Source organism: Neorhodopirellula pilleata, assembly GCF_007859915.1.
Classification (GTDB): domain Bacteria; phylum Planctomycetota; class Planctomycetia; order Pirellulales; family Pirellulaceae; genus Rhodopirellula; species Rhodopirellula pilleata.
The window spans coordinates 377,048-420,204 of the sequence record NZ_SJPM01000003.1; the positions used below are offsets into that span (position 1 = coordinate 377,048).

General features: G+C 55.5%; 21 protein-coding genes (1 of these 21 cut by a window edge). 8 read left to right on the top strand and 13 right to left on the bottom strand.

Annotated elements, in window-relative coordinates:
• Nucleotides 1-5,642, top strand: the final stretch of a protein-coding gene (locus Pla100_RS31530) for a VCBS domain-containing protein (RefSeq protein ID WP_146577608.1). 27,055 nt of this gene lie to the left of the window's left edge; the window shows 5,642 of its 32,697 coding nt (coding positions 27,056-32,697); the start codon falls outside the window, past its left edge; the stop codon is at nucleotides 5,640-5,642.
• Nucleotides 5,643-6,254: 612 nt separating this feature from the next.
• On the opposite strand, the gene Pla100_RS10315 is transcribed toward Pla100_RS31530, so the two are convergent.
• Nucleotides 6,255-7,136 carry a hypothetical protein gene (locus Pla100_RS10315; protein ID WP_146577609.1) on the bottom strand — a complete coding sequence of 294 codons (882 nt, stop codon included), beginning with the start codon at nucleotides 7,134-7,136 and terminating at the stop codon, nucleotides 6,255-6,257.
• Between the two features lie 503 nt (nucleotides 7,137-7,639).
• Between Pla100_RS10315 and Pla100_RS10320 the strand changes: the two genes are divergently transcribed.
• Nucleotides 7,640-8,290, top strand: coding sequence for a hypothetical protein (locus Pla100_RS10320; RefSeq protein ID WP_231602920.1), 651 nt, complete (start codon nucleotides 7,640-7,642; stop codon nucleotides 8,288-8,290).
• 490 nt (nucleotides 8,291-8,780) lie between these two features.
• Here the strand turns inward: Pla100_RS10320 and Pla100_RS10325 are convergent, their stop codons facing one another.
• Nucleotides 8,781-10,133 carry a hypothetical protein gene (locus Pla100_RS10325; RefSeq protein WP_197167821.1) on the bottom strand — a complete coding sequence of 451 codons (1,353 nt, stop codon included), beginning with the start codon at nucleotides 10,131-10,133 and terminating at the stop codon, nucleotides 8,781-8,783.
• 60 nt (nucleotides 10,134-10,193) lie between these two features.
• Here Pla100_RS10325 and aroL point away from each other — a divergent pair, with 60 nt between their 5' ends.
• Complete coding sequence (gene aroL, locus Pla100_RS10330) at nucleotides 10,194-10,748, top strand: shikimate kinase AroL (RefSeq protein WP_146577610.1); 555 nt, start codon at nucleotides 10,194-10,196, stop codon at nucleotides 10,746-10,748.
• 7 nt (nucleotides 10,749-10,755) lie between these two features.
• Here aroL and Pla100_RS10335 read toward each other — a convergent pair whose 3' ends face one another.
• The 4 genes from Pla100_RS10335 to Pla100_RS10350 form a co-directional block, all read right to left on the bottom strand.
• Nucleotides 10,756-11,505, bottom strand: coding sequence for a hypothetical protein (locus Pla100_RS10335; RefSeq protein WP_231602921.1), 750 nt, complete (start codon nucleotides 11,503-11,505; stop codon nucleotides 10,756-10,758).
• A 406-nt stretch (nucleotides 11,506-11,911) separates the two neighbouring features.
• A complete protein-coding gene (locus tag Pla100_RS10340) occupies nucleotides 11,912-12,841 on the bottom strand; it encodes an ion transporter (protein WP_146577611.1) in 930 nt (309 codons plus the stop codon).
• Nucleotides 12,838-13,383: a DinB family protein gene (locus tag Pla100_RS10345; protein WP_146577612.1), complete on the bottom strand. Its 546-nt coding sequence runs from the start codon at nucleotides 13,381-13,383 to the stop codon at nucleotides 12,838-12,840. Before Pla100_RS10345 ends, Pla100_RS10340 begins: the two co-directional genes overlap by 4 nt.
• 3 nt (nucleotides 13,384-13,386) lie before the next feature.
• The gene (locus tag Pla100_RS10350; protein WP_146577613.1) at nucleotides 13,387-14,712 is read right to left on the bottom strand and encodes a leucine-rich repeat domain-containing protein; all 1,326 of its coding nucleotides are present in this window, start codon (nucleotides 14,710-14,712) and stop codon (nucleotides 13,387-13,389) included.
• A 329-nt stretch (nucleotides 14,713-15,041) separates the two neighbouring features.
• Between Pla100_RS10350 and dnaE the strand changes: the two genes are divergently transcribed.
• Complete coding sequence (dnaE, locus tag Pla100_RS10355) at nucleotides 15,042-19,250, top strand: DNA polymerase III subunit alpha (protein ID WP_146577614.1); 4,209 nt, start codon at nucleotides 15,042-15,044, stop codon at nucleotides 19,248-19,250.
• 451 nt (nucleotides 19,251-19,701) lie between these two features.
• Here the strand turns inward: dnaE and Pla100_RS10365 are convergent, their stop codons facing one another.
• Nucleotides 19,702-21,342, bottom strand: a complete 1,641-nt coding sequence (locus tag Pla100_RS10365; protein ID WP_231602922.1) for a ShlB/FhaC/HecB family hemolysin secretion/activation protein — start codon at nucleotides 21,340-21,342, stop codon at nucleotides 19,702-19,704.
• Between the two features lie 538 nt (nucleotides 21,343-21,880).
• Between Pla100_RS10365 and Pla100_RS10370 the strand changes: the two genes are divergently transcribed.
• Nucleotides 21,881-32,983 (top strand): YDG domain-containing protein, encoded by an 11,103-nt coding sequence (locus Pla100_RS10370; protein ID WP_146577616.1) that lies wholly within the window; start codon nucleotides 21,881-21,883, stop codon nucleotides 32,981-32,983.
• A 20-nt stretch (nucleotides 32,984-33,003) separates the two neighbouring features.
• Here the strand turns inward: Pla100_RS10370 and Pla100_RS10375 are convergent, their stop codons facing one another.
• Nucleotides 33,004-33,402 (bottom strand): Dabb family protein, encoded by a 399-nt coding sequence (locus Pla100_RS10375; RefSeq protein ID WP_146577617.1) that lies wholly within the window; start codon nucleotides 33,400-33,402, stop codon nucleotides 33,004-33,006.
• Between the two features lie 431 nt (nucleotides 33,403-33,833).
• Here Pla100_RS10375 and Pla100_RS10380 point away from each other — a divergent pair, with 431 nt between their 5' ends.
• The gene (locus tag Pla100_RS10380; RefSeq protein WP_146577618.1) at nucleotides 33,834-34,526 is read left to right on the top strand and encodes a response regulator transcription factor; all 693 of its coding nucleotides are present in this window, start codon (nucleotides 33,834-33,836) and stop codon (nucleotides 34,524-34,526) included.
• A 30-nt stretch (nucleotides 34,527-34,556) separates the two neighbouring features.
• Here Pla100_RS10380 and Pla100_RS10385 read toward each other — a convergent pair whose 3' ends face one another.
• The 5 genes from Pla100_RS10385 to Pla100_RS10405 form a co-directional block, all read right to left on the bottom strand.
• A complete protein-coding gene (locus Pla100_RS10385; RefSeq protein ID WP_146577619.1) occupies nucleotides 34,557-34,790 on the bottom strand; it encodes a hypothetical protein in 234 nt (77 codons plus the stop codon).
• 9 nt (nucleotides 34,791-34,799) lie between these two features.
• On the bottom strand, nucleotides 34,800-35,630 hold the full coding sequence (gene proC / locus Pla100_RS10390) for a pyrroline-5-carboxylate reductase (RefSeq protein ID WP_146577620.1): 831 nt from the start codon (nucleotides 35,628-35,630) through the stop codon (nucleotides 34,800-34,802).
• A gap of 4 nt (nucleotides 35,631-35,634) precedes the next feature.
• Complete coding sequence (locus Pla100_RS10395) at nucleotides 35,635-37,137, bottom strand: serine/threonine-protein kinase (RefSeq protein ID WP_146577621.1); 1,503 nt, start codon at nucleotides 37,135-37,137, stop codon at nucleotides 35,635-35,637.
• A 64-nt stretch (nucleotides 37,138-37,201) separates the two neighbouring features.
• On the bottom strand, nucleotides 37,202-38,275 hold the full coding sequence (locus tag Pla100_RS10400) for a leucine-rich repeat domain-containing protein (protein WP_231602923.1): 1,074 nt from the start codon (nucleotides 38,273-38,275) through the stop codon (nucleotides 37,202-37,204).
• Between the two features lie 72 nt (nucleotides 38,276-38,347).
• On the bottom strand, nucleotides 38,348-39,268 hold the full coding sequence (locus tag Pla100_RS10405; protein ID WP_146577622.1) for a sigma-70 family RNA polymerase sigma factor: 921 nt from the start codon (nucleotides 39,266-39,268) through the stop codon (nucleotides 38,348-38,350).
• A gap of 489 nt (nucleotides 39,269-39,757) precedes the next feature.
• On the opposite strand from Pla100_RS10405, the gene Pla100_RS10410 reads away from it, so the two are divergent.
• Nucleotides 39,758-40,210, top strand: a complete 453-nt coding sequence (locus Pla100_RS10410; protein ID WP_146577623.1) for a CHAT domain-containing protein — start codon at nucleotides 39,758-39,760, stop codon at nucleotides 40,208-40,210.
• A 137-nt stretch (nucleotides 40,211-40,347) separates the two neighbouring features.
• Nucleotides 40,348-43,071: a tetratricopeptide repeat protein gene (locus tag Pla100_RS10415; RefSeq protein ID WP_231602924.1), complete on the top strand. Its 2,724-nt coding sequence runs from the start codon at nucleotides 40,348-40,350 to the stop codon at nucleotides 43,069-43,071.
• Nucleotides 43,072-43,157: the final 86 nt, after the last annotated feature.

The following is a 43,157-nucleotide window of genomic DNA, read 5'->3' on the forward strand; positions in this document are numbered from 1 at the left end:
ATACTCAAGACGTCGTGATCACCATCACCGGAAGCAATGACGCCCCGGTCATCACCATCGAAGCTGGCGACGATGCGTCCGCCTCACTCGACGAAACCGACACGACGCTGACTAGCAGCGGCACACTGACGGTCACCGACGTCAACCTCAGCGACACGGTCTCGTCGTCCGTCATCGGCGTCGTGGCCGGAGGAACCACAACGGGATTGGCCAGCGACAACACCGCCCTGCTAGCGATGTTCTCCAGCACCCCAAACGTCATCGACGGAAATGAAACCAGCAACACGCTCACTTGGAATTTTAATTCCGCCGGTGAAGCGTTCGACTACCTCGCCACCGGCGAGACGCTCACGCTGACCTACACGATCCAGGTCACCGATAGTCAGGGAACAACGGAAACTCAAGACGTTGTCATTACGATCAACGGAACCGCCGACGCACCCGCCATCACCGGAGGACCGGCGTCATCTTCATTGACCGAATCAGATGCAGGTTTGACCGATAGCGGCTCGTTCATCGTCACCGATCTCGACCAAAGCGACAACGTTTTGGCGGCGGTCGATGCGGTGGCTGTCTCGGGAACTGGGTCAAGCAGCGTTCCCGTCACCCTCGACAACGCGACGCTGCAATCGTTCTTGAGCGTCACGCCTGCGGCGATCTTAGATAACACCGAAACAACCAACACCCTGACTTGGAACTTCAACTCCGGCACCGAAGCATTCGACTTCCTCGCCGAGGGCGAGACGTTGGTGTTGACCTATACCGTCAGTGTGACCGATGACGACGCCACGCCACTGAGTGATACGGAAATCGTCACCGTGACGATCACCGGTACGAATGACCTACCCAACGTGTTCATTGATGCCGGTGACAGCGCCGCTGAAAACCTGACGGAAACGGACTCAACGCTGACCAGCACCGGGACGCTCAGCGTGACGGATCTCGATCTGACTGATGTGGTGACTTCCACCGTGACCGGAGTCGTCGCCTCCTCCACCACCAGTGGACTCGGCAGCGACAACGCGGCATTGTTAGCCATGTTCACGGCCACCACCAACATCATTGATTCCACCGAGACCGGCAACACCCTGACTTGGAACTTCAACTCCGGCGGCGAAGCATTCGACTACCTCGCCACCGGTGAAACGTTGATGTTGACCTACACGATTCAGGTCACCGACAGTCAAGGAACCACCGACACGCAAGATGTCGTCATCACCGTCACCGGAACCGCCGACGCGCCCGTCATCACCGGTGGCCCAGCGTCGTCTTCGTTGATCGAGATCAATGCCGGCTTGACCGATGGCGGTTCGTTCATAGTTACCGATCTTGATCAAAGCGACAGCGTTCTGGCGGCGGTCGATGCGGTGGCTGTTTCGGGAACCGGATCAGCTAGCGTTCCCTTCACGCTCGACAACGCCACGTTGCAATCGTTCTTGAGCATAACGCCTGCGGCAATCTTAGATAACACCGATACCACCAATACGCTGACTTGGAACTTCAACTCCGGCACCGAAGCCTTCGATTTCCTCGCTGACGGTGAGACACTGGTGTTGACCTACACGGTCAGCGTCACCGATGACGACGGCATGCCGCTGAGTGATACCGAGACGGTCACGGTCACCATTACGGGAACGAATGACGGGCCGACCGTTTCGGTACTAGGTAGCGACTCGGCAGCAGAGATGTTGACCGAAACGGACGCGACGCTGACGACTTCGGGAACACTCACCGTTGATGATTCCGACTTAACCGACGTGGCCACTTCCAATGTTACTGGTGTTATGGCCAGCGGAACTACCACTGGACTGGGCTCGAACAACACGGAACTGCTGGCGATGCTGACGTCGACTGCGAATGTTCTCGATGCAACGGAACTGACGGACACGTTGACTTGGATTTTCGATTCGGCCAGTGAATCGTTTGACTATTTGGCCGTGGGTGAAACGCTGACGCTCACGTACACGATCACCGTCACCGACAGCCAGGGCGCGAGCGATACGCAGGATGTGGTCATCAACATCAATGGCACCAACGATACGCCAGTGATCACAGTTGAAGCAGGAGACAGTTCCGCCGGAACACTAATCGAAACTAATTCAACACTCATCAGTTCAGCTACGCTGTCGGTTGGCGACTTGGACTTGAGTGATTCGGTCGCATCGACGGTTTCGGCGGTTGTGGCCTCGGGCGACACGACTGGATTGCTTTCGAACAACGCCGCATTGCTCTCGATGTTGACGTCGACCACCAACGTGATTGACGGAACTGAGCTGACAGACACGCTGACGTGGAGTTTTAATTCCGCCGGTGAAGCATTCGACTACCTCGCCACCGGCGAGACGTTGACGCTGACCTACACGATTCAAGTCACCGACAGTCAAGGAACCACCGACACGCAAGATGTCGTCGTCACCGTCACCGGAACCGCCGACGCGCCCATCATCACCGGTGGCCCCGCGACTTCGGAGTTGACCGAAACCGATGCCGGTTTGACCGATAGCGGCTCATTCACCGTCACCGATCTTGATCAAAGCGACAACGTTTTGGCGGCGGTCGATTCGGTGGCTGTTTCGGGAACCGGATCAGCTAGCGTTCCGGTCACACTCGATAATGCCACGCTGCAATCGTTCTTGAGCGTCACGCCCACCGCGGTCTTAGACAACACCCAAACAACCAACACGCTGACTTGGAACTTCAACTCCGGCACCGAAGCGTTCGACTTCCTCGCCGAGGGCGAGACACTGCTGTTGACCTATACCGTCAGCGTCACCGATGACGACGGTACGCCGCTTTCGGATACCGAATCCGTGACGGTGACGATCACCGGTACGAATGATCTACCCAACGTGTTCATTGATGCCGGTGACAGCGCCGCTGAAAACCTGACGGAAACGGACTCAACGCTGACCAGCACCGGGACGCTCAGCGTGACGGATCTCGATCTGACTGATGTGGTGACTTCCACCGTGACCGGAGTCGTCGCCTCCTCCACCACCAGTGGACTCGGCAGCGACAACGCGGCATTGTTAGCCATGTTCACGGCCACCACCAACATCATTGATTCCACCGAGACCGGCAACACCCTGGCTTGGGGATTCAACTCGGGCGGCGAAGCATTCGACTACCTCGCCACAGGTGAAACGTTGATGTTGACCTACACGATTCAGGTCACCGACAGTCAAGGGTCCACCGACACGCAAGATGTCGTCATCACCGTGACTGGTACCGCCGACGCGCCCGTCATCACCGGAGGACCCGCGACGTCGGCGTTGACCGAAACCGATGCCGGTTTGACCGATAGTAGCTCATTCATCGTCACCGATCTCGATCGAAGCGATAACGTCTTGGCGGCGGTCGATTCGGTGGCTGTCTCGGGAACTGGGTCAGGCAGCGTTCCGGTCACACTCGACAACGCCACGTTGCAATCGTTCTTGAGCATCACGCCTGCGGCAATCTTAGATAACACCGAAACCACCAATACGCTGACTTGGAACTTCAACTCCGGCGTCGAAGCATTCGATTTCCTCGCCGAGGGCGAGACTCTGGTGTTGACCTACACGGTCAGCGTCACCGATGACGACGGTACACCGCTATCGGATACCGAGACGGTGACGGTGACGATCACCGGCACCAACGACGGACCGGTTGCCGTGGTCGACACCGCGACCGCTCTCGAAGCGGGTGGTGATGCCAACACGACCCCAGGTATCGATCCGACAGGCAATGTGCTTGACAACGATACCGATCTGGATGTTACCGATTCCGCCAATGTCGTCGGAGTCGCCCAAGGAATCACCGGGGCGGCAACCGGTTTCGTGGGTGCCCCGGTTGACGGACTCTACGGAAACATCACCATCCAAAGCAACGGTTTGTATGCCTACAACGTCGACAACAATCATCCGGATGTCGAGGCACTGCGAACCATCACCGACACCCTCCAAGACGTCTTCACCTACACGATCGTCGACGAACAGGGCGCCCAGTCCACCCAACAGATCACCATCACCATCCAAGGCGTCAACGACGATCCGTTCGATCTCACCACGACGGACTTGACGATCGACGAGAATCTCGCCAACGGACAACTCGTCGGAGTCGTCACACCCAGTGACATTGATGCCGACGAAGATCTTGTCTATCAGTTGACCGATGACGCCGACGGGCGATTCGCCATCGACCACTCCGGTAACATCACCGTACTGGATTCCAGCCGACTGGATTTTGAAGATGCCGACGAGCATCAAATCTCCGTGGAAGTGAGCGACCAATTCGGTGGTCAATACGAAGAAACCTTCACCGTCTACTTGAACGACGTCGATGAATTCGACGTGACCGTGCCGGTCGATGCCGACGTCAACGCCAACGACGTCAATGAGAATAGTGTCGGGGTCCTCGTCGGCATCACCGTCTCGGCGGTCGATGGCGACGGCACCAACAGTCTGGTCACGTATGCGTTGACCGACGATGCCGGCGGACGCTTTGCGATCGATCCGAACACCGGCATCGTGACCACACTCGGCGGATTGGATTTCGAAACACAATCCAGCCATCTGATCGAGGTGCTCGCGATGTCTCAGGACGGATCGACCAGCACGCAAGTCTTCGCGGTCAACGTTCTCGATGTCAATGAAGCTCCGGTGGCGGTGAATGACGTCTACGACACGCTAGCGAGCCAATCGAAGTCCTTGACGACACCCGAACCGACGGGCAACGACACCGACGTCGACGGCGACGAGTTGGAAATGGTGATCGTGACTCAGCCGTCCAACGGAACGCTGACGATCGCACCCGACGGGTCGTTGATCTACACGCCCAACGCCGGATTCTTTGGAACCGACTCGTTCACCTACCGAGCCCATGATGGCCTGCTCGATAGCGAGAATATCGCCACGGTCAGCATCGCGGTGCAGGCTGGCAATCCGGGCGGAGGGGGTGGAGGATCGGGCGACGGCGGCGGAGGATCGGGCGACGGCGGCGGTAACTCCGCTACCGGAGACACCGGTGGTGACAACGGGGATTCATCGGGCAATGACTCCGGCGATTCATCCGGAAGTGGCGATGAAGGTGCCAACGGCAACGGCGAAAACCTGCCGGGCGGCCAGAGCCAAGAAAGCAGTAGCTCCAATCAAGCGAGAGCGAAATCCCAGCAATCCAACCAAGACGGCGATTCGGCCAATGCGGATGGTTCCTTTGGAGCCGATGCAAGCACCCGTGAGTCGAACAACCAGTCCGGTACAAGCCAAGGTTTGGGTCGTGGCTACCGGTTTGCCAATGGCTCGTTCAGTTTCGATCTCGGCTTCTCGCAACTCGATGTGGGGTCCTCCTTCAGTGACGACCTACTTCGGGCCGACCAAGACTCGATGTTTGCATGGTATGTTTTTTCGGAGTCCGATGATTTGATCAAGGGTAACGACGATGATCACGAGTTCTTGGTCGGCGGGGTTGGAACGACGTTGGGCTTGGCATCGATCGGCTATGTGCTTTGGGCACTACGTGGCGGGATGCTCGTGGCGACGATGTACGCCGGCATCCCGAGTTGGCGGATGCTCGATCCGGCGACGTTGATCAATGCGTATCGTGACGACGGAACCGCCAAAGACCGCGTCGAAGAGTTGCTCGACAAACGCAAGGACGCCTGAAACACGTAGGCGAGTCTCTCCGAGACTCGCAGTACTTCGAGCGTATCCGAAACCAGGGCTAACGGGCGAACGACCAATCAAGTTTGCAGAATACTTCTTATGGCGGCTACGCCGCAAACATACAAGCCCGACGCACAAGCGAGTGGAGTCGCTGGTATTGCAAAGTTTGGAGTAGATCCCCTCGCTTACCGGCGTGTTGATTTAGTGCGCTCGTCAGTTTTTGTGAGCCGATGGCGCTAGCCACGGGTTCCGAATGCTGGCTTATTTGCCGTAATGCCCGCGGCTAGCGGGCTGTTGATTTAGTCCTCATCGAAACCCGAAGCGTGAGCGAGGGATACATACAAAGGACTTAATGGTGATGAATCCCTGGCTCACGCTTTTTGAAGTTGCACTTTTATCGTAACCCGCTGCGTAAGCGAGGGATAATTGATATTGACTCATCCCTCGCTTACGCTTCGGGTTACGATAAACCAATGCCACAGGCAAAATCGCAACTTAAAAATTCGCGCGTCGGGCTTGTATCAATTGCCTTAGTAAAGGCACCAAATGCCACGATGACTGATGCAGGTGTCGATGACCAAAGCACAGTGCCAATCGATGGCATAGCCTCGCTCAGTACCGAAACCACTGGGCCAAGGCGCTTGCGTGGATCGCGTCGAATGCGGAGACTGTCGCCGAGTCGTCAACGTCGGGTCGCAAGTAGTCCTGAATCATTTGGTCGGTTCGATCCGAATCGTTTTGGATTCGATGTACCCACAACGACTTGAGAACTCCGACGCTGTCAAAAAGATCGGGTCGTAAGATCATCATGGCGCTATTGGCGACTTCACGGTTCGCATGGGGCAGCGAGGGCGTCTTGGCGATGATCCGACGCAATCCATCAGTCATCGACGCCTGAGTCAACCAAGCAATCGTCTCGCGTCCTGGAGCCGTCGACATTGTTCCAGCTTCTTCGGCATGGGCACGTGTTCGACTACTGTCGATTCCGTATCGCACCAGCGAAGGATCGGCACCAGATAGGTGACCAATCAAGGCGTCGATCCATCTCTCCACCACAACGCGTAGCTTGTTCAGGCGGACGGCATCTTGGACCGCACATCCTCGACGATCCAAGATGGCTTCTTGGACTCGATTGCGGACTTCTAGATGCGACAAATGAATAGCTTGAGCGATCGGAGAGAATTCATCCCGATTGCCCGCCCGATCAATCCCATCGGCCAGAGCCGCGACAACTCGGGTGAGCACCTCGCTAGCCAACACTTCTTCGAGAACGCCGGTATGGTCTTGCCACCAGCATCGCATTCGATAGTGGTTGCCGCTGGCTTTCGCACGCGTGAATCGGGCGAGCGACTGGTTCCACAGGTCGATACGCAAACGCGACGCCGTCCAGTATCCATTGATCGCCTCAGGAGGTACCGCCGCATGACGGTAAAGGATGGCCGGACCATGATGGGTCAAGACGGCCGCGAGTTCGGCAAGTTGAACGACATGCATACGGGAGCAACGGGTCGACGGGGAAAACGGTTGTACGACACCAGTGATCAGCACTCGCATCGCCCCCGATACCTTGTCTCACGTCGAATCAAGCACGCCGCGTGCCTGATCGGTAAGCTGAACGGCTTCTGAGTCGGGTCGAACAGGCGAAATTCATCGTTGACACGTAGAAAACCAACAAAGAATTGACTTTTTGACTCCCTCGGAAGCCATCGACCGATGCCGATACGATGTGGCGTTCATGCAACATCCGGTGACTTGATGCGACGTTCGCGGTGGTTTTTAGAAATCTCGCGCCGCGGACCGTTCGAGTTGGTCTCTTGTGATTTGATCCAGTTCGTCGGTCGCAAAACTTGCTTCGTTGGACCGCAAGCCTAATTTGTCGACGCCCCCTCAACACTCAGTTCACTCCTGACCACCGCATCGATATGTCTGCTTCACCGATAATCGCCCCGGCTCCCAACCCCACCGAAATGTCTGAATCAACAAGAATCTGTGAGACAGTGCCAATCCTTCCCCCACGCCAAAATCAACTGCACTTCAGTTTGAAGATCGGCTTCACCGCGTTCATGGCCGTGCTTGTACCGTACTACTGGATCGAGTACGGGCCGACCAATTTTGTTTATTTTTGCGACATCGCGTTGTTCCTGACCCTCGCCAGCGTGTGGACCCAAAAGCCGATTTTCGCGTCGATGGCGGCGGTCGGGATCACATTGCCTCAGGTTCTATGGCAATTCGATTTTCTGACACAATTAGTGGGGATGCCGGTGATCGGAATGACCGACTACATGTTCAATCCGGAGATCTCGTTGTTTGCCCGAGGACTTTCGTTCTTCCACTTTTGGTTGCCGATTTTACTCATCGTGATCGTGGCCAAGTTGGGATATGACAAACGAGCGTTCTGGGCGTGGACGTTAACCGCTTGGGCGGCGATGTTGATCAGTTACTTCGGATTGCCTGAACCCGGCGCGGTGCTCAGTTTCACCAATCAACCGTCCAACGTGAACTACGTTTTCGGAATGTCCGCCGAGGCTCCGCAAACGATGATGCCGGGATGGGCATGGCTGACCATGATGCTTGTCGGATTGCCGGTCCTCATCTATCTGCCCACGCACTGGGTACTTGCCAAGTGTTTCGCATCACCCACACCGTAGCGAAATTCGCCAAAACTCTCGGCCCCACCTAAGCGGCGTAGGCGATGATTAGCATCGCCTGAACAATAAGTGGCATTGGCTTCCAGCCTTTTTATACCCCCCAAGTCCTCATGTATTGCTCCCCTGCCAGCTCGTCTGGCAGGAAGCCGAGGTTGGCAAGCTAGCCACGAGCCGCAATTCCCCCAACCTTCCGATTTTCACTTGTGCTCGCCGCTTGAAGCGGCGAGCTCAAGTGAAAATCGGAAGGTTGGGAGGGCGTCGTTGTCTAGCTTGCGAACCTTATTCACCCACGAGACGAGCTCGTGGGGGTCAAAAAAGATGTGGGGTATAGAAAGGCTGGAAGCCTATGCCACTTTTACAATGCGGCAGTTCATGTTCACGCGATGCTAAGAGCCTATCCGAAAAGGGGTCTGACCCTCTCCGGCGAGACCAGAAACGCAATCAATATCGACTCGCCTCCAAAGGGTCAGACCCCTTTTCGGATAGGCTCTTAAGCAAACTCAATCTTGGAGGTTCCCGCCTGGCGTCGCTGCTCCGCCTGATCGACGACCTCAATACAAAGCGTTTCGGACAAGACTGCAAAATGTTGGTCGTGGCGGCGACTCGTCTTCAGCACGAAACAGCCTTGCACGTCATCATCGGGTGAATCAAGTTGCACTTCAATCGCATGAGTTAACCAACCTCGAATCCATTTCGGAGGTCGCGATGCAGATAGCCTGATCGATCGCTTGGCACCACCGCTTGGCGTCGGCAACCATGTCATCGTCGACCAGGACGAACCAGGCTGCAACGTCCAACCGCCCGACTCGTCGGAATCTCGCATCAGTCGCAGACAACTCTTTGCCGGAAAAGGACCGATCGCATCTTGCGGGAACACGATTAGTCCCCGACGAGCAGGTAAGCCATAACCACGCCACAATCTCGCCAGCACCGGGTCGAGCAACATCGTTCGATAGAACCGGACCCGTCGCGCCGTCCAGCGAAAGACGACCAACGCGAGAAAAAGGACGAGCAAGTTGATCGCCGTCGCCAACATCGGACTGAAAGCATAGATCGTCATCAACACGGCACACGTCGCCTTGTTGGCGATCTCAAACATCGCGTCGACCGTCGGGAACGGCGTCAGCCAAACTAAAAACTCGAAGAAGAACTTGACGCTGTTGATGACCAACAGATTCACCGTCATGGCGATCATCAAGAAGGTTTCTGCCGTGAAGCTGATCACGCCGGCCTCGACCACGATCGGGCGGTTTTGAATCGCCGCTTCCAACGGGCTCGCCAGAACAACCAATTCGTGTCCCGATGAAGCATCCCCGGCGTAGGACGACGTCAGTTTGATCGCCAGCAAGATCACGACCACCGCGTAGGCCTCGAGCCGGTCCATCGCTTGGGCGAACGGCTTGCTGACTTTGGAAAGCCGAGGAACACTCGTCAACAACGCCAAAATTGCGAACACGACAAACAATGGTACACTGCGAAGAGGCCCGGAAGCGCCGAGCAATGCATTGTCGGTGATCGCATCGGGCCCCCATAACGCTAGCCCAGACAAACACGCCACGCCAAAGAACGGCGATAAGGCCAGCGGCGCCAATGGCCCCAACCAATCCGCCAGGTTCAAACGATCCACCCAAGCGGTCGCGGCCGCGATGTCTTGAACCTTGAAATCACCCTGAAGAGCCTCCGGAATGTCAGCCTCGTCGACCGCAGATGACGACCGTGAATTCGACGCGGGAACCTCGGGAGTTTGACCGCTTGCCGGCACAGAGAACTGGTCGATCGCTAAAAACACAAACGTCATCGATGCCAGCCAGATGAATCGCTTACTTGTCAAAAGATCCGACATGAAAATATCCAGGGTGGGTGGCGTTGCCGAAACCGAATAGATGACGTACCGTCAACCGTCATGAAAAGAACATTCAATGAACGTCTGCACCTCTATTTGACAGGCTATCGCGGGTGCGGCAAGAGCACGGTCGCGAAACTCTTGGCCGGCCGTCTCCAGCGAGCCGTCGTGGATTTGGACGAAGTGATCGAGACCGATGCCAAAATGACCATCGCGGAGATCTTTGCCAGCGAGAACGAAACAGGTTTTCGTAACCGGGAAACCGAATCGTTGCTGCGAATCGCACTCGCACCCGCCCAAGTCATTTCGCTAGGTGGGGGTGCGATTCTACGCGAAGAAAATCGGCGGACGATTCGCCACACAGGGGTTTGCATTTGGCTCGATGCCGACCCCGAGGTGATCGCCGCTCGCCTTTCGAGTGACTCCACCACCGGCGACCGGCGACCATCATTGACGGGCCAACCGGTTTTGCAAGAAATCCACGATGTGATGGCTCAGCGAGAGACTCTTTATCGCGAAGCCGCCGACCTTCGCATCGATACTAGCGGACTATCGATTGAAACGGTCGTTGATCAAATCGTCGCCGCCGTCGTCCCTAACGGCGGATCAATCTGAACAAAGGCTAGTAGACCAATAATTCCAACGCACCTGTCAAGACAACGGCGTCGTCCGTGCCGATCGCACCACCTTTCCATGTCGTGAAATCTTCCAGATAGGTGATCCCGAACACGGCGCGACCGGGAATCCCAAAGAACTTGACGTCCGATTTGATATCCAATCCCCAAGTCGTTGTGAATTCGTCGATCTCGGCTTGGACGACTCCGGCGACGTTCGAGTATTTCCCGTTGAGGTCGTAAAGCCCCAACGTCAGGTCGATCCATAACGGTCGTCGTCCGAACGCCGTTTCCCATCCGCCGACCACTTTTGCACCGCGGTAATCGCTGTCGATGAACCCGCCCGCACCTTCCTGTTTCCAGTTCATTTGACTGTATCCAGTGCCTGCCGAAAGATCACCAATTCCGAACGACCATGTGTCACGCAACAGTGCATCGAAGCCGAACATCTCCACATCGTCGGTGACGCCGTATTGCACACCACCTTCAATGCTTGTTCGGTAACCTTCGAAACGATGATGTCCGCGCAGACCGACGATCGTTCCGATGGACTCTCCATCTGTGGTGGTTGCGGCTTCAATATCCGGAAGCAAAGGCGCCCAGAGGCCGACCGACGCATTCAGTTCGGTACCTTCAATGGCGTGAGCGGAATGGTTGTCGAACAGACCGACGCCTGCGGCCATGCCGACGACGGGGATCACAATGGCCATCATCAACGACTGACGAAGCCGGTGGACCGAGAAAGATAGTTTTGCCATGACGGAGGGACATCATCAAGCGTTTCGGGAATGAGACACGAAGCCATTCGACGTGTCGCTCATAGTTGTCCTTCGGACTTGAGGTTTCGCTGGTTTGAGAACAACCTCGCAAACGATCCGTTTCTCAGGTTTCCCGGTTCTCATTACGACTAATCGTCCATCTCGTGCCGACTTCTTAAAAAAAGTTCAAGATTTGCCCACGAACATCCGTAGGTCGGCGAAACAGCGGCATAACAAGCCCGACGCGCAAGGACTTGTTGATTGAATCGTTTAACGGCAAGCCGCAGGCGACAGAGTTTGAAAACGCAGACGCCTGCGGCTTGCCGTTAAACGAAAACGCCCAAACGCGCACTAAATCAACAGCCCGGCAAGCGAGTGGACACCAGCACAAGCCCAACAGTTGCTCTCAAGCCGGCCGATCCAGATCACTACCACACCGATAACAGTACTCCGCGTCGCTACGGTGGCGTGCCGCCTCGCATCTCGGACAAGGATGAAACTCCATCGGTTCGCTGTTTCCCTTCGACAGTTCCGCGCTGACGAAACCCGTCGGGACAATGATCAAACTATATCCGAGCAAGATCAAAGCTGCCGAGATAATCTTCCCGATCGTCGTATGCGGAACGACATCGCCATAGCCGACCGTCGTCATCGTGACGATCGCCCAATACATCGCCTGCGGAATCGACGTAAAGTCGCTGTCCGGTAGACTACCGAACATGACCGATTCGATGTGATACATCAACGTGCCACTGATCGTGACCGCGACCAACACGACGGACAAAAACACGATGATCTTATCGCGTGAATTCCAGATCGCATCGGCCAGTTCGTCCGCTTGGCTCATCATTCGCCAAAGCTTCAGGACCCGAAAAACGCGTAGCAATCGGACCGAGCGTAGGATCACGAACGAACGCGCCGAGTCACCCGTTAGGAGAGCCGCATACCCGGGCAAGACGGATAACAAATCAACGATGCCCCAAAAACTGGTGGCGTACTTCAGCGGATGACGAACGCATAACAGGCGCGCGATATACTCCAACGTAAACAAAATGGTCAGCAACCATTCACCAACGACCAGCCACAAAGGCAGATCATGAATCGTCTGACCATCGACGACGCGAGTGACTTGATAGTCGGGTAAGGTTTCGAGTGATACAAAAACGATACTCGTCACAATCGCGACCAGCAATCCGATATCAAACGCACGACCCTCGGGCGTCTCCGCCTCAAAAATAATGTCGTACATCCGTTGACGCGTCCCGGCCTCGTGCGGACGCTGCACGAGGCGACGTTGCAGCGTTTTCGTATCGCGAGTTAACGGTCTCGATTTCATTCGCGATTCCGACTCGGCGAAATCTCACACCGCTTTTCGATGATCTCAAAATGGTGCTGCAAGTGAGCCGCACTGATCCAGGCAATGCCTCGAGGCGTGATGGCATGCCCACCGACCGTTCCGACATGACTCCAAGTCGGCGGCTTGATTCGTTGCAACAACAACAGATTCGCTTGACGCAAATATCCCAATTCCGTGATCAGATGGCTGACGTTGCCCAACCCGAAACGTGACGCCGCGTAGGCGTTCTCGTCCCACGGCGGCAAGTCGGTCTGATCCCCGGCGGCGATTCGCATGATTCGATCACCAAAAACCCGTTCGGCATCGACGCAATGTTCCACCACTTGCCGAACCGTCCATGTGTACGGCGGATGAATTTTGTCGACAAGTTCCGACGACAAACAACCGCCCAACTCGCACATCCACCACAACTGCTGGTGCAAGACTTCGAGCACACACGATCCGGCAACTCGCTGAACCAACTCGCGGTGGTAGTCAAGCGTCACGTCCGATGAATCGGGACGGCGAGATTTCGATGGCATCAATTAGTTCTCGAACTCGACGACTTGCAAGTCTTTGCGTGACTCAGCCAATTCGTCGATCACGTCGAACCCGATACTCGTGTTGGCGACGTTGAGATACTTCAGTTTTGGCAACGATCCGAGCTTTCGAAATCCGTCATCGGTAAACAACGTTCCGGCCACGTTGAGCCGTTCCAAATTGGTCAGCTTCATCAGCGTCGGGATCGATTCATCGCCCACGGCGGCCGACTTTAAATCCAGCTCCCGCAGCTTTGTCAGATCACCGAACTGCGACACCGCCGCGTCGTCGGTCTTGGTTTCCCACAGACCCAACAAAGTGAGGTTTTTAAGCTTTCCGATCTTGGCGATGTCTTCGGATTGAACGAGTCGGCATTCGGCCATGTCCAAGAATTCGATCTGTGGCATGGAGGAAAGCACGTCCATGCCTTTGGCATCGAGCGACGTATCCCGCAATTCGAATCGTGCTAGCTTCGGATTGCCTTGAACGTGTGCCAGTCCTTCGCCGGTGACGTCACAACCGCGAACCCGCAAACGCTTGAGATTCTTCAGTCCGGCAAGTTCCTTCATTCCCGCGTCGTCGACTTTGGAATAATCCGCCTGCAACGATTCGAGCGTGGGCATCTTGCCCAAGACGGCCATGGTCTTGTTGCCGATCGTGGTGCAGTAATTGAAATTGATCGATTTCAACTTCAGCGGTGCCAGCTTGACCAGCCCGTCGTCGGTGACCTTGGATTTTTCCAATTGGATGTCTGCAAGCGAAGTCAACTTCACGAGCGAATCCATCCCCGCATCCCCGATGTTGCTGTTTCGTAAATCGATCGCACGGAGTTTCTTCAGCCCGGTCAAATTCTCAAGGCCCGAATCGGTGACCCCGGCGCGGCGTAAGAACAACGCTTCGAGCGTGTCGAGTTTGCCAACCGTTTCGAGCGTCTTGTCGCCGATCGCCGAATCGGTGAAATCGAGCCGCTTGATTGTCTTCAAGTGGATCAAGTTCTCCATCCCCTCGTCGGTGATTCCGGGTCCGTTGAAGTGCGCGACTTCCAAATTCGGAACGCCGTCCAACAGCGGCAACGATTTCGCGATGCTGTCGGCACCCGCAGCGGCAAGTTCCACCACCACGCCCGCGTCGTTCTTCGTGAGCGAGAACCCGGCCTCTTCCAACGCCGCCACGTCCGCCGGATCGTCTTCGGGCAAGGCTACCGCAGCGGGAGACTCGGCGGGCAGCGCCGCTTCGGGCGTCTTGGCGGTCGGCGTGTTCTCTCGGCGGCAACCCAGCGAAATCAAAAACAGGGTCGACAAAGCAAAAGCAACAGTAAATCGGATTGGCATAACGCAGGCGATGGAGGGTCGGAAGATCGGTGGGAAGCCGATTAGCTTATAATTTGTCGGCAAAATCCGCAACCAACAGATATTGGCCGATGCACCTCACCCACAGCCCCTCTCCCCGACGCGGGGCGAGGGGAGCCAGTAATCCGGAGTTAAAACCTGCCCAATCTGAAGTTTCTGCCCCCCTCTTGAGCAGCCCAGGCCATCACCGAATAGGAAATTGAGATCGGCATTTTGGATTGAATCAAAAGCCTCCTTCACTCCGCCCACGACCGACGGTTACCTTGAGGAAGTCCGACACACGAACTCGTCCGCGAAGGATCCACTCAGCGATGTCCAACACCATCCTCGCCCCGGAAATGGAAATTCAGGCCGCAACGGAAATCCCGCCGTTCGTGCACCTTCATTGCCACAGTCACTACAGCTTGCTCGACGGAGCAGGCGACATCGGCAAGTTGGTCAAACGGGCCGTCGATCACGGCATGAACGCGCTGGCGCTGACCGATCACGGCAACCTGCACGGGGCGTTGGAGTTCTATCGCAAAGCCAAAGACGCGGGCATCAACCCGATTATCGGCTACGAAGCCTACATCGCCCCGGGAAGCCGGTTCGACAAGGGCGGTGCGAGTAGCAGCAAAGCGGCCAGCTATCACCTAACCCTGCTCGCCCAAAACCGACAAGGCTTTAAAAACCTGATCAAGTTGGCCTCCGCCGCGTCGCTCGAAGGGTTCTACTTCAAGCCGCGGATCGACAAAGAGATCTTGGAAAAATACAGCGAAGGAATAGTCTGTCTGTCCGGTTGCGTCAGCAGCGAATTCAGCCGCGCCGTGCTCAAGGGCATCGACACGGCCGAACACGAAGCCGAAGCCCGCAACATCGCCGGTTGGTTCCACAACGTGTTCGGTGATCGATACTTCATCGAGATCATGAACAACGACGTCGACATCCAACGACATCAGCTCGAAGGTGCCGTCGAGATCGCCAAACGAATGGGCTTGCCTCTCGTCGCGACGAGTGATTGCCACTACGTCAATCAAGAGGACTCCGAAGCCCAAGACATCATGTTGTGCATCAACACCGGTCGGTTCCGAACCGACAACACGCGGATGAAGATGGAGAACGACCAGTTCTTCCTCCGCAGCCCGCAGCAGATGTACGAAAAGTTCCCCGGGCTCGAAGACGCCGTCGCCCGAAGCCAACAGATCGCCGACACGGTCGACATCGAACTGGAGTTCAACAAGTACTTCTTCCCGAGCTTCCCCTGCCCGGACGAGAAGACGCCACTGCAATACCTACGTGAGCTTTGCGAAAAAGGCCTGATGGAACGTTACGAGGGCGACCCCGAACGAATCATCGATGGCAAACTGTCCGACGAAGTCATGGCGCGATTGGACCGCGAACTCGACGTGATCGAGAAGCTCGGATATCCGACCTACTTCTTGATCGTGTGGGACTTCGTCAACCACGCCCGCGACATCGGCATCAGCGCGACCGCACGGGGATCAGGCGTCGGCGCGATCGTTTGTTACGCGTTGTACATGTCGCACGTATGCCCGCTGCGATACGACCTGCTGTTCGAACGGTTCCTCGATGAATCGCGAACCGAGCCGCCGGACATCGACATCGACTTTGAAAAAGAACGTCGTATCGAAGTGATTGACTACGTTAAGGAACGATACGGCAGCGAGATGGTTTGCCAGATCGGAACGTTCGGAACGTTGGCCGCCAAAGCGGCGATCAAGGACACCGGCCGCGCCCTCGGCATTCCTCTTTCTCGCGTCAACCAGATCACCGAACTGGTTCCCGACGAGCTTAAGATCACGATCGCCAAAGCGCTCGATAAAAGTGCTGACTTGAAAATGATCTACGACGGCGACCCGGAAATCCGCGAGCTGCTCGACTTGGCGATGAAGATCGAAGGGCTCGCCCGCAACGTCGGCACGCACGCCGCCGCCGTCGTGATCGCGGACAAACCGTTGACCGAATACGTGCCGCTGGGACGCGTCCCGGGCAAACAAGACGTGATCACGCAGTGGGCGATGGCCGACGTTGAGGCGTCCGGGTTGTTGAAGATGGACTTCCTCGGCCTTCGCAACCTGACGATCCTTTCGCGGACCGTCAAATTGGTGGAACAAACCACCGGCGAGACGATCGACCCGCTCAAGTTCCCGCTCGACGACAAAGCCAGCTACGCGCTTTTGCAACGTGGCGAAACCAAAGGCGTCTTCCAGCTCGAATCCGGCGGCATCCGCGACTTGTTGCAACGGATGAAACCTGACCGGTTCAACGATATCATCGCGACGGCGGCGCTGTACCGTCCTGGACCGCTCGAAGGAGGCATGGTCGACGATTACGTCAACATCAAGCACGGCCGTCAACAGCCCGAGTACAAGCACCCCGTGCTCAAGGAAATTTTGGAAGAGACCAACTCCATCATGGTCTACCAAGAACAAGTGATGCGGATTCTCAATCGCCTCGGCGACGTGCCTCTGGCCAAAGCCTACACGTGCATCAAAGCGATCTCGAAAAAGAAGCAAGCTTTGATCGACGCCAACCACGACGTCTTCATCGAAGGCAGCGTCAAGAACGGACTCGCCGCAAGCGACGCCGAAGACATCTGGAACCTGATCGTCAAGTTTGCGGGCTATGGTTTCAATAAGTGCGTCGTGGGTGACACGCTTATTGTCGATGCTACGACGGGTGAGCAGACGACCGTCGAAGAGCTGTTCCGATCCAAAAAACCCTTCACCATCGAAGCACTTGACGAACATCAAAAATTAGTCCCGCGAAAAGTGACCGATGTGGTGTGGAATGGCGTTCGCGACGTCTTTGAAGTCGTCACGAGAACCGGACGCAGGATCGTCGCGACGGCCAATCACCCGCTGAAGACCTATGACGGATGGACCAACGTCGAAGACCTCAACGTGGGAGATCGCGTTGGCGTCGCCCGCGAGGTATCAATCGAAACAACAGTCAGAAAATTGGTCGCACAGAACCGGGCTATGTCAGGCTTAACTTGGCGAGACCTCGAGCGGGAAAGTGGAGTTTCAATTCGAGAATTCTGTCGCGTGGGGGAATCTCGCAAGCGAGGTTTTCAACGCTCAACTGTCAATCGATTGGCAAATTTTTTTGATAGTCCTGAACTGGCGGAAATCGCTCAAAGCGATATTTTTTGGGACGAAATTGTTTCGATCGAGGCGATGGGGAAGGCAGATGTCTACGATTTGACCGTTGATGTCGATCATAATTTTGTCGCCAACGGTTTGATCGTCCACAACTCGCATTCAACCGCGTACGCCCTCGTCGCTTATCAGACCGCTTACCTGAAGGCTCACTATCCGGTCGAGTTCATGGCGGCTTTGTTGTCGAGCGATATCTCGGGGCGGAACTTCAAACGTAAGGACGCGCTCGTCGAGCACATGGAAGATTGCGAACGGATGAACATCGACGTCATCCCACCCGACGTGAATACCTCCGAAGCCGACTTCAGTGTGCTCGACGGAAAGATCCCCTTTGCCCTCTCGGCGATCAAGGCATGCGGCGGGTCGACCGCGATCAGCATCGAAACCGAACGCAAGAAAAACGGCCCCTTCAAAGACCTGTTCGATTTCTGCGAACGGGTCGACCCGCACGATTGCAACCGCAGTGCGATCGAAACGCTCATTAAAGCTGGCGCGTTTGATAGTTTTGGCGCCAAACGCAGCCAACTGACGGTGATGATCGAACGGGCGATGCAGGCCGGAGCGAAAGTCCAAGCGGATAAGAAAACCGGACAAGCAAGTTTCTTCGACGCGTTCGATGACGACGAAGAGTCCGATGGCGGCAGCGCGGCCACCCCGGCGGTACCGATGCCCGATATCGAAGAATGGCCCGACCGTGAAAAATTGCTTTCCGAAAAAGAAGTTTTGGGTTTTTATCTGCACAGCCATCCTCTGGCCGAGTTCGAACCCAAACTGGCGACCTTCCGAACGCACACGACGGCGAGCTTAACCGAATGCAAAGACCGCGACGAAGTCGTCGTTGGTGGGATGTTGAGCAGTATCAAATTGGCACACACCAAGAACCCCAAGCCGGGCGCGCCGAGCAAGTACGCAAATTTTGATTTGGAAGACATGCAGGGCAACGTGCGTTGCATTTGTTGGCCCAAGCAGTTCGCGGTCTGTGGCGAACGAATACAACCCGACGCGGTCGTTTTGGCCAAATGCAAAGTCGACCGCAGGGGTGGCGGCGACGAAGTGAATCTGATCGTTGACGACCTCACGCCACTGGACGAACTCGATAGTCGTTACACCCACGGCATGCGAATCCGATTGGACGAAGCCGAACACGATGAAAACACGATCTCGAAAGTTCGTGAAATCATCCGTGGCTACCCGGGTACAAAAGAACTGCTACTGTCGATGGCACTGCAGGAAGGCGAAACGATCCATTTCAAAGCCAACAAGTTCCGCGTCGACATCACGCCACAATTACGCGAACGCCTTGACGATCTTCTCGGCAGTGGGCATTACAAGCTGTTGATGAGCAAGCCGCAGAGATAAACACTCGTTCGCAAATAACTTACCTGGTTCGTAAATCAGCCGTACCGCGTTAGCTGGCTGTTGATGTAATCGTAACCCGACGCATGACGGGCTGTTGATTTAGTCCTCATCGTAACCCGAAGCGTAAGCGAGGGATGAGTCAATATCAATTATCCCTCGCTTACGCAGCGGGTTACGAAAAAAGCGCAACTTCAAAACTCACGCTTCGGGTTACGATTAAATCAACAAGCCCGTGAGCGGGGGATGCCTTGGACTTGCCCGACTTCAACGAATCCCTCGCTCACCGGCGTGTTGATTTAGTCGAACACCGAATGACAACCATTAGCCGATGGGCGTTAGCCCCGGTTCGCGTTCGGTTAACCGCCGCTAACGCGGTACGGCTAATTAGATCAACAGCGTATTAGCGAGTTGCGGCCGATTAGGCAGGTAATGTTCGAACAAGCCCCGAAACTCACAAACGCGGTCCGGGAATCCACGTCAGGCCGAAGTGAGCGCGGTCGTTGCGGTCGGCGGCGTCGACGTCTTCGATTCCGAATCCGTAATCGAAGCGGGCGATCAAACGATCACTGAGTTGATACCTCGCACCGACCCCGGTGCTGAGGGCAAACGTGTAGGCATCTTCACCGGCAAACGGATCGGCGATGTAACCGTTTCCGACATCGACAAAGCCATACGCACGCAAGACCTTCGGACTTTCCGGAGTGCCCCAACGGAAAGTTCTGGGACCGAGCTCAAAATTGGCGATCCAACCGTGGTCGGCATTGAAGGCTCGTTGATCGGTGCCCCGGATCGAATCAAACCCGCCCAAACCCAACGTCTCGCTGAAGAGCAATCGTTCCGATGCCACTTGCCCCAAGAAACGAGTCGCCAACATCCAATCGTCGGCGATGATCTTTTGCATGTCATAACGCAACCGACCATAGACATAGTGCGGCGAAGTTCCCGGCCGGATGGTGTTGAACGCCGTCGTCGTGTGCGAACCGGACGTCCCCCCGGGACCGACGAAACCTTCCAGACTAAAGAATCGAAATTGATCCAGGTCCGTCCGCACCAAGTCATCGAAACCCATTCGCAATTGAAACAGATCGGCGGCCGAGTCGGAGATCGTCGTGCCATCGAACTCGAGGTTGTTGTTGGTCGACTTGAAATCCCAACCGAACGTTCCGTTTCGAAAATGATCCGGTCGCCGCACGAAATGTCGGATCAACGTCGAACCCACCTGCCAGCTTTCGCCGTTCTGACCTAAACCGCCGGCCAATTCCGGTACGACACCCGCCCAGCTTCCAAACAGGTTGAACGTGTAGTTGCGACTGATCGGTTGCGAAACGCTCAGCGAGTGAGCTTGCAGCAATCGAAACTCTTCGTCGGCGGTATATTGATACCCCAGCGTTGCTCCGGTTCCAAGTAAGTTGCCATACTGAAAACCGGCAAAGAAGCGTCCGTAGTTCAACGTCGACACGCCGGAATCGTCGATACCGGTATAGCCTCGCAGCGGACAAATATCATCAACCAAAAAACGGATGTCGGTCGTCCCTTCGCAGCTACCCTTCTCAAAGTCCACGCTGACACGGCGGAACGGGCTTTGGTTTAACCAGAACAAATCGTTCTCAAGATACGGTTCATAGATCCGGTCGCCACGCCGGGTGCAACGAATCCATCGGGCCGTTTCTTCACAACGAAAATGATCACCGCTTTCGACACGAATTCGCCCCACCCGCGATTCGATCACCACCAAATGCAAGGTTCCCGTCGTGATCCGTTGTTCGGGGATCAACACATCGACGATCGGCAGCTTTCGTTTGCGGTAAACATCGATGATGTCACGGCTGAGCTGATTGATCCTTCGCAGCGTGATCGGTTGACCGATCTGCGCTTCAATCAAATTGCGTATCTCGGATCGGTAAACCAACGAATCGCTTGCGACAAAGTCGTAATGAATTCCTGTTAAAGAATCGATCGAATCGTCCGTCGCGATCTTCTCATCGTCGTCGACAATTACGACCGCCTCAAGAGCACCGACAAGGACGCGATCATCCTGGGATCCCTCGGCGGGTCGCTCGGGGGTGGGAATGTCGACCGGGGCGCGAGGCACCGAGGGAACATCCAGCGGTTTGTAACGCTCGTAGGCCTGCCCCCATGCGGAAACGCTTGAACAAAACGCAATGCAGAAAGTTAAACCGACCCACGAAAACGTGCGTTTTAGCGCACGCGATGCCCCTTCGTTGCCCATTATCATTCCCAGCCCTGGAACGGAATTTCCTTACGCCCCATCATTCCGAGTACCCCGGAGCGTAAGAAACTCATCGTCCTTACGACCATGCTGGTAGCGTTGATGTTGCATGGATCGAAACGAATGATCAACAATCAGTTTAATAATAACGCTCTTAACACATGTCGCAACTGTATCTGCCAACTTGTCACTTAATTACCACGTTGAAGTTCTTCCGGCAAACATTCACTGTCTCTTCACCCGAAGACTCATCCGTAGTCGCTAGCGTCTTCGTGACTCGACTAAGCGGCACAGGCAATTCAAAGAACGCAGGCACAACGTTCGGGATCATCGCCAAAGTTTCCAAGGCACGATCTGGATCATCGATCCGATCCTCACGATCCCACTCCGGGGCAACAAAATGAAAAAGACTTCTAAAGAGATTTCGTCGGCACGTTCGTCTCATCGAACGATTCGTCGGCTGCGGGCACGTCGACACGTACTTGGCTTGATCGTCGCTTCGTCGGTGTTCGCCGGTCGCGATGCATCGGCGCAACTCCCGACGGGTGCTGATGTGATCGCCGGTCAAGCATCGATTGTGGCGGCGGGCAACGCTCTCGATGTGAACGCGTCCACCTCCCGGGCGATCGTCAACTGGGACTCGTTCAACGTCGGCGCGGGTAACGTCGCGAATTTCAACTTACCCGATGCCAACTCGGCCATCTTGAACCGGGTCACGTCACAAAACATGCCATCGACGATCGCGGGCACGGTGCAATCCAACGGAAACGTTTACCTGGTCAATCCTTCGGGCATCGTGGTCAGCAACTCGGGGATGATCAACACAAACGGATTTACCGCATCCACTTTCGACGTTGCCGATCAGGACTTCATGGCTGGCGGCGCGATGGCATTTAGCCGCAACGGATCGGCCGGTTCGATCGTCAACCACGGCACCATTCAAACGGGTGTAGGCGGTGCGCATTTGATCGCTAATGAGATCGCCAATCACGGTTCCATCACGACTACCGGCGGGAGTATCACGCTCAGCGGTGGCGGCGAGGTTACGCTCAACAACGGCATGACCTACGTCCAACCGTCGATGGAAACTTTGACCAATGGCATCAGCCCGACGGCAGGATTGATCAACAATACGGGACAAATCCGCGCCACCGGGGCGGCCACGTCCGGCGGCGAGGTGTATCTGGTCAATCCGAACGGAAAAATCCTCCACAATGGAACGATCGCGGCCTCCCGGAACGATTCATCGCAAGACGCTAATTCATCACGAGGCGGCAGCGTACGGATCGAAGCCGACGATATCACGTTGGCATCGGGCTCCGCGATCGACGTTCGCGGCACACATGGCGGCGGGACAGCGTTGATCGGTGGCGATTGGCAGGGCTCCGGCGAAATGACTCAGGCGACTTCCGTAACACTGCAAGCGGGCGCAGTCGTCGACGCATCGGCGACGGATTCCGGCGACGGCGGAACCATCGTCTTGTGGTCCGACATTACCAATCCCGAGTCAATCACCCGGGCGTTCGGGACGCTGCTCGCTCGAGCTGGTGATCTGTTTGGCGATGGCGGAAAGATCGAAACATCGGGCAATCAAATCGACACCAACGGCATCGTGGTCGACGCGGGTGCCCTGATTGGCAATGGCGGTCTGTGGCTGATTGACCCGTACAACTATGTCATCGATGCGATCGCGGCTGGCAACATTGTCAGCACGCTGAACACGGGCACGAGCGTTACCGTAACAACGACGGCCAACAATGCATCGCTAGGCAGCTCGGGAAACAATACAGATCTGGGCGACATTACCCTGACCAGCGACATCGTCACAGGCGCGATGTCTGGCGATGCAACGCTGACAATGCAAGCCGCACGGCACATCAACATCGGTGGAACGGTTGGCATTGACGCCACGCAGAACGGCAACACCGCGAAGCTGCACGTGCAATTGCTGGCCGACAGCGATCACTCGGGCGACGGGATCAATACTGTTACCGGTCAAGGGATCAAGACCAACGGCGGTGACTTGACATTCGGTGATGGGTCGACGGCGGTGATCGGTGGCGCCACGGTGCAAGTGGGCGGCGACCTTTACGTCACCGGCTCGGTCGCTCAGTCGATTGAAACCGGTGGTGGCGATATCACGATCAACGGCGAAACGATTGTTGCCAATTCGTCGGTTGCCGGGCTGACGTTTGATTCCAACGGCGGAAACATTGAATTCGGTGGCGTGCTGAACTCGGGCAATCAATACACCTACGTGGATGGCCCCGATGGCCAGGCGAATTCATGGGATTGGGCTCGGACGAACGCAAGGAATGGAACAGCAGGTGGTGCGGCACTCGGTGATAGCTACCTGGTCACGATCACGTCGCGACTGGAAAACGCGATCGCTGGTATTGCGGCCGACTATCGTGGGGCTTGGATCGGAGCGTATCGCCCTGATCCCGCCGGTTCGTACAATTGGCAATGGGTTGATGGACCCGAAGCGGGCCAAACCTTTTTTGTTCAAGCAGGCAGTGGTGCAGGAGGCGGAGGAACCGCGCAGCCCGGTTGGTATTCGAACTTCGGCACGGGCGAGCCTAATGGTGCCTTAGATGCCAATGGCGAAAGTCGAGGCCAATTCTTTGGTGATGAGGGACTTTGGAACGATCTGAGTGCAGGGACTACATTTTTGGGAACCCAAGACTCCATCTACTCCGTGCTCGGCTATGTCCGCGAAACGAATCTCGCGTCTTCTGCCATCACGATCAATGCTGGCTCCGGCTCGGTCACTTTTGACGGAGCGGTTGGTGGAAGCAAGGCACTGGCTTCGTTGACCACAACTGCGGGTACAGGCATTCAAATCAACGGCGGTGAGGTCAATACGACTGGAATTCAAACGTACAACAGTCCGGTTCTGCTGGGCGCGCACACGAACATCTCAACGATTCAAAGCGACATCATCTTTAACTCGACGGTCGATTCCAACAGCGCGGCCAACCCGTGGAATCTGACGGCCACGATTACACCCGGCAACACGTACTACTGGATCGATTGGACGTCATGGGATAGTGAGACCAAGACGGCAACGGGCACGATCACGGTCGGCGGGGATGTGATCACGGTTGAGTACCACAATCCCCAAGGTATTTTATATGCGCAGACTTCCGGTGGAACCAATTACTGGACTGGCTATCAAGGTGCAACTTTCAGCGGTGCCTCTCCCTACGTCAGTGCGAATGTGGCAAACGGTCCTTCTACCTCGGATATTATCCAACTGCAGTACGGTGGCTCACAAACATTGACGTTCAGCGAGTCGATCGAGAACCTTGCCTTTAGCATTGTGAGCATGAACGGGAATGGCTACGGCTTTGACCAGGATTTTGACATTGAATCCTATTCGGGATTCAATGGCGCAGGGCCAGGGTACTGGGGCGGCGGTAACCTGACCAAAGCGATCGTGGGGAACACATTTCAACTGAACGACGGCGGAGTCAATGGGTCTAGCATCGGTGTATATAGCGAACCGCACGGTACCATCCGCTTTGGCAATGCCTTTTCGCAACTGACATGGAACAGCCTGAGCAACGAACAGTGGAACGGCTTTACCATCGGCGTCAGCGGAACCAGTTCCACAGCTGGCAGTGTTCAGTTCAACGGAGCCGTGGGCAGCACCAATCCGATCGGTGATCTGACAGTCAACGCACAGGTCCAAACGACTGCTGACATCGCGGCGGCTGCGGCATTCGATGTTACGGGGCTGGCAAACCTGGGTGGCAGCATCACCACGACCGGCAGACAGAGCTTCGGCAGCGCCGTCACGCTTGGCACGGATCTGTCTCTGACCACGACCAGCAACGGCGAGATTAGCGCGACCAGTACCATCGACGGTTCACACGCTCTGATCATTAACGCAAATGGCACCGGCGATGTAACGCTCAATGGTGAAGTCGGCGCGACCGACGCGCTGACAGCGTTGACGGTCAATACTGCAACGAACACCGGCGATGTGACGCTCAGCAAAAATCAAAACGTGAACGGCGACCTTGGTGTCTTCGGCGGCGACATTGTGGTCGGTGGCAACATTAGCAAAACCACAACCTCTGATACGACGGTCAATCTTCAGGCAAGCGGAGCCATCACGGTCAACAGTGGCGTAGCGATTGGTGCAGCGGGGCAAACCGTCGATTTGATGATATCGAATGGTACGGCATCGAATCTGAACGGCGTCCTTGCTGGGAATGGCAGTCTGACCAAGAACGGCAGCGGCTTTCTGAGGATCAATACGGCTCAAACCTACAGCGGCAGCACGATCATCAACGACGGCATTCTGATGCTGGGTGCCAGCAATGTCATTCCCGATCTGTCGCGGTTGATCGTCAACACCAACGGCATCTTCAGCCTGAACAGCTTCAATGAAACGGTCGGTTCGCTCGAAGGTGACGGACTGATTGAGAATGGTTCGATCGTGCGTGATGGAATCGTGCTTTGGCTCGATGCGGGCAACGGTGCGTCTTACAGCGGAACAGGTACTACCTGGTATGACCTGAGCGGCAACGGCTACGACGGAACTCTCTATGGCAATCCTACTTACAATGCAGGCCAACGCCAGTTTGAGCTCACCAGTAACGCTCAGTACGCACAACTGGGCGCGTTACCAGCCAACTTCTTATCATCCGGCGACGGCGTGCTTGATGGATTGACGCTATTCACCGTCGCCGATTTTGGGTCAGCGAACATCTGGGAACGCATTGTTGACTTCGGCAATGGTTCGCCAGGGGACAACATCATTCTGTCGCGATTCGGCAATACCAATGCCGTCAACTTTGAGCTTTACCCTGGCACGAGCGGCGAGCAACATAAGGTTGACGTGACGGGCGCGAACACGCTGATTCCAGCGGGCGGCGGAGTTCGTAGTTATGCGGGCACGGCCGACGGAACGAACCTGCGTTTGTTCGCAAACGGTGGGCTGCAGATCACAACCGCCGACACTGCCCTTCCCAACGAAGTTGTGTTGAACAGCAACTACATCGGCAAGAGCAACTGGACAGTCGACGACACATTACGAGGCAGCATCGGTATCGTGCTGGTCTACGATCGCGCGTTGACCGGATCGGAAGTTCAACAAAACCACGCGGCCCTGATCGCGCGTTCGCCCGCAACTCTGACAGTCGGCGGAAATAATCTCAGCACCACCTTTGCAGGACGAATCGAAAACGGAGCCGATACACTGAATCTGGCCAAGATCGGCTCGGGCACTCTGACATTGACTGGTGAAAACAAATACTCCGGCACAACAACCATCAACGCCGGTTCGCTGCAGATCGGCAATGGCGGAAGTTCGGGCACACTGGGACTGGGCAACGTCATTAACAACGCCGACTTGCTGTTCAATCGAAGCGACAACATCACCGTCGCCAACAACATCAGTGGCACGGGTGATGTCGAAAAGGTTGGTGCGAACGACCTGACATTGACTGGTGCTTCCACGTATACCGGCAGCACAGCAATCAACAATGGCGATCTCACTTTCCAGAACAATGTCGCTCCTACAACCAGCGGCTTCACGGGCAGCGGTTCCGTTACTATTGAACCGACGAGCACCAGTCCCTTCGCTGTGACAAAAGCGTACAACTTCGCCAACACGATTTCGGAGTTCACGATCGGCAAGCAAGGCAACACGGCCAACATCACAGTCAGCGCTGGTCAGACCGTGAATGGCAATGTCAAGATTTTCGGCGGTGATGTGGCCCTCAACGGCGACCTCACATCCACGGCAACCGATGCGAACCTACTCGTGAAAGCCACGGGCAGTATCACGACAAACGACGGTCGCACGTTCTCGACCAACGGCGGCGACATCACGTTGTGGGCGGATTCCGACGCCACGGCTGGCGGGCAAATTATCATCGGTGACTTCAACAGTCTGTTGACTCAGGGCGGCAACATTACGCTGGCCGGGGGCGCGGATGTCGGCGGGTTACCCAGCGGTTTTGCTCAGGCCGAAGCCACCCAACTGAATGGCATTCGAGTCGACACGGATGTGCTCATCAGCTCGGCCGGTGGAGATATCACGATGGCGGGCGCTGGGGAGGCCACCCCTACCGGACAAGCGGTGGGAGTGTTGGTCAATTCAGGACAGATCAACAGCGGCAGTGGAAAAATCGCGATCACAGGCGTGTCCAACGATACCACGAATGGGTACAGCTATGGAATTCTCCTGAATCAACCATCTTCAACGACACTGATTACTTCAAGCAACACAACCGCCGATGCAATTCGCATTACCGGCGATGCGTCGGGCAGCACGACGACTGGCTCAAGCGGCATCCTGACATACTACAGTGACGGTAGCGGAAACGCCGGAACCTTTATTGAAGCCACCGGTGTCGGTGGCGGTATCAGCGTGATCGGCAAGGGAACGTCAAACGGCAGCGGCTCTGGCGGACTTGTTGGCGACGGCATTGAGCTGAACTACACGCGAATCCTCGCCAATGGCGGCCCGATCACGCTCAACGGATCAACGGCAGCAACGTCCGGCGATCCCGTCGGCATTTCGTTCAATCGTCGCGGCGGTACAAGTACTGTGGTGATTGGTTCAGCGGCCGGAACGGCGGTTCCAACATCAACCAGCGACATCACGTTCACCGCCGATGCCCTGTCAATCGCTGCCGGTCTGACAGTGAATACAACCGGCGGCTTGATTGTTGAACCGCTGGGCACCAGCTTCACATCGGCGCTGACATGGTCGCCTTCTAATCTGAGTACGCTGGAAAGTCTGCGCCTCGGTAAAGACGGCAACACCGCGAACATTACCATTGGCAGCAATCAAGTCGTCAGTGGAAACATCGAAATCTACGGTGGCGACATCGCGATCAATGGTGGATTGAACGCCAATGGAAACACGGTACTTCTGCAAGCGACAGGCAATGTGACTCAAGGCCCAGGATCTCTCTCGGCTGACAAACTTCTTGTCGTTGCTCCCGGGACCGCCTTACTCGCTCACAGCTTGAACGCCATCGGGACATTTGCCTTTGATGGCGGTGGTTTGACGCTGAACGAAATCGACGGATTCACCGTGGGGACCGTTGGCTCGACTAATGGCATTAACGCTTCGGGTTTCGTCGACGTGTCGACGCACACGGGCGATTTGATGATCAGTCAAAACATTGCCACCACAAATAGCACAGTAGCAGCAATCGTCCTCAACGCCGGGCAAGGGACGGCAGCAGGCACGTCAACCGGTGGTAACATTGTCGTTATTGGCTCACCAAGTATCACGACAGGCACTGGCGGTCGAGCCACCTTCTACACCGGTAGTATAGCGGGCAGTACCGGATTGACTGATTTGATCGGAAGCGGCAGTGGCAACTTCCGTTATAACAGCGACAAAGCGGCAAGCAACTTCTCGCTTCCCGTGGGCAACGGTTTGTTCGGCATTTATCGCGAACAGCCAACGATCAATGTGAGTGTTTCGGATGCCACGATCACTTATGGCGACTCGACGGCGGCGCTCACTCCTGCTGTCAGTGGAAGCGTCAACGGCGACGGACTGAGTCAAATTTTCGCGAGTCCCAGCGTTACAATTGGTGGCACGACTTCGACAAGCGGTAATCCCATCATCGGCCAACACTCGCTGACATCCAGTGGCACGACGGCGAGCCAGCTCGGCTACGCGATCGGCACGAGCACGGGCGGCATGTTGACCGTCAACCAAAAACAGATCACCACGCCACTGGTGATCGACAACAAAGAATACGACGGCACCACCAACGCCAGCTTCACGGCCACCGCCAACGGAGCGATTGTCGGAGACATAATGAACATCGGTGGCACGGCGACATTCACGGACAAGAACGTAGATGCCGGCAAGACGGTGAACATTGTCGGTCTTGAACTAACCGGCACCGATGCGAGCAACTACACCTTAGCCAATACGACCGATACGAGCACAGCCGACATTACCGCCAAATCGATCGCCGTTAGCGGTCTGACCGCTAACAACAAAATCTACGACGCAACGACCGTCGCCACGATCGATCACACCGGTGTCACCTTAACAGGCATGATCCACGGCGATGACTTAACCGTCTCAGGCACGTCGGGCGTCTTCGCGGACAAGAACGTCGACACCGGCAAAACGGTAACGTTGAGCGGGACGACCTATGGTGGCGTGGACGTGAACAACTACACGTTCGTGGATCAAGCGACCACCACGGCGGATATCACACAGAAATCATTAACTATCAGCGGGATGTCCGGCATCGACCGCGAGTACGATGCGACGACCGCGGCAACGGTCGATGCCATCGGTGCGATTTTAACAGGTCTTTTGGACGGCGACGTCGTTACGATCGCCGACGTCATCGGAACATTTGCCGATAAAAATGCGGGAGAAAACAAAACAATCACGATTACCGGCTCAACCCTGGGTGGTGCTGACCTGGGCAACTATTCCATCACGAACCAACCCACTGCCACCGCCGATATCACCCCAAAGTCGCTGACGATTAGCGGCCTGACTGCGGCCGACAAAGTCTACGACGCGACCGCCACGGCGATCGTCGATGATTCCGGCATTAACTTCAATGGGCTGCTCGGCGGCGATACGGTTTCGATCGATACGCTGTCCGGTACCTTCAGTGACAAAAACGTCGGCGTGGGCAAAACGGTCACGATCGCCACGACTTACGCGGGCTCTGATGTGAACAACTATTCGATCACGGATCAAGCCACGACGACCGCTTCCATCTCGCCGCGAGCCATCGCGATCCAGGGCGTTACCGCCGACGACAAAGTCTACGATAGCACCACATCGGCAACACTCTCGGGAACCGCAACCGCCGATACATTTTCTGGAGATGACGTATCGATCCAAACGAACTACATCGCGAACTTTGCAACCAAGGACGTCGCTAGCGGCCAAACCGTCACGGTGACTGGATTCGATCTGTCCGGTGCCGACGCGAGCAACTACGCGCTGTCGCAGCCCACCGGTTTGTCCGCCGACATCACCCCCGCGCCGCTGACGGTTACCGCAAACCACGACAGCAAGTTTGTGACCAAGTCCGATATCGCGGGCTATGCCGGTGCGTCCTTCCATGGGTTCGTCGGCAACGAAGGGGTCGGTGAACTCGGCGGGGCACTGACCATCACGCGCGTCGGTGTCGATGAAGCCGCCGGTACGTATTCCGGGGTTCTTTCGCCGGGCGGTTTGACATCGACCAACTACGCGATCTCGTTCGTCGAGGGTGACTACACGATCGTCCCCGCCGAACAGTTCTTGATCCGATTCGGCAATTCCGAGTCGACTTACGGCGATGCGATGAGTTTTGGTTTCTTGTCGGCTCAATACATGGATGCGGGATTGACGGTCACGAGCTTAACTCCGACGGTCAACGGCAATCAATACGCGTTCAACGATGGCGTCGGAGGGAGTGCATCCTTCGTGATCGGGTTGAACTCGCCCACGCTCAGCAGCAGCGGCCACGCAACTACCGGCTCCTATGGATTGACGATGGGAGACCTCATCGCCAGCGGCGGAAACTTTAGCAACGACATCAACTTGATCGGATCGCACACGATCCACCGCGCCGAACTGATCATTGGTGCCAGCGGCGTCAGCAAGGTTTACGACGGGAACGTCGCAATGAACAATCTTTCGCTCACCCTGAACGGTTGGCTCGCCGGAGACTCCGTCACGGTCAGCGGACAAGGCAGCTACGAGTTTCGCGATGTGGGAACCGGCTTGAACTACACCGTCGGAAACTTGGCATTGTCCGGAGCCGATGCCGACAACTACGTCCTCATCGGCGGAACGGTTTTTGACGGAAACGACGGCGTGATCACACCCAAGCACGTGACAATTACCGCGCCGACGATGACGAAAGTTTATGACGGCAACACAAACATCGCTCCAACGATCGACCAACTGCAAAACTGGACCAACCAACTCGGCATCGATGGCGATACGTTCGATGGGTTGACCTTGACGTTTGACAATAAGAACGTCGGCGTGAACAAAACGCTAACACCATCTTCCTCGATCATCGACGACGGCAACGGGGGTGCGAACTACGTGGTTAATTTCGAACAAAGTTTCGATAACGTAATCACGCGGCTAAACAGTGTCACGTGGATCGGCGGTGCCAACGGCGATTGGAACGACCCGGCCAATTGGGCCGGCGGCGCGGTCCCCGACTTGGCCAACGTTGCCAACGTGATCATCCCACATGGCGTGACCCCGATGTTCGGTTCTCATGTCGCCGGTCCGGTGCAATTGGATTCCTTCAGCGGGGGCAGCTTGCAACTTGATGGCGGCGTGTTGGATGTCTTCGGCTTGTTTCAAGCCGACACGCTGACCCAAAACGGCGGCACCCTGAAGGCCAGCGAAATGACGATTACCGACTTCGCACAGCACGGTGGCGGAATCGAAGTCGGCGGCGACTTCACGGTCACCAACACCTTCGCTCAAGACGCCGGTGGCACGATCGACGTCGGTGGTTTGGCCGATATCACGCACCACGGCGGTGACTTAATTGTACGACATCTCAACGCCGGCAACGCGTCCTTGAACAGTCCCGATGGAGGCACGCATCTGGGCAACTTGAACATCGACGAAAATCTTCAGATCAATGCCAACGGTGATGTCACTCAAGATCCGACAGGAACCTTGTACGTCGGCCAAACAACGACCATCGATGCCGCCGGTCGGATCATCTTGGACGGTTCCAACAACGACTTCGCCGGACCGGTCCACTTGGACGGTACCGAAATCACCATTCACGATCATCACGGCGGCTTGGTCTTAGGAAACGTGCAAACTCCAGGGAAGCTCAACGTCACCACCACCAACGGTGATTTGACGCAAACGATCGATAGCCGCATCACCGTCGGTGACGAGACTCAACTCAACGTCGACGGCGATGTCCACTTGCGAGGCAAGCAGAACGAATTCGTCGGCGTGGTTCACGTCGACGCCCGAAATGCTGAGATCGCACAATCCGTCGGTGATCTGATCCTGGGCACGGTTCGGATCGTGGATCATTTTTGGGCTGAATCGACCAAGGGCAAGATCACGCAATCGAGCACCGCCACGATTGAAATCGGCGGTGATACGTCGCTGAAGTCCCAACGTCCGATCGAACTCAAGAATCAATCGAATCGATTCGGCGGCCCGATCACCGTCGACGCACCCTTGTTCGACATTCAATCGGTCGACCCGCTGACGTTCATCCGCACCGGGGTGTCGCTAGCCGGTGAAGTCGGCGCTCGCACCAACGGCGAAACGGTTCGTGATTCGATCGTCCGACCTTCCAACACGAACCAGGACTCCACCGGAACCAGCCAGTCCAACTCCGCACCGACACCATGGTCCGATCGGACCGAAGATCTGTTGACGAGCGGCTTGAATCGTTCGATCCAAGACTCAACGCCCAACGTCTTGCAACCAGTACATATCGATCAAAGTACCAACGAAGTGTTGATCGTTGATCGTTCGGGACTTTCCGAGCAAGACCAATAAGAGCCTATCCCGCGTGGGGATTACTTCGCCCAGTAATCAATCACGACGACCTTTTCCATGTGAGGCTTGAGGACTTCGACGAATGCCTTATGGGCAGGGTGCGGCAGGTAGATTGCTCGGTCCGCTTCACTATCAAACGTCACCAAGAAACAGTGCGTCAGACCATCGTTGAGCCCCTCGGGGCTGTTGTTGAGACCGTATTCGAAATCGGCGATCTCGGGGATCTGACCGGGCAATTGGGCGAACGCATCGACGACGCCTTGAACCTCCGCTTCGGTGCTGGATTCCTTGAAACCGAACATGACCACGTGACGCAATTTTTTAGCTTCGTCGCTCGAATCCGAACCGGTGGCGGGCATGGGCATGTTGTAGATTCCAAGAACGAGTAAACCGAGAACACTGAGGAGGACTTTCTTCATCGGATGTTTTTCCTATCAGGGGGATGGGTGGGGACGGGAACGAGATGCGTCAGCTAAGCACGTCGTGCGATATTTTTTCGCCTAACTGAATTGTCTAACCCCAGTTAAGTGGGAACCGTGGCTAGCGGGCTCGTGGCTAGCGGGCTGTTGATTAAATCGTAACCCGAAGCGTGAGCGAGAGATATATAAAGAGGTTTTAATGGCGTTGAATCCCTCGCTCACGCTTCGGGTTACGATGAAAACTAAATCAACAGACCGCTAGCGCCAAATCGTCTAAGAAACCGAATCTCTTCATTGGACATGCTAGGATAGTCGCTTCACCGAATATTAACCCAAGTTTCTCCATTTACGGCACGACTTGGGCGCTGCGAAGAACACGCTCATTGACCAAGATGGCGGCTCTTTCGGAAACTTCCTCGCTGTGCAAACGAATGTCGAAAACCAAAGTTCTGGTCGTTGAAGACTACTTACCACTTGTCGAAACGCTCGAATATCAACTCAAGCGTGCCGGCTATGAAGTTTACCGGGCCGGCGACGGTCGTGAAGCCCTGAAACAGGCCAAGCTGATCCTTCCCGATTTGATCATCTTGGACGTCGACTTGCCCGTGCTCAGCGGTGTGGAGGTCTGCAAACAATTGCGGGCCAACCCGGCAACCCGCGACACGTTGATCATGATGTTATCCGCCCTCGGCGAAGAATCCGATCAAGTCGTCGGGTTTGCCATGGGAGCCGATGATTACATCGTCAAACCGGTCGAAAGCTACAAGGTCTTGTTACAAAAAGTCAAAGCCTTGCTACGACGTCGCGAGCCCGCCGTTGACGACAACGACTCGGTCAGCCATTTCGGCGTGACCGTCGACCGCAGGCGGTTCGTCGTCACGATCGCTGAGGAACCCTTGAAGTTGACCAAGAGTGAGTTTCGATTGCTCGAAACCTTGATACGACAACCTGGACGAGCGTTCGATCGCAACGAACTCGTCGAAGCTGCCCTGGGCGAAGATACGCTCGTACTGGAGCGAACGATCGACGTTCATATCCGGGCCCTGCGGAAAAAGATGGGCGACGCGGCGGACTTGATCGAGACCGTCCGAGGCGTCGGTTATCGGTTCCGCGAACCGGAATGAAGCGATCGAGTTGATTCAAACTCGCGATCTTTATTCAAACTCGCCTTCATCCCTCGGGTCGCCGCACCATTGATTTAGGGCTTCGATAACCCGGTCGCGGTCATGGTGGCTCGTCCACAACGAATCGTCGACGTCCAACCGAATTTCGTAATAGCCTTCCCGAACGCAGTCCTCTTCACCACAAAAGTGCGGCAAATCGGCCACCCATACGATTCGGTAAAGCGGAACATGTTTGTCGTCGACTTTGATCAGCGGTTCGTGCATGGGCGGGGGTCACTTGAGTTCTCGGCTGCGTCGGGCGGCTGCGGCCACGGCATCGATCATGGCGGCGCGGGCTCCATTTTGTTCCAGACTTCGCACCGCCGCAATGGTCGTGCCTCCGGGGCTACAAACATTGTCCTTGAGTTGCCCCGGGTGCAACCCCGTGTCGCGGACCATTTTGGCGGCCCCGAGCATGGTTTGCGTGGCCAGTTCCAGCGCCGTTTGCCGGGGCAGTCCTTCGGCGACGCCGCCGTCGGCAAGTGCTTCGATCAGCAAAAACATATACGCCGGGCCGGAACCGCTGACCGCCGTGACCGCATCCATTTGGGACTCGGATACCTGTGTGACGTAACCGACGCTAGCTAGCATTTTTTCGACATTGTCCACATCCGATGGTGTCACTCCGTCGGCACAACAAAATCCGGCAGCACCTTCGCCGACCAGACTCGGTGTGTTGGGCATCACCCGCACGACGCGGTCGTGCCCTACTCCGGCGACCAAGGTACCGAGCTGTAAACCTGCGGCGATGGAAATCACTAACTTGTCACCGAAGTTGTACGCTTCGTTTTCGAACACATGGCTCATCACGTGCGGCTTGACCGCCAACAAAACCAAGTCCGCATTGTCCATCGCGGCGACGATTCCGGATGCCTCGGTGCCGGAGGTTTGACATCCTGAATACGTTTGCGACCACCAATCCCGTGAGCTTGCGGTCGGTTCAATGACGGCGATTTGATTGGGCGAGAGGGCTTCTTTGGCGATCATCCCGCCGATCAGCGCGCGGGCCATCTGGCCACCGCCGACTGAAGTGAGTTTAGCGACGGTGAGTTTGGAAATCGTCATGAGCTCAATAAGTGCCGGCGGCACGTTTCTCCGTGTTGGCCAATAATTTGATCAATGCCATTCGTAATTGCTTGACCCGCAAGGGTAACGGCAACAACGCACGGTTGGAACCACGTTTTGCGCGGGCGACAATATGCGTTTGCGAAGGATCAACTAACAAGACGGCCGGAATAGACGCGGTATCTTCGTTATCGGCAAAGGCATTGAAGGCATCCAATGCATCGTTTCCGAGTTCGCCCGCACCGAAGATCACGCAGTCGGCCGGCTTATCGACCGCGTCGCTGAATCGCCCCAACGCCCGGCGGGGATCCGAAATGATCAACACTCGATACCCTTGCGCCTTGAGTCGCTCGCGGACGGCGTTTTGCAGTGAGGTTTTTGATTCGACCAACATCACGACATAACCGACCCCTTCATTGGTAATGACCTTATCATCGCCGACGTCCTCGGCGTTAACTTTCTCGCCCGGAAGCTGCTCTGTCCGTTCACCGCCACGTTTGAGTTCTTCCAAAACACCCTTGACCGCTTGATGCAACGCGGCGGCGGATTGAATTCGCAGCGCAGGATTGAACTCCATCGCGTTCAGAAGCAATTGATTAACCACGCCGGGTAAATCGGGCACATGATCGAAGATCGGTTGGATGTCACGAAAACGGTTGACGTTCAAACGCTGAATTCGGTCACGCGTCTCCGATAGCGCCGGAACCCCGGCGAGCATGTGGTAGAGCATGTTTCCGGCAAAGAACACGTCGCTGCGTGGGTCGTCTTTGCGAACGCTCGTACCACGTTCGAGCGCCGCGTAGTCGATCGCCCGCGCGTTGGGACAATCGGCAACCTGTTCCGGGTTACTTCGGTCGGCCAACGCTGCCAAACCGAAATCCACCAGTTTCGCCACACCGCCCGAAGTGATCAACACATTGGAAAGTTTTAAGTCACGGTGAGATATACCAAGTCCCGCCGCGAATGCCAAACCTGCGGCGACTTCGCCGATCAGCTTGAGCGCGAGCTCATAAGGTAACTTGCCTCGGATACGCACCAACTCGCGCATCGTTTGCCCTTCAACAAACTCCATCACGAGGAACGGATTGCGTTTATCATCGACGACATCATTGATCCTCACAATGTTCGGGTGGGTGAGTTTCAAACCCATTTTGCCTTCGCGAAGAAACTGCTCGAGCTCTTTGGGCTCGTCACGGAATCGCTTGCGGAGCACCTTGACCGCGAACACCTGCCCGTCCAATTCGGCGCGGTAAACCCGCGCGAACGTTCCCGCACCGATCAGATACAAGACTTTGTACTTGCCGTAAAAGAATCCCGTGCGATCGCCTCGGACAATTTTCTCCGCTTGCAAGGTGGTCACCAATCCACGTCGCTGCAGCATGTCGATCATCTGAGTTAACGGGACTTCGCCCACGCCTAATTCACTGACGGCCCGGTCCACTTCCCACCGGTCGGCAACTCCAACGGAAACGGCGCGTTCGGCAAATTCTTCGGCGGTGATGGACATGCTGGCAACATCGGGACGAACTGCCCGATCGGACGAACTGTGAAAAGGAAAAGGTGAACGCGGTTTATTTTTTCGCCCGCTGGTATTCGTGCAAGTCGACGCCGCACTCTTGAAGCGACTTCTTGGCCGACTCCCACTTCGGATCGCTAATTTGATCAGGGCTCAAGTAAACATCCAAATAGGGGGCAAAACGGCGGTCCGCCTGGGCGTCTTTTTGACACATCTGCACTAATGGATCGAGTGATTCGATCGGGTTGCCCGGCATGATCAACATGTCCAAGTCGTTCAGCGAAGTGATCGGGGCGAGCGACTTGACTTGATTGTCGGAAATCTCCAACGTCGTCAACCACGACAAACCCGATACCGGTGTCAAATCCCTTACCTGATTCCCGGCTACGTCGAGTGACCAAATCTTCGACAACTTGGCAATCGGCTCGAGCGACTCGATTCGGTTGTCGGCGACGTACAAGGTACGAAGGTTTTCCATCGCCTGAAGTGGTTCGAGCGATTCGACCTGGTTGCCGGACAAGTCGAGCAACTGCATCGCGGTGAGTGCCTTGAGCGGCGAAATGTCTTTGATTTCATTGCCCGCCAACGTGACACTTTGTAATCGATTCAAAGACGCGATCGGCTTCAGGTCCTGAATTTGGTTATCAGCCAAATCAACTAGCATCAACGACTTGCAATGTTGCAATCCCTCGAGATTCTTGATGCCCTTGCCAACACCCACCACGCGGGAAATGCGGGCGACGTCTTCGGCCGTGATCGGCTCCTCGTTGTTGCGTTTGGCGAACACTTCGGCCCGGACGGCCTGTTCCAAGGCTTTGTCGGGAAAAATGGATACGACCGATGGCTTGGGCTCTTCTTTCTTTGGCGGCGGATCTTTTTTGGTCGGTTTGTCTTTTTTGGCGACCGGTTTCTCGGCTGCCTTAGCAGGCTTTTCTACTGGTTTTGCCGGATTCGCCTTCTTCGCCGGATCAACTTCTTTCGGAGCCTCGATTTTTTTCTCGTCGTCGGCCGCAGCGGCAACGATCGGCCCGCAAATGCTGGTAATCGCCAACGCGATGCCAACCATTACGGCAATGATACGTGAGAAAACGGGCGTGTGGAATCGGTTCTGCAAGCTGGATAGGTTCATGGAACACAGGTCAGTGGCATGGAGAAAACGGGACAAAGTTTCCCTCCATCATAGTCGCTTCGGGGCCGGCGACTACAACAGGCCAAAGTCGCGTGGATCGGTTAATCCGTCCGCCAGACGGCGCAGGGCTTCGGTTTCGATCTGACGAACCCGCTCCCGCGTTAACCCCAACTCCGCCCCGATCTCTTTGAGGGTCATCGGTTCAGCACCACCGAGCCCGAACCGGAGCTTCAAGACCATCGAATCGCGTTCATCGAGATCGTCGAGCAGACTCATGGCGTGTTTCAAAATGTCATGATCGAGCATCTCGTCGTCAGGGGCCTTTTGACGCTCGTCCATCACCATATCGCCGAGCGACCAACCCGATTCGGACTGGTCACTTTGGGGCGTCGAGTTGTTGATCTTGATCGCCTTGCGAATGATCGGCAATTTCTTCTTCGGAACGCCGAGAACGCGGGCGACCTCTTCGTTGGTCGGTGTGCGACCGAGCTCTTCACTCAATCGCGCCGTCGCTCGCCGCCACTTGCTGAGCAGTTCGACCATGTAAGCGGGAATACGAATCGTCTTGGCACTGTTGATCAGTGCCCGTTTGATCGACTGCTTGATCCAATAGCTCGCGTAAGTGCTAAACCGCGTCCCGTGGGCCGGGTCGAATCCCTCGACCGCTCGCAACAAACCAAGATTCCCTTCCTCGATCAGATCTTGCAAGCCGAGCCCTTTGCCGGTGTAGCCCCGAGAGATGTTGACGACCAATCGCAAGTTCGCCCTCACCATTTGGTCGCGAGCCATCACGTCCCCCTGAGCGATCCGCGCGGCCAACTGTGTCTCCTCTTCACCGGACAAAAGCGGCGTTTCGTTGATCTCTCGCAGGTAAGTTTCCAGCGGCGACTGAGCCGCTTCGCCACGGCGGGACGGTTTGGCGGAAGCTTTTCGACGCGAAGTGGACTTGAGCAGCGCGACTTCGTCCTGCTCGAGAGAATCTGAAAACGACATTTCGACGGTCCGATCGGAAGGGGAGGTTCATGGATCAATGTTGTTTTCGGTCGGTTTCCTTGATGGAATCGAAGATTTGGAAATATCTTCAGCTTGTGCGGATCACAACGATTATCGGCCGCTTTGCCGGTCCGGCAAAAACGGAGGGCAGACCCAAGATCGGCGAGATATGGTGTTTCTGGCTAGGGGCAAAATCGAAATTTCACGCCTGAGGCGGTATCCTTGCACGAGTGCTGATCCGCAATCATGGAAAACTTTCTTTTATCTTGTCCGGTAAGATCGAAAAATGCGTCTGCGTTAGAATCGAGGCTAAGCTAAAACAGCCAAAAATTCCACACGGACCAACCATCGCCGATTTCGGAGGGAATGCCGATGAAAAACTTATTTTGAGGTTTACTGCTGGTCACGTTTGGTACCGTCTCGGCGACAACTTCCACGCGGGACCTCTGAATTTGAATACAACAACTAAAATCACGAAGAAATGAACCTATGTTATCTGGTCGTTCAGACTCACGGATTCTTCTTAGTCGATCCGAACAAACGCCGAAGGTAGGCAAACTCGCGGAATCCGCAGCGACTTCAGCCAATGAAATAGCTGCCTCTCACTCGATCTTTCCACGATCGCCATCGAATGCGGAGATTGTCACTGCGGCATCGGGCTACAGTTCACCGGATCTAAGTCGTCCTTTTTCGAGAAGCGACTTGCAGCAGGCCTTCCGAATGGCGGACGCGGAATCCGTGGTTTCTACGCTATGGCAGATCCACGACCGCGAAAGTGCATGGTTGATGGGTAAATTTTTCCAAAATCTCGCGACCGGATTGTCGCGTTCGGCGTCATTACGAGCAGCTCAGCTCGAACAAATACAGCAGCGCAAGGCACGTTTCGGAGCCGCATACCCGTACTACTGGGCGGCATTCACCGTGACGGGAAACGACCAATGATACGATTTCCAGAAAATCGAATCTGCCTGCCCGCGTTCCAACTCAACAAGACCGCTGAAAGATTCGTTGCTTTTCTACCCACGATCCTGTTCGCAACCGCACTGACGTTCCTCAACCATCATGCGTTGGCGTTGGACGTGATTCCGATTCGCGTGTCGGCCTCGCCCGGCAAAATCATGGACGGCCCAAGGGTCATCGAAGAGGTCGCCAGCGGCACACCACTCTGGGCGGAAGAACGAGGAAAGAATGGTTGGTGGCTGGTCACCGCGCCCGTCGCGAAAAAGCAGGGTTGGATTCATGTCAGTGACATTGTGTTTCCACAATACTCGGCCCGTCAACGTGAGCAGCTTCAACTAGCTGACCAACTTCATAGTCAACACTTCGCATTGAAGAAATCAAAAGACTTCGATGGAGCAATCACAAAATTGAAACAGGCAATCGCAGCCACCGAATCACTATTCGACGTAGACCATCCGGAAGTGAACGACTATCGGGAGTCTCTAGCGTTGTGCATGAATGCCATAGGAGACACGCAAGAAGCGATAGACATTATCGCGCGCGTAAGGACTTCTTGGGAGAAGACCCTGGGCACACAACACCCCTACGTTTTGAGAGCTCTTTTCAACCCAGCATTCTGGCTCAAACGAGTCGGGAGAAACGCGGAAGCCGAGGCGATGCTCAAGGAGTCGTTCACTCGAAGAAATACGCATTATGGTCCGCATCACAAAAAGACACTCGACGCATTATCGTCGCTGGCTGACATTACAACGTGGCACAGTGGTGACATGGCTCAGGCGAGAGAATATTACCAACTACTTGTCGACGGCTACACGAAGACGCTTGACGAGTTTGATGTCGATCGCGTTGAAGCGACTATGGATTTAGCAGATGCGACGCTTCGCCTCGGTCGGTTCGATGAAGGCCGTAAACTGTACGATGACACGCTAGAAAAGTTGATCGAAAGGTACGGCGAAAAGCATGAAAACGTACTTTCGGCGATGGCATCCTATGCTCTCGGATTGAGTAATGCCCCACTCGGGAATGGCCCGATCACACTGAGTTCGACATGGTCGTTTGAAGCTGGGTCGGGTTATGAGGAACTGCTTCTTAAAGCGAGATCGCTTCGACGCGAAATCGTGAAAGTTCGAGTTGAGACCCTGGGCCCTGACCATGCCAAGACACTTGAGGCTCAATCACTTCTTGCCGACAACTTGAGTAGCTCTCTACACAACAGCGTAATTGACAAAGATGCACTTCGGGAATCTGTGCAGTTGCGTCGATTAATGCTTGCAAAAAAACGCGAACTTTTTGGCGACGAACACAAGGAAACAACCGAGTCAGTCGATGCTTTGATCAAGGCGCTAGACCAGTCCGAACTTTACGAAGAAGCGATGCAACATCGTCGTTATCGCTACGAGCGGGCGTTGGAGCTTCATGGCCCGAAAGCCACTGAAACTTTGGTTACTGGCGTGGAAGTAGTGCGTGGGATGGTTCTGAATGGAAAAACACCAGAAGCACGCCAAGAATGCGATCGCATTCTTGATTTGTGCTTGCAGGATCCGTTGAACAATTACCGCGCAGTCTACGCAATCGATGAGGTTCTCTCAGACCTCGGTGACGCCGGAGCGATACTAGATCTGTGGGATACCTATTATCGAGAACTTCGACAACGCGAAGTGCTGGAAACTTACATTGGTATGCGCACAGCGCAGAAAGTCGCCGCAGTTGAAATGAGTCATGGTTTCATCGATCGGGCCAAATCCATCATTGCGGATCTGATTCCCGTGTACCAAAAGCAGCTGTCGGATGACAGTCAATGGGACAATTTTACTCGCCATTGGAGGGCTACCCAAATCGCCGTTATTTGTAGTCAAGTAGGCCTCGATGATGCGTCGTTACGATTTCACCAAATCGCATTTGACCTCGGGATGAACAGAGGATCAGCTTCCGGTGTGGAGTATCTCAATCTAGGTGTCACATTTTCAGACGCGGGGCGCCCCCACGAAGCCCGTCCTCTATTGGCTCGGGCGTTGGAACTCAGTTCCCTTGATGACAATAGTTCGAATCAGGTTCTTCCGACTTGCATATCCGCGTACGCTTCTGTGCTGCTCGAGTTAGGTGATCATGATACCATCAAACAGTTAACGATTCAGCTCGCCGAGGTTTTCGCGAAAGCTCTTGAAGTAAAGGACCCTGGAGTCCTCCGCCAAATTCATTATGCCGGGCAGTCGCTCGCCCGTGCCGGACAACATGAAGAAGTTCTGGAGATCCTGAATCGGTCCGTGCCACTCTTGCTTGAACTTTTGCCGGAAACTCACGTTTACTCTCAACATTCGAGGGAGGTCTATTCGGAAGTTCTTTTGAGGGCTGGCAAACCACTGGATGCGTTTCAAGTAATCGATCAATCGCGAGTCGCCTCGCGAGCCTTTATCGCCTCATCGCTGCCGTTGATAACACCGAACGAGCAATTTCAATTTTTGACAACGAAAGATCAAGCCAAGTTAGAAAAGGCACTTTCGTTGGCGGTACACCTGAAAAATCAATCTGAAGTCGCAGAAAAATCAGCAGGCTGGCTTTTAAACTCCAAGGCGCTAACCCAAGAGACAGTTGGTAAAACGACGCTGACTTCAGATCCCCGAGTGACCAAACTGGTCCGCGAGCTGAGAGACGTCAATGGTGAACTGGCGGCGCTGACCTATCAACCCGCGTCGGAACAATCGGCCATTCGCCTATCAGCGCTCAAATCGCAACAAAGATCGCTGCATCGCAGGTTATCGACTGCCGGATTGAATTTGAGCGTTTCCGACCAATGGGTCAAACTAGACCTCAATCAAGCGAAGCTTGATTTGCGATTTATTTAGAAAACTCGAAAACCCTCGGCGTTTTACGCGTGTATTGCAGGTTACTAAGACTTCAATCCACGCACGCAAACGAGGGTTTCGAGTGA

Excerpts from the sequence above, each read along its gene's own strand:
- Pla100_RS10315 (WP_146577609.1), bottom strand. The coding sequence starts at position 7,136 with ATGCATGTCGTTCAACTTGCCGAACTCGCGGCCGTCTTGACCCATCAT.
- Pla100_RS10325 (WP_197167821.1), bottom strand. The coding sequence starts at position 10,133 with ATGTCGGATCTTTTGACAAGTAAGCGATTCATCTGGCTGGCATCGATG.
- aroL (WP_146577610.1), top strand. The coding sequence starts at position 10,194 with ATGAAAAGAACATTCAATGAACGTCTGCACCTCTATTTGACAGGCTAT.
- Pla100_RS10335 (WP_231602921.1), bottom strand. The coding sequence starts at position 11,505 with ATGGCAAAACTATCTTTCTCGGTCCACCGGCTTCGTCAGTCGTTGATG.
- Pla100_RS10340 (WP_146577611.1), bottom strand. The coding sequence starts at position 12,841 with ATGAAATCGAGACCGTTAACTCGCGATACGAAAACGCTGCAACGTCGC.
- Pla100_RS10345 (WP_146577612.1), bottom strand. The coding sequence starts at position 13,383 with ATGCCATCGAAATCTCGCCGTCCCGATTCATCGGACGTGACGCTTGAC.
- Pla100_RS10350 (WP_146577613.1), bottom strand. The coding sequence starts at position 14,712 with ATGCCAATCCGATTTACTGTTGCTTTTGCTTTGTCGACCCTGTTTTTG.
- dnaE (WP_146577614.1), top strand. The coding sequence starts at position 15,042 with ATGTCCAACACCATCCTCGCCCCGGAAATGGAAATTCAGGCCGCAACG.
- Pla100_RS10370 (WP_146577616.1), top strand. The coding sequence starts at position 21,881 with ATGAAAAAGACTTCTAAAGAGATTTCGTCGGCACGTTCGTCTCATCGA.
- Pla100_RS10375 (WP_146577617.1), bottom strand. The coding sequence starts at position 33,402 with ATGAAGAAAGTCCTCCTCAGTGTTCTCGGTTTACTCGTTCTTGGAATC.
- Pla100_RS10380 (WP_146577618.1), top strand. The coding sequence starts at position 33,834 with ATGTCGAAAACCAAAGTTCTGGTCGTTGAAGACTACTTACCACTTGTC.
- Pla100_RS10385 (WP_146577619.1), bottom strand. The coding sequence starts at position 34,790 with ATGCACGAACCGCTGATCAAAGTCGACGACAAACATGTTCCGCTTTAC.
- proC (WP_146577620.1), bottom strand. The coding sequence starts at position 35,630 with ATGACGATTTCCAAACTCACCGTCGCTAAACTCACTTCAGTCGGCGGT.
- Pla100_RS10395 (WP_146577621.1), bottom strand. The coding sequence starts at position 37,137 with ATGTCCATCACCGCCGAAGAATTTGCCGAACGCGCCGTTTCCGTTGGA.
- Pla100_RS10400 (WP_231602923.1), bottom strand. The coding sequence starts at position 38,275 with ATGAACCTATCCAGCTTGCAGAACCGATTCCACACGCCCGTTTTCTCA.
- Pla100_RS10405 (WP_146577622.1), bottom strand. The coding sequence starts at position 39,268 with ATGTCGTTTTCAGATTCTCTCGAGCAGGACGAAGTCGCGCTGCTCAAG.
- Pla100_RS10410 (WP_146577623.1), top strand. The coding sequence starts at position 39,758 with ATGTTATCTGGTCGTTCAGACTCACGGATTCTTCTTAGTCGATCCGAA.